At 67.2% G+C, this 55,298-nt stretch carries 51 protein-coding genes and 1 tRNA gene (1 of these 52 running past the window's edge); 34 read left to right on the top strand and 18 right to left on the bottom strand.

The features are described 5' to 3' along the window. Positions 1 to 119, top strand: partial view of a DUF4168 domain-containing protein gene (locus LCM15_RS06820; protein ID WP_224854729.1) — the end only. 331 nt of this gene lie to the left of the window's left edge; only the last 119 of its 450 coding nucleotides appear in the window; its start codon lies beyond the left edge, outside the window; its stop codon occupies positions 117 to 119. 350 nt (positions 120 to 469) lie between these two features. Here LCM15_RS06820 and lepA read toward each other — a convergent pair whose 3' ends face one another. Continuing rightward, the gene (gene lepA, locus LCM15_RS06815) at positions 470 to 2,272 is read right to left on the bottom strand and encodes a translation elongation factor 4 (protein WP_224854726.1); all 1,803 of its coding nucleotides are present in this window, start codon (positions 2,270 to 2,272) and stop codon (positions 470 to 472) included. Between the two features lie 244 nt (positions 2,273 to 2,516). Here lepA and LCM15_RS06810 point away from each other — a divergent pair, with 244 nt between their 5' ends. Continuing rightward, entirely contained in the window at positions 2,517 to 2,861 is a 345-nt protein-coding gene (locus LCM15_RS06810) for a hypothetical protein (protein WP_224854723.1), read from the top strand. A gap of 497 nt (positions 2,862 to 3,358) precedes the next feature. Further along, positions 3,359 to 4,327 (top strand): LysR family transcriptional regulator, encoded by a 969-nt coding sequence (locus LCM15_RS06805; protein ID WP_224854720.1) that lies wholly within the window; start codon positions 3,359 to 3,361, stop codon positions 4,325 to 4,327. 118 nt (positions 4,328 to 4,445) lie between these two features. On the opposite strand, the gene LCM15_RS06800 is transcribed toward LCM15_RS06805, so the two are convergent. Further along, positions 4,446 to 5,210 (bottom strand): alpha/beta fold hydrolase, encoded by a 765-nt coding sequence (locus LCM15_RS06800; RefSeq protein WP_224854719.1) that lies wholly within the window; start codon positions 5,208 to 5,210, stop codon positions 4,446 to 4,448. 122 nt (positions 5,211 to 5,332) lie between these two features. Between LCM15_RS06800 and LCM15_RS06795 the strand changes: the two genes are divergently transcribed. Beyond that, positions 5,333 to 5,713 (top strand): hypothetical protein, encoded by a 381-nt coding sequence (locus LCM15_RS06795; protein WP_224854716.1) that lies wholly within the window; start codon positions 5,333 to 5,335, stop codon positions 5,711 to 5,713. 15 nt (positions 5,714 to 5,728) lie between these two features. Here the strand turns inward: LCM15_RS06795 and LCM15_RS06790 are convergent, their stop codons facing one another. After that, positions 5,729 to 6,421 carry an NUDIX hydrolase gene (locus LCM15_RS06790; protein WP_224854713.1) on the bottom strand — a complete coding sequence of 231 codons (693 nt, stop codon included), beginning with the start codon at positions 6,419 to 6,421 and terminating at the stop codon, positions 5,729 to 5,731. 37 nt (positions 6,422 to 6,458) lie between these two features. Next, on the bottom strand, positions 6,459 to 6,932 hold the full coding sequence (locus LCM15_RS06785; RefSeq protein ID WP_224854710.1) for a DUF983 domain-containing protein: 474 nt from the start codon (positions 6,930 to 6,932) through the stop codon (positions 6,459 to 6,461). 262 nt (positions 6,933 to 7,194) lie between these two features. On the opposite strand from LCM15_RS06785, the gene LCM15_RS06780 reads away from it, so the two are divergent. From LCM15_RS06780 to LCM15_RS06765, 4 genes are all read left to right on the top strand, one after another. After that, positions 7,195 to 7,872 (top strand): EF-hand domain-containing protein, encoded by a 678-nt coding sequence (locus LCM15_RS06780; RefSeq protein WP_224854708.1) that lies wholly within the window; start codon positions 7,195 to 7,197, stop codon positions 7,870 to 7,872. 82 nt (positions 7,873 to 7,954) lie between these two features. Further along, on the top strand, positions 7,955 to 8,539 hold the full coding sequence (locus LCM15_RS06775) for an RNA polymerase sigma factor (RefSeq protein WP_224854705.1): 585 nt from the start codon (positions 7,955 to 7,957) through the stop codon (positions 8,537 to 8,539). After that, entirely contained in the window at positions 8,532 to 8,921 is a 390-nt protein-coding gene (locus LCM15_RS06770) for a hypothetical protein (protein ID WP_224854702.1), read from the top strand. Before LCM15_RS06775 ends, LCM15_RS06770 begins: the two co-directional genes overlap by 8 nt. Before the next feature lie 3 nt (positions 8,922 to 8,924). Next, a complete protein-coding gene (locus LCM15_RS06765; RefSeq protein ID WP_224854700.1) occupies positions 8,925 to 9,422 on the top strand; it encodes a periplasmic heavy metal sensor in 498 nt (165 codons plus the stop codon). 13 nt (positions 9,423 to 9,435) lie between these two features. On the opposite strand, the gene LCM15_RS06760 is transcribed toward LCM15_RS06765, so the two are convergent. Next, a complete protein-coding gene (locus LCM15_RS06760) occupies positions 9,436 to 10,836 on the bottom strand; it encodes a diguanylate cyclase (protein WP_224854697.1) in 1,401 nt (466 codons plus the stop codon). Positions 10,837 to 10,957: 121 nt separating this feature from the next. Between LCM15_RS06760 and LCM15_RS06755 the strand changes: the two genes are divergently transcribed. The 5 genes from LCM15_RS06755 to LCM15_RS06735 all read left to right on the top strand — a co-directional run bounded on the left by LCM15_RS06755 (position 10,958) and on the right by LCM15_RS06735 (position 13,845). Further along, a complete protein-coding gene (locus LCM15_RS06755; protein WP_224854694.1) occupies positions 10,958 to 11,242 on the top strand; it encodes a DUF3572 domain-containing protein in 285 nt (94 codons plus the stop codon). Next, entirely contained in the window at positions 11,239 to 11,937 is a 699-nt protein-coding gene (locus tag LCM15_RS06750) for an HAD family hydrolase (protein WP_224854691.1), read from the top strand. The genes LCM15_RS06755 and LCM15_RS06750 overlap by 4 nt, the downstream gene beginning before the upstream one ends. A 151-nt stretch (positions 11,938 to 12,088) precedes the next feature. Further along, positions 12,089 to 12,703, top strand: coding sequence for a heme NO-binding domain-containing protein (locus LCM15_RS06745; protein WP_224854688.1), 615 nt, complete (start codon positions 12,089 to 12,091; stop codon positions 12,701 to 12,703). Further along, positions 12,700 to 13,662 (top strand): GGDEF domain-containing protein, encoded by a 963-nt coding sequence (locus tag LCM15_RS06740; RefSeq protein WP_224854685.1) that lies wholly within the window; start codon positions 12,700 to 12,702, stop codon positions 13,660 to 13,662. Before LCM15_RS06745 ends, LCM15_RS06740 begins: the two co-directional genes overlap by 4 nt. A gap of 108 nt (positions 13,663 to 13,770) precedes the next feature. After that, a tRNA-Gln gene (locus LCM15_RS06735) sits at positions 13,771 to 13,845 on the top strand. 810 nt (positions 13,846 to 14,655) lie between these two features. Here the strand turns inward: LCM15_RS06735 and LCM15_RS06730 are convergent. Continuing rightward, on the bottom strand, positions 14,656 to 15,429 hold the full coding sequence (locus LCM15_RS06730; protein WP_224854682.1) for a DsbA family protein: 774 nt from the start codon (positions 15,427 to 15,429) through the stop codon (positions 14,656 to 14,658). A 56-nt stretch (positions 15,430 to 15,485) separates the two neighbouring features. After that, entirely contained in the window at positions 15,486 to 16,823 is a 1,338-nt protein-coding gene (locus LCM15_RS06725) for a M48 family metalloprotease (protein WP_224854680.1), read from the bottom strand. A gap of 56 nt (positions 16,824 to 16,879) precedes the next feature. Between LCM15_RS06725 and LCM15_RS06720 the strand changes: the two genes are divergently transcribed. The 6 genes from LCM15_RS06720 (at position 16,880) to LCM15_RS06695 (ending at position 26,079) form a co-directional block, all read left to right on the top strand. Then, on the top strand, positions 16,880 to 18,025 hold the full coding sequence (locus LCM15_RS06720; protein WP_224854677.1) for a pyridoxal phosphate-dependent aminotransferase: 1,146 nt from the start codon (positions 16,880 to 16,882) through the stop codon (positions 18,023 to 18,025). A gap of 129 nt (positions 18,026 to 18,154) precedes the next feature. Beyond that, positions 18,155 to 19,357 (top strand): N-acetylmuramoyl-L-alanine amidase, encoded by a 1,203-nt coding sequence (locus LCM15_RS06715; protein ID WP_224854675.1) that lies wholly within the window; start codon positions 18,155 to 18,157, stop codon positions 19,355 to 19,357. A gap of 101 nt (positions 19,358 to 19,458) precedes the next feature. Continuing rightward, positions 19,459 to 21,996: a penicillin-binding protein 1A gene (locus LCM15_RS06710; protein WP_224854672.1), complete on the top strand. Its 2,538-nt coding sequence runs from the start codon at positions 19,459 to 19,461 to the stop codon at positions 21,994 to 21,996. Positions 21,997 to 22,339: 343 nt separating this feature from the next. Further along, positions 22,340 to 23,461, top strand: a complete 1,122-nt coding sequence (prfB, locus tag LCM15_RS06705) for a peptide chain release factor 2 (protein WP_224854670.1) — start codon at positions 22,340 to 22,342, stop codon at positions 23,459 to 23,461. 82 nt (positions 23,462 to 23,543) lie between these two features. Beyond that, entirely contained in the window at positions 23,544 to 25,109 is a 1,566-nt protein-coding gene (locus tag LCM15_RS06700; protein WP_224854667.1) for a phospholipase D family protein, read from the top strand. Between the two features lie 163 nt (positions 25,110 to 25,272). Further along, entirely contained in the window at positions 25,273 to 26,079 is an 807-nt protein-coding gene (locus tag LCM15_RS06695) for a DUF2189 domain-containing protein (protein WP_224854664.1), read from the top strand. Between the two features lie 18 nt (positions 26,080 to 26,097). Here the strand turns inward: LCM15_RS06695 and LCM15_RS06690 are convergent, their stop codons facing one another. Further along, entirely contained in the window at positions 26,098 to 26,895 is a 798-nt protein-coding gene (locus LCM15_RS06690; protein ID WP_224854661.1) for a helix-turn-helix domain-containing protein, read from the bottom strand. A 253-nt stretch (positions 26,896 to 27,148) separates the two neighbouring features. On the opposite strand from LCM15_RS06690, the gene LCM15_RS06685 reads away from it, so the two are divergent. Then, positions 27,149 to 27,520, top strand: a complete 372-nt coding sequence (locus LCM15_RS06685; RefSeq protein WP_224854659.1) for a cold shock domain-containing protein — start codon at positions 27,149 to 27,151, stop codon at positions 27,518 to 27,520. A gap of 156 nt (positions 27,521 to 27,676) precedes the next feature. Here LCM15_RS06685 and ilvN read toward each other — a convergent pair whose 3' ends face one another. The 3 genes from ilvN to LCM15_RS06670 are packed head-to-tail and all read right to left on the bottom strand — an operon-like array spanning position 27,677 to position 31,067. After that, complete coding sequence (gene ilvN, locus LCM15_RS06680; RefSeq protein ID WP_224854656.1) at positions 27,677 to 28,240, bottom strand: acetolactate synthase small subunit; 564 nt, start codon at positions 28,238 to 28,240, stop codon at positions 27,677 to 27,679. 16 nt (positions 28,241 to 28,256) lie between these two features. Continuing rightward, positions 28,257 to 29,285 (bottom strand): acyltransferase family protein, encoded by a 1,029-nt coding sequence (locus LCM15_RS06675; RefSeq protein ID WP_224854653.1) that lies wholly within the window; start codon positions 29,283 to 29,285, stop codon positions 28,257 to 28,259. Between the two features lie 27 nt (positions 29,286 to 29,312). Beyond that, on the bottom strand, positions 29,313 to 31,067 hold the full coding sequence (locus LCM15_RS06670; protein ID WP_224854650.1) for an acetolactate synthase 3 large subunit: 1,755 nt from the start codon (positions 31,065 to 31,067) through the stop codon (positions 29,313 to 29,315). Between the two features lie 732 nt (positions 31,068 to 31,799). On the opposite strand from LCM15_RS06670, the gene LCM15_RS06665 reads away from it, so the two are divergent. Next, positions 31,800 to 32,015 carry a hypothetical protein gene (locus LCM15_RS06665; protein WP_224854647.1) on the top strand — a complete coding sequence of 72 codons (216 nt, stop codon included), beginning with the start codon at positions 31,800 to 31,802 and terminating at the stop codon, positions 32,013 to 32,015. Positions 32,016 to 32,063: 48 nt separating this feature from the next. On the opposite strand, the gene LCM15_RS06660 is transcribed toward LCM15_RS06665, so the two are convergent. Together LCM15_RS06660 and LCM15_RS06655 are read right to left on the bottom strand one after the other, a co-directional pair. Continuing rightward, the gene (locus LCM15_RS06660; RefSeq protein WP_224854644.1) at positions 32,064 to 32,708 is read right to left on the bottom strand and encodes a response regulator transcription factor; all 645 of its coding nucleotides are present in this window, start codon (positions 32,706 to 32,708) and stop codon (positions 32,064 to 32,066) included. Continuing rightward, positions 32,705 to 34,126: a cache domain-containing protein gene (locus tag LCM15_RS06655; protein ID WP_224854641.1), complete on the bottom strand. Its 1,422-nt coding sequence runs from the start codon at positions 34,124 to 34,126 to the stop codon at positions 32,705 to 32,707. Before LCM15_RS06655 ends, LCM15_RS06660 begins: the two co-directional genes overlap by 4 nt. Positions 34,127 to 34,355: 229 nt before the next feature. On the opposite strand from LCM15_RS06655, the gene LCM15_RS06650 reads away from it, so the two are divergent. From LCM15_RS06650 to LCM15_RS06640, 3 genes are all read left to right on the top strand, one after another. Further along, positions 34,356 to 35,441, top strand: coding sequence for a TRAP transporter substrate-binding protein (locus LCM15_RS06650; protein ID WP_224854639.1), 1,086 nt, complete (start codon positions 34,356 to 34,358; stop codon positions 35,439 to 35,441). Positions 35,442 to 35,583: 142 nt separating this feature from the next. Beyond that, the gene (locus tag LCM15_RS06645) at positions 35,584 to 36,513 is read left to right on the top strand and encodes a TRAP transporter small permease subunit (protein ID WP_224854636.1); all 930 of its coding nucleotides are present in this window, start codon (positions 35,584 to 35,586) and stop codon (positions 36,511 to 36,513) included. Between the two features lie 14 nt (positions 36,514 to 36,527). Continuing rightward, entirely contained in the window at positions 36,528 to 38,882 is a 2,355-nt protein-coding gene (locus LCM15_RS06640) for a TRAP transporter large permease (protein WP_224854634.1), read from the top strand. Positions 38,883 to 39,136: 254 nt separating this feature from the next. On the opposite strand, the gene edd is transcribed toward LCM15_RS06640, so the two are convergent. Beyond that, positions 39,137 to 40,942 carry a phosphogluconate dehydratase gene (edd, locus tag LCM15_RS06635; protein ID WP_224854631.1) on the bottom strand — a complete coding sequence of 602 codons (1,806 nt, stop codon included), beginning with the start codon at positions 40,940 to 40,942 and terminating at the stop codon, positions 39,137 to 39,139. A 229-nt stretch (positions 40,943 to 41,171) separates the two neighbouring features. On the opposite strand from edd, the gene LCM15_RS06630 reads away from it, so the two are divergent. The 5 genes from LCM15_RS06630 to LCM15_RS06610 all read left to right on the top strand — a co-directional run bounded on the left by LCM15_RS06630 (position 41,172) and on the right by LCM15_RS06610 (position 45,648). Further along, positions 41,172 to 42,368, top strand: coding sequence for an RSP_2647 family RNA methyltransferase (locus LCM15_RS06630; RefSeq protein WP_224854629.1), 1,197 nt, complete (start codon positions 41,172 to 41,174; stop codon positions 42,366 to 42,368). Then, the gene (locus tag LCM15_RS06625; RefSeq protein WP_224854627.1) at positions 42,365 to 42,922 is read left to right on the top strand and encodes an RSP_2648 family PIN domain-containing protein; all 558 of its coding nucleotides are present in this window, start codon (positions 42,365 to 42,367) and stop codon (positions 42,920 to 42,922) included. Before LCM15_RS06630 ends, LCM15_RS06625 begins: the two co-directional genes overlap by 4 nt. Before the next feature lie 91 nt (positions 42,923 to 43,013). Beyond that, a complete protein-coding gene (locus LCM15_RS06620) occupies positions 43,014 to 44,093 on the top strand; it encodes an ABC transporter ATP-binding protein (protein ID WP_224854626.1) in 1,080 nt (359 codons plus the stop codon). A 327-nt stretch (positions 44,094 to 44,420) separates the two neighbouring features. Continuing rightward, positions 44,421 to 44,879: a GNAT family N-acetyltransferase gene (locus tag LCM15_RS06615; RefSeq protein WP_224854624.1), complete on the top strand. Its 459-nt coding sequence runs from the start codon at positions 44,421 to 44,423 to the stop codon at positions 44,877 to 44,879. Positions 44,880 to 45,039: 160 nt separating this feature from the next. Further along, positions 45,040 to 45,648: a hypothetical protein gene (locus LCM15_RS06610; protein ID WP_224854622.1), complete on the top strand. Its 609-nt coding sequence runs from the start codon at positions 45,040 to 45,042 to the stop codon at positions 45,646 to 45,648. 6 nt (positions 45,649 to 45,654) lie between these two features. Here LCM15_RS06610 and LCM15_RS06605 read toward each other — a convergent pair whose 3' ends face one another. Further along, on the bottom strand, positions 45,655 to 46,497 hold the full coding sequence (locus LCM15_RS06605; RefSeq protein WP_224854621.1) for an AAA family ATPase: 843 nt from the start codon (positions 46,495 to 46,497) through the stop codon (positions 45,655 to 45,657). 447 nt (positions 46,498 to 46,944) lie between these two features. Here LCM15_RS06605 and dksA point away from each other — a divergent pair, with 447 nt between their 5' ends. Together dksA and LCM15_RS06595 are read left to right on the top strand one after the other, a co-directional pair. After that, on the top strand, positions 46,945 to 47,367 hold the full coding sequence (gene dksA, locus LCM15_RS06600) for an RNA polymerase-binding protein DksA (RefSeq protein ID WP_007799358.1): 423 nt from the start codon (positions 46,945 to 46,947) through the stop codon (positions 47,365 to 47,367). 130 nt (positions 47,368 to 47,497) lie between these two features. Next, positions 47,498 to 48,676, top strand: coding sequence for an FAD-dependent monooxygenase (locus tag LCM15_RS06595; RefSeq protein WP_224854619.1), 1,179 nt, complete (start codon positions 47,498 to 47,500; stop codon positions 48,674 to 48,676). A gap of 260 nt (positions 48,677 to 48,936) precedes the next feature. Here the strand turns inward: LCM15_RS06595 and LCM15_RS06590 are convergent, their stop codons facing one another. Both LCM15_RS06590 and LCM15_RS06585 read right to left on the bottom strand, forming a co-directional pair. Further along, positions 48,937 to 49,395 carry a CreA family protein gene (locus LCM15_RS06590; protein WP_224854618.1) on the bottom strand — a complete coding sequence of 153 codons (459 nt, stop codon included), beginning with the start codon at positions 49,393 to 49,395 and terminating at the stop codon, positions 48,937 to 48,939. Positions 49,396 to 49,415: 20 nt separating this feature from the next. Continuing rightward, positions 49,416 to 49,886, bottom strand: a complete 471-nt coding sequence (locus LCM15_RS06585; protein ID WP_224854616.1) for a pyridoxamine 5'-phosphate oxidase family protein — start codon at positions 49,884 to 49,886, stop codon at positions 49,416 to 49,418. Positions 49,887 to 50,043: 157 nt separating this feature from the next. Between LCM15_RS06585 and LCM15_RS06580 the strand changes: the two genes are divergently transcribed. Then, the gene (locus tag LCM15_RS06580) at positions 50,044 to 51,207 is read left to right on the top strand and encodes an isovaleryl-CoA dehydrogenase (protein WP_224854614.1); all 1,164 of its coding nucleotides are present in this window, start codon (positions 50,044 to 50,046) and stop codon (positions 51,205 to 51,207) included. Positions 51,208 to 51,276: 69 nt separating this feature from the next. On the opposite strand, the gene LCM15_RS06575 is transcribed toward LCM15_RS06580, so the two are convergent. After that, a complete protein-coding gene (locus LCM15_RS06575) occupies positions 51,277 to 51,882 on the bottom strand; it encodes an OmpW/AlkL family protein (protein ID WP_224854613.1) in 606 nt (201 codons plus the stop codon). Between the two features lie 158 nt (positions 51,883 to 52,040). On the opposite strand from LCM15_RS06575, the gene LCM15_RS06570 reads away from it, so the two are divergent. Beyond that, the gene (locus LCM15_RS06570; protein ID WP_224854611.1) at positions 52,041 to 53,645 is read left to right on the top strand and encodes an AMP-binding protein; all 1,605 of its coding nucleotides are present in this window, start codon (positions 52,041 to 52,043) and stop codon (positions 53,643 to 53,645) included. Then, entirely contained in the window at positions 53,642 to 55,246 is a 1,605-nt protein-coding gene (locus LCM15_RS06565) for a carboxyl transferase domain-containing protein (RefSeq protein WP_224854609.1), read from the top strand. The genes LCM15_RS06570 and LCM15_RS06565 overlap by 4 nt, the downstream gene beginning before the upstream one ends. Positions 55,247 to 55,298 lie beyond the last annotated feature (52 nt).

Genomic DNA, 55,298 nt, shown 5'->3' with positions numbered 1-55,298 from the left:
ACGTGCAGACCTATAACGAGATCGGTCAGGCCGCCCAGACCAACCCCGAGCTCAACGAGCGCATCCTCGCGATGCTTGAGACCCGCCAGCAGGGCGGCGCCGAGACCATGACGGAATGATGCGGGCGTAAGCTCTGAATTTTCGGGAAAGCCGCCCTTCCGGGCGGCTTTTTCTTTGTCGCTACGCTCTGGGATTTTGAAGCCGCGCCATTGCCGGCCTGCGGGGTGGCGATCTCACTTTCGAGCCTTTCGCTTTGACGTGGCCACGCCCGAAAGATCTCGTAGCACAGCGATGCGTTCACCAGATCGCCAGCCGTCCGGGCGGCGCGCCGGCCTCCGGCCTTGAGACCACGCCGACACTGCTCGGACGGGCGCGCAAGGCGAAGCCCAATAAGGGCCGATTGCGGGCCCTCAAAAGGAAAGGGCGCCCGCCGGGCGCCCTTTCGCAAATCCAACCGGGCCCGAAGACCTCAGCTGTCCATCTTCAGCGCCGAGATGAACGCTTCCTGCGGGATCTCGACCTTGCCGAACTGGCGCATCTTCTTCTTGCCGGCCTTCTGCTTCTCGAGCAGCTTCTTCTTCCGGCTGGCGTCGCCGCCGTAGCACTTGGCGGTCACGTCCTTGCGCATCGCCGAGAGCGTCTCGCGCGCGATCACCTTGCCGCCGATGGCCGCCTGGATCGGGATCTTGAACATGTGGCGCGGGATCAGCTCCTTGAGCTTCTCGCACATCGCCCGGCCGCGCATCTCGGCGCGCTCGCGGTGCACCATCATCGCCAGCGCGTCGACGGGCTCGTCGTTCACGAGGATCGACATCTTCACGAGGTTGTCCTCGCGATAGCCGATCATCTCGTAATCGAAGGACGCATAGCCCTTGGTGACTGATTTCAGGCGGTCGTAGAAGTCGAACACCACCTCGTTCAGCGGCAGGTCGTAAACCGTCATCGCGCGACCGCCGACATAGGTCAGGTCGAGCTGCAGGCCCCGACGCTCTTGGCAGAGCTTGAGCACGTCGCCGAGATACTCGTCGGGCACCATGATGGTGGCCTTGATGCGCGGTTCCTCGATATGGTCCACGGTCGACATGTCGGGCATGTCGGCGGGGTTGTGCAGGTCGCGACGCTCGCCGTCCTTGGTATAGAGGTGATAGATCACCGACGGCGCGGTGGTGATCAGCTCGATGCCGTATTCGCGCTCGAGCCGGTCGCGGATCACCTCGAGGTGCAAGAGGCCAAGGAAGCCGCAGCGAAAGCCGAAGCCGAGCGCCGCCGAGGTCTCCATCTCGAAGGTGAAGGAGGCGTCGTTGAGCGCCAGCTTCTCGATGGCGTCGCGCATGTCCTCGAAATCGTTGGCATCGACCGGGAACAGGCCGCAGAACACCACCGGCACCGACGGCTTGAAGCCGGGCAGGGGTGTTTCGCACTGCTTCTTCTCGTGCGTGATGGTGTCGCCAACGCGGGTGTCGCGGACCTGTTTGATCGAGGCGTTGAGATAGCCGATCTCGCCCGGCCCGAGCTCTTTCACGTTGGTCATTGCCGGGCGGTAGACGCCGACATCGTCGACATCGTAGGTGCCGCCGGTCTTCATCATGCGGATGCGGTCGCCCTTTTTCAGGACGCCGTCGATGATGCGAACGATACAGATCACGCCGAGATACTGGTCGTATTTCGAATCCACCAGCATCGCCTTGAGCGGCTTGTTGCGATCGCCCTCGGACGGGGCGGGCAGGCGCTTTACGATGGCCTCGAGCACGTCGGGGATGCCGACCCCGGTCTTGGCCGAGATCAGGCAGGCGTCCTGGCTGTCGATGCCGATGACGTCCTCGATCTGTTCCTTGACGCGGTCGGGCTCGGCCGCCGGCAGGTCGACCTTGTTGAGCACCGGCACGATCTCGTGATCGGCATCGATGGCGGTGTAGACGTTGGCCAGCGTCTGGGCCTCGACGCCCTGCGTCGCGTCGACCACCAGCAGCGAGCCCTCGACCGCGTGCATCGAGCGCGCGACTTCGTAGGCGAAGTCGACGTGGCCGGGCGTGTCGATCAGGTTCAGCACGTAGGTCTGCCCGTCCTGCGCCGGGTATTCGATGCGGACGGTGTTGGCCTTGATGGTGATGCCGCGTTCCCGCTCGATATCCATCGAGTCGAGAAGCTGCTCCTGCATGTCGCGTTCCGCGACGGTGCCGGTGAGCTGGATCAGCCGGTCGGCCAGGGTGGATTTCCCGTGGTCGATATGGGCAACGATGGAGAAGTTACGGATATGCGCGAGATCGGTCATGATTTGCTGGATATGCGGGTGTTTCGCTGGCCGGTCAAGGTGAGTTGTGGGTCTCGGGCGGGTCTTTTGGCAGTGCCGCGCCGCAGCCGCGCGCGGGGCGGGCCCGCGCGCCTCGGCGCAGCGGCGTTTCTGACGGGCTGGTGAATTGAAACCGCCCGCGGTTTCATGCATCTTGTCGCAAAAGCTCCCGAAACAGCAGGGCGATAAGCCCATGGGAGCGCCGAGCGGAAAAGGTGACAGGCGAATGAGAGCGATTTCCTGCGTATTGGCGTTGGTCCTTGTGGCCGGGTGCGGCGGCGGCGGAGGCTCCTCCGACGATTATCGCGTGGTGCGGATGGCCAGCGGGCCGGTGAGCAAGGCGTGCAACAACTCGCAGCGCAGTGCCCGCAACCCGCAGCTCTGCGGCTGCATTCAGGCGGCGGCGGATGTCGAGCTGAGCGGCGGCGACCAGCGCCGGATGGTGCGCTTCTATGACGATCCGCACGAGGCGCAGGAGGTCCGCCAGTCGGACCGCAACCGCGACAAGGAGTTCTGGAAGCGCTATAGCGCCTTCGTGAACCGCGCCGAAAGCATGTGTACGGGGCTCTGAGCCGCGGGCTTTAATGCCAGAGGCTGAAGGTCGAATGTAGGTGCGTCTTTGCGAGCCGGGTGCGATGGGCGCGCGGCTCTTACGCTGCGTGCCCTCCAATTGCGCCTTGGGCTGAGCCGTGCGTATCCGAAGAACAGGGCCCGAGGCAGTCGCTGCCTGTTCCTCGCCGGACGGGCCGCGCCTCCGCTGCCGTTGCGGCCCGCGCGCCCGGCGCATGGGCGAGCCTTAGCCCGCGCGTCGGCAGCGCGGACGATCCATAACACGGGTTACGCCACAAGGCCTCGTCTCGCCCGGCATCCTCGCAACCCCGCCATCACAAGTATCGCGACGCTGGACATGTCGGCCACGCACTCAGGCAGGAGGTCGGGCGCGGGGACCGTTGTCGGAGCCAGCAGGCTCGGGGCAGGACGGCGACGGTTGACCTTTGAGGGGCGGAGTTTCACAAAAGGTGAATATTCGGGGGTGCGGCCTGTCCGCGCCCGAGCGGGAGAGAACCGATGGTCATGAAGGGCGTCACGCTGCGCGGCCTCGAGGTGTTCGAGGCGCTGGCGGCCACCGGCTCGGTGGCGCAGGCGGCCGAGATGACCGGGCTGAGCCAGCCCGCGGTGAGCCAGCAGATGCGCAATCTCGAAACCGCGCTCGGCGCCGATCTGGTCGATCACGGCCGCCGCCCGATGCGGCTGACGCAGGCCGGGCGCTCGTTCCTGCTGCGCACCCAGTCGGTGCTGAGCCAGTTGCGGCTGGCGCAGAACGAGCTGACGGTGATGGACCTGACCCATCTCAGCACGCTGAACCTCGGTGTGATCGACGATTTCGACAACGACCTGACGCCGAAGCTTGTCACCCTGCTTGCCGAAAGCATGACGCGCTGCCGTTTCAAGCTGACCACCGCCCCGAGCCACGAGATCGCCGAGGCGATGGGCGCGCGCAAGCTGCACATTGCCATCGCGGCCAGCGCCGGTGCGGTGACGGAGGGTGTGGTCGAGTATCCGCTGGTGCGCGATCCGTTCATGCTGGTCTGCGCGCGCGGCGCTCTGGCCGAGGCCGGCGGGGCAGAGGCCCTGATGAACGGCCTGCCCATGCTGCGCTATGATCGCGACCAACTCATCGGGCGGCAGATCGAGGCGCATCTGAAGCGTCAGAAGCTCGATTTCCCCGAGCGCTTCGAGATCGGCGCGCACCTGTCGCTGATGACGCTGGTAGCGCGCGGTGTCGGCTGGGGCATCACCACGCCGCTGGGCTACATGCGGGCCGGGCGCTTCCACGAACAGATGGAGGCGCACCCGCTGCCCTTCAGCCCGTTCGCGCGCACCATCTCGCTGTTTGCCGATGCCGACTGGAGCGACCGGGTGCCGCGCGACGTGGCGCGCACCATGCGCAAGCTGGTTTCCGAGCTGGTGATTGCGCCGGCCTTGCGCCAGTTGCCGTGGCTCGAGGGCGATCTGCGCGTTCTGGTCGGAGAGTAGGGCGGGCGGCGTCGCGGCGCCTTTCTCTCGCGGGAAGGGGCGCCTTGGCGCGGCGGTTCACTCCCGGCGCGTTCACCTCCACTAAGCGCGGCGATTAGATTCGGTATTTTCGAATCCGTCAGTCCGTGGCGGCCAGATAGGCGCGCACCGCTGCTTCGAACTCGCGCGGTTTCTCGGCGTGCAGCCAATGGCCGGCGCCAGGGATCTTGGCAAAGCGCGCCTCGGGGAACAGCGCCTTGATGCGGTCGCGGTGTTCGCGGGTCACGTAGTCGCTCTCGCCGCCGGAGAGGAACAGGGTGGGGCCGTCGAAGCGGCCCTCGATCTCGGGGAAGCCGATGATCTTCGGCATCTCCTCGGCCAGCCGGTCGAGGTTCAGCTTCCAGCGCTTCTCCTTGACGTCGAGCGACTGGGTGAAGAACGAGCGCAGCGTCGGTTCCGGCACGTGGCGGGCGAGCTGGTCGTTGGCGTCCGAGCGCTTCTCGATCGCGTCGAGATCGACGGCGCGCATCGCCTCGATGTACTGGATCTGGCTGTGGTCGTAGGCCACCGGCGCGATATCGGAGAGGATCAGGCGGTTGACCCGCTCGGGCCGGGTCAGCGCCAGCACCATCGCCGCCTTGCCGCCCATCGAGTGGCCAAGCACGTCGGCCTTGCCGCCATGCGCCTCGATCACCTCGGCCAGATCGCCGGCCATGTCCTCGTAGCTGTGGCTGTCGGTCCAGGGCGAGTCGCCGTGGTTGCGCTGGTCCACCGCGATCACCTGCCGCTCGTCAGAGAGCCGCTTGGCGATGACGCCCCAGTTGCGCCCCGAGCCGTAGAGCCCGTGAACGATGAGAAGCGGTGGTGTCGCACCTTGGGTGCCGTGCAGGATCGTGTTCAGCATGGCCCGTTTCTAGGAGAGGGGCGCGGCAAAGGGAATGCCCCTGTTGCCGATCCGCGCGGTTTGGCAGGCGCTGTGGCCGCGCCCCCTTGCGCCGCCCGGCCAAATCGGGAGATCTGTGGTCCATGTCGATGGATGGCGCACAGGAAACCAAGGCCGCGGTCGTGCGGCTCGACCGGCTCTTCGAGAGCCGTCTCAAGCTCACGCGCGGCGATTTCGACGCCCGTGCCGCCAAGGCGCAGCGCCGTCTGCCGCACAAGCTGCGCAAGGATCTGAAGCGGATTCTCGAGGCGCGTCGCTTTGCCGACCACCCCAAGCTCGCGCGGACGATCGATGCGCCGACGATCCGCGCCGCGGCGGGGCGGCTCGAGCGGCACCTCAAGGCGGTCGACCTCGCCGATCAGCGCAAGGGGCGGCTTCTGGGCATCCTCGCCAGCATCATGGCCGGGATCATCGTCGTGGTCGCGCTGACGGTGATCGTGCTGCGCTGGCGCGGCTTCGTCTGAGCCTGCGCGCGCCGGTCAGTCGGGCAGCGCGGTTCCGTTGAGCCGCAGGAACAGGCTTTCCTCGTCATCGTTGCGAAAGAACGGCACCGAGACCGGCGGGGCGGCATCATGGGCGCGGGCGGCGACCTCGGCCAGCACCACCTCGGTGATGAAGGGCATGTCGAAATCGCGCAGCGCGTCGAGCGCGATCCATTGCAGGTGGCTGAGCTCGTCCGAGGCGGCGGAGAAATCTTCGGCATCGGTGGCGAGCGCCTCGGCGTCGACGAGGAAGAACCGCGCGTCGAAGCGTCGGGGGCGGCCCGGCGGCGTGATGGCGCGGAACACGAACTGCAGGCCCGAGGCGTCGGGCAGGTGGCCGGTTGCGGCAAAGCCGCGCCAGTCCGCGGGCGGCTCGGCCCAGTCTCCGGGCGTGCCGAGAATCAGCCCGGTCTCTTCCCAGAGCTCGCGAATCGCCGCGACGGCCAGCGGATGGGCGAGGCCCTCGGGGCTGTCGTCGCCAAGCCGGGTCTCGCAGAGTGCGGGCAGGGGGCGGCTTAGCGGCACCTGCGCATCCTCGGGGTCCACGGCCCCGCCGGGGAAGACGAACTTGTTCGGCATGAAGGCGGCCTTGGCGCCGCGCTGACCCATGAGGATGCGCGGCGCGGTGGCCCGGTCGCGCATCACGATCACCGTGGCCGCGTCGCGGATCGCTGTCTTGTCCTGGGTCATCTGCTCTCCTGCCGATGGGGCGGGGCTTGTCCGGGCGCTAGAACCCGTACATCCGGCGGGCCCATTGGTAGCCCACGATCGCGCCTTTCAGTCTCGGCAGAAGATAGAGGGACAAGCCGATGCAGCCAATGGAGAATATGGTCACAAGGATCAGCGGATCGGGGCGCCAGGCCACGAAGGTGATGTGCAGCGCCGGCGCCATGATGTGTCCGACGATCAGGATCGTGAGATAGGCCGGGCCATCGTCGGCGCGGTTGTGGTGCAGCTCCTGACGGCACGAGGGGCAATGATCGCGCACCTTGAGATAGCTGCGCAGGATCGGGCCTGAGCCGCAATTCGGGCAGCGGCCGCGGAAGCCGCGCAGGATCGCGGGCCAGGTCTCGCGCTCTTCGTCGCCGGTCGCGGTGCTGGTTGCGGGAGCGGCGTCCAGCGGCGCGGCGGCCGGGTCGGTGATCGCGATCTCCGAGGGCGCCTCTGCGCTGTCCTCGTGGGTCTTGGTGGTGTCGTGCATGATCTTCCTCGCTCCTCCTCGAAGCGTGACGAAAGCTATACGCTAACAGAAATACGCACGCTGTCCTTGCGGCGCCATGTCGCAAAGCAATGTGGAGCCTGCATCTTTCGGCTGCAACCCGTGCCGTGACGTGGCGGGGCTGCCGGGTGTGGACGGGGTGGTCGAAAAATCTGCGACGGGATGTCTCCACCCGTGCGTGAAAGGGACAGATCGGCGGCCGAGGGCGCGCCGGTGACCCGCGAGAAACAGGAGATCGCAGCAGATGACACGCATGAGCAAATGTCTGACCGGGGCCGCCCTTGCCGTGATGGGATCGGCAAGCCTTGCGCTGGCGCAGGGACAGTCGCACGAGGGACGGGGGCACGAGGGACGGGCGCCGATGATGCTCGAGATGTTCCGCAGCCTGGACGCCGATGGCGACGGGGTGGTGACCGCGGAGGAGCTGTCCGCGGCCGGCCCGGCCGCCGCCTTCGCGGAGGCCGATGCCAATGGCGACGGCGCGCTTGAGGGCGATGAGCTGACCGCCTTCCGCGCGGCGCAGGAGCGCGCCCGCGAAGAGCGCCGTCAGCAGCGCATGGTCGCGCGGCTCGACACCGATGGCGACGGGAAGCTGAGCCTCGAGGAAATCGAGGCGGGCAGCCGGCGCGGACCGCAGCAGGTCTTCGACCGCCTCGACACGGACGACAATGGCGAGGTGAGTCTCGAAGAACTGGCCGAGGCACAGCAGAGGATGCTGCAGAAGATGCACGCGGGCCGCGCCGAGATGCGCGAGCGCGGTGGGCGTGACGGCCACCACCAGATGCGCGCCGGGGGTCATGGTGGCCCTGGTGGCAAGCACTGGCACCAGATGCATCACGGCGCGGACCGCACGGGTCCGGGGGCACAAGCCCCGGCAGACCCCGCACCGTCGCCCGAAGCGGCGCCCGAGGCGCAGGACTGACGCTGCGGGCGGCGGCCCCGTGCCGCCGCCACGCGCCGTTGCGTTGCGGCCCGGCCCGGGCTAGCGCAGTTGGATGGACCGGATGCCATATGACGCGATGAGCGACAGCAGTGACGAGGATCTGCTCGCGGCCTATGCGGCCGGAGAGCCCGCCGCGGCGCGGGCGCTCACCCTGCGTCTGGGTCCCAAGGCCTTTGGCGTGGCGATGCGGATGCTGAAGGACCGCGCCGAGGCCGAAGACGTCGCGCAGGAGGCCCTGCTGCGGCTGTGGCGCGCGGCACCGGGCTGGCGCACGGGTGAGGCCAAGGTCTCGACCTGGCTCTACCGGGTGGTGTCGAACCTCTGCATCGACCGGATTCGCAAGGCGCGGGGCGGGCATGTCGATCTCGATGCGGTGGCAGAGCCGCCCGATCCGGCGAGGTCGGTCGAGCAGGAACTGCAGGAGACGGCGCGCGGCGCGGCCTTGCAGGCGGCGCTCGACAGGCTGCCCGAACGACAGAAACAGGCGGTGATCCTGCGTCATCTCGAGGGGCTGGCGAACCCCGAGATCGCCGAGATCATGGACATAGGCGTGCGTGCGGTCGAAAGTCTGACTGCGCGGGGCCGCAAGGCGCTGGAGGGCCTGCTCGGGGCCCGCCGCGCAGAGCTGGGATATGACGATGAGTGAGAAGCGCAGGGCAGAAGAGGCGGGGCTGGGCCCGTGGTTCGAGGCGGGCCGCGCCGAGGCGCCTGCGCCTTCGGGCGACTGGCTGGCGCGCATGGAGGCGATGGCGCTGGAGGAACAGCCGGCAGCGCCGATGCCCGAGGTCGCGGACCTCGCCGCGCGCCCGCGCCGCGGGCCGCGGCTGCACGATCTGATCCCGGCGCTTGGCGGATGGCCCGCGGTGGCCGGGCTCGCGGCGGCCTGCGCCGCAGGGGTCTGGCTCGGAGCGGTCACGCCGGCGGGGCTGTCCGGCTGGACCAGCGGGACCACGAGCCTCACGGCCTCTGACAGTTACACCACCTTCGAGCCTGCCAGCGGGTTCGATGTCGCGATGCTGGGATACTGAGCCATGACCGAAGACGCCAAAAAGCCGAAAATGACCCTCGGGATGCGCATCGTGCTGTTTGCTTCTCTGGCCACCAACCTGGCGGTCGCAGGCGTGGTGGCGGGGCTGTATCTCAACCGACCCGACATGGAGCGGGGCGGGCCGCCGCGCGGGCGCGATTTCGTCTTCCCCTACACCCACGCCCTCGACGAGGATCAGCGCCGCGACCTCGGCCGCGCGCTGCGCCACCGGATCGAGGGGCAGCGCGGCGCACCGGGCGATTTCCTCGCCGGGTACCGATCCGCGATCGAGACCTTGCGGACCGAGCCCTTCGATCAGGACGCCTTTGCCGCCACGCTGAACCGGCAGGGCGCCCGTGCCGAGCGCCGGCAGAAAGAAGGGCAGGAGATGCTGGTCGAGTATGTCGCGAGGCTTTCGCCCGAAGAGCGCGAGGCCTATGCCCGGCGGCTCGAAGTCAAGATCGACGAGATCGGCGCGTGGATCCGCAAGCACAAGCGCTAGGGCCGGGCCGGCCTCATCTTCCGGCCCCGACGGCGCGGCATGGCGCCTCCTGCGGGTCGTGCCACGCCATGACCCTGTCGCGCCCCGCATCCTTGGCGGCATAGAGCGCCCGGTCTGCCCGGTCGAGCAGCGCGTCGACCCCCATCGCCGCGCCGATTCCCGACAGCGCGACCCCGATGCTCAGCGTGACCTGCGGATGCTCACGGGTTCCGGGCACGCAGACTCCGCCTGACGCCACCGAGGCGCGCAGCCGTTGCCCGATGGCGTGAGCAGCGCCGGCGCTTGTGTCGGGCAGGGTGACGAGGAACTCCTCCCCGCCGATCCGCGCGAGCAGGTCACCCGGCCGCAGCACGCTGCCCATGCGGCGTGCGACATCGCGCAGGACCACGTCGCCGGCCGCGTGGCCGAAGCGGTCGTTCACCTCCTTGAAACGGTCGAGATCGGCCAGCAGCACGGCAAAGCCGCGGTGTCGGTCCTTGGCTCGCTCGAGCAGGCGCGCGACGTGAGGCAGCGCGTAGCGGCGGTTGAGAAGCCCGGTCAGCGGGTCGATCAGGGCCGCTTTGGCCCCGTTCCGCAGGTCGGCCCTTTGCCGGTCGTGGTTGCGTTTGCGCGTGATCTGACGCGGCAGGCGTAGAGCCAGCTCCTCGGGATCGAGCGCCCCCACGAGCACGTCGTCGGCGCCAAGATCGAGCGCCGCCGCCGCCTGTTTCAGCCGCGCTGCGCTTCCGACATAGAGCAGAGCGGCCTTGTGCACGCTCGGGCTGGCGCGCAGCTGCGTCAGCAGCGTGAGCCCGCCGCGCGGCTGCGGGCCGCTCTCGACGATGATGAAGGCCTCGGGCGGGGTGGCGCTGGCGCGCAGCGCCTCGGAGGCGGTCAACAACTCGACCCGGTCCGGAACGAGAGCTTGAAGCTTGTCGAGCGCCACGGAGATATCGCCCTCCGCCGACATCTCGATCAGCGCCACGCGCGCCGGCGGCTGGATCGCGGCGCCGGCCGCCTCGGCCAGCCCGAGCGTCAGTCCGGTGTCGTCGCGCAGCGACAGGTCGGCGTCGGCCGCGCGCGCGCGCAGCCGGTTGCGCAGACCCGCCAGAAGCAGGCGCCGGTCGACCGGGGCGGGCAGCACATCGTCGGCGCCCGCCGCGAGCAGGGCAAGGCGCTCGGCGCTCGAGGGCGCGCCGCCGAGCAGGATGACGGGCATCTCCGCGCTGGCCTTGAACGCCCGGGCCTTTTCGCAGAACCGCGCCGGATCGATGTCGGGCAGGGCCGTCGACGCGATGACGAGGTCTGGCTGCTCCGCGCGTATCCTGCGCAACGCATCGGCGCCGTTTTCGGTGACGATGACATCATAGAACGCCCGGTCCAGCATCGCTGCCAGCGAGATGCGGTGGGTCGCGAAACCATCGGCGATAAGCACCTTTGCCGTCATTGCAGCCTTTTCCACCATGCGCTACGCAAGCAACCGGGGCGCCAGCGTCCTGATGTGGGAAGTCTTCCCGCAGAATGGTTAATAATCTCTTTCGGATTGTAGGCGTCCCATGGCACTTTCCCGCGACAGCGCTGAACTGATCGGACTTCAGGCGGTGGCCTGGCTGGCCACCAATGACGAGCTTCTGCCGGTGTTTCTTGGCGCCACCGGCGCCTCGCAGGAGGATTTCCGCGCGGCGCTCGAGGACCCGGTGTTTCAGGGCGCGGTGCTCGATTTCATCCTCATGGACGACGCCTGGATCTCCGGCTTCTGCGACGCGCAGTCGTTGTCCTACGAGACCCCGCGCATGGCGCGCGCCATGCTGCCGGGCGGTGGCGAGGTGAACTGGACATGAAGCTGCGCGCCGATGCCGTGCTGTTCGACAAGGACGGCACGCTGTTCGAGTTCGGAGCCACATGGAACGCCTGGGGGTGGGCCGCGCTGCAACACCTCTCCGGGGGCAGCGAGGCGACACTCCACGCGCTTGCAGAGGCCGCGCGGTTCGATCTGGAACGCCAGGCTTTCCGGGCGGACAGCCCGGTGGTGGCCGGCACCAACCGCGAGGCTGCAGCCTGTCTCGCCTCGGTGCTGCCCGAACGCAGCGTCGCCGAGGTCGAGGCCTATCTCGAGCGCAGCGGAGCCCAGGCGCCGCTGGTGGAGGCCGCGCCTCTGGTGCCGCTGATGGCGCAGCTCGAAGCGCTCGGGCTGGCGCTCGGCGTGATGACCAACGACGCCGAGAGCGTCGCATATGCGCATCTCGACCATGTCGGGATTCGCGGCGTGTTCGACTTCATCGCCGGGTTCGACAGCGGCTTCGGGGCCAAGCCCGATCCCGCGCCGCTGCTGGCGTTCTCGGACCGGCTGGGGCTTGCGCCGGACCGGGTGGTCATGGTCGGCGACAGCCCGCACGATCTGAACGCCGGGCGGGCCGCGGGGATGCAGACCGTGGCGGTGCTGACCGGTCCGATCGGCGCCGAGCAGCTTGCGCCGCTTGCCGATGTCGTGTTGCCGGATGTCGGCCATTTGCCGGGCTGGTTGATGGCAGGCTAAGGCGCGCCGGCCCCCGTGACCCGTGCCAGCGCTTTGCCGGAAATTTCGGGCAAATTGTGATTGTTGTGCCGGCGTTAACCTCCGTCTCCGACACTGCCCGCAACGACGGCCAAGCGAAACCACAGCCAAGCGAAGCGAGCGGATAGAACGGATGCACGGGCTTCTGGCGCGGACACTTCAGTGTTTCCTGCAGGATACCTACGGGGCGGGCACCTGGGCCGAGATTGCCCGTCGCGCCGATCTCGACAGCCCCGACTTCGAGGCGATGCTCAATTACGAGCCCGCAACGGTCGCGCGGGTGCTGGAGGCTGCGGTGCTGCGCCTTGACAAAGCCGGCGATGCGATCCTCGAGGATATCGGCACCTACCTCATCACCCATCCCAACAACGAGGGATTGCGCAGGCTGATGCGCTATGGCGGGATCGACTTCATCGATTTCCTGCATTCGCTCGAGGATCTGCCGGGCAGGGCGCGGCTCGCGGTGGCGGATCTCGATCTGCCCGAGCTTGAACTCTGCGATCGGGACGGCGGGGCGTTCGAGCTGATCTGCAGGCCACGCCGCAGCCATCCGCGTGGCCTCGGGCACGTGCTGGTCGGCGTGCTGCGCGCGATGGCCGATGATTATGGCGCGCTGGTCATGCTTGGTCATGCCGGCGAAAGCGCGGCTCACGAGCGGATCGAGATCACCGTGGTGCAGACGGATTTCGCGGCCGGTCGCAGCTTCGAGCTGGGCGGCGCGCCGCCGCGCCAGGTGAAAGGAGGGTGAGCCTGCCGCCCGAGACGATGGCGGCCCTGATGCCGCTGCACATGGCAATCGGCCCGGACGGGCAGGTCGTGTCGCTTGGTCCGACGCTGGCCAAGGTTCTCGACCCCGGAGAGGGGGAGGGCGCGTCCTTTGCCCAGCTGGTCGAGATCTACCGCCCGCGCGCCGTCTCCACGGTGCCGGAGCTTTTGTCGCTCGCGGGGCGCAAGCTGCAGCTGCGCCTTCGCGGTCGTGCCGGGCTGGCCCTAAAGGGGCTGGCGATGCCCGACGGTCACGGGGGGGCGGTGCTCAACCTCTCCTTCGGCATCGGCGTGGTCGAGGCGGTGCGCCGCCATGCACTCACGAGCAGCGATTTCGCGGCCACCGATCTTGCGATCGACATGCTCTATCTGGTCGAGGCCAAGAGCGCCGCGATGGAATCGTCGCGCACCCTCAACCGTCGCCTGCAGGGCGCGATGCAGGCCGCCGAGCAGCGCGCCTTCACCGATCCCCTGACCGGTCTGGGCAATCGCAGGGCTCTGGATCACCTGCTGCAGCGGCTGATCCGCGGCGGCGAGCGGTTCGCCGTGCTGCATCTCGATCTCGATCATTTCAAGCAGGTCAACGACAGCCGCGGCCATGCCGCCGGCGACCGGGTTCTGCAGGTGGTGGCGCGGACGATGCTGGACCTGACGCGCAAGAACGATCTCGTGGCGCGGATCGGCGGGGACGAGTTCGTCATCCTGCCGCTGGGTCTGACCGACCGCGACCGGTTGTCGGATCTGGCGCGCCAGCTGATCGCACGAATCGAGGTGCCGGTTCCGATCGAGAGCGGCACCTGCCAAGTCTCGGCAAGCATCGGAATCTCCCTGCACGATCCCGACTGCCCATCGCCTGACGGTGTCGCGGGGCTTCTGGCGCAGGCGGACGCGGCGCTCTACGCCGCCAAACGCGAGGGCCGCAGCCGCCATGCGTTTGCGTGAACCGCGAGCTCTGGAAGGTTGTCTTCACGTAAGTCGAAAAGAGATGAACTTTTTGCATTCGGAGGTCTTGCGTCCCCCGAACACCTACAGTAATACCGCCGCCACGGTTGGGGTGTAGCCAAGTGGTAAGGCAGCTGTTTTTGGTACAGTGTACCGTAGGTTCGAATCCTACCACCCCAGCCAAGTCTCTCGAAAATTGACGTTTATCGGTGATCGGATCCCACCAGGTCCAACCGATACGTGCCTTTGCTCAAGGCCTGCAACGGCGGTCCTTGCATGGGCGTGCCATCTGGATCGCGGCCTTTCTGAAAGGCGCGTGTCGTCACATCGGTTGGCTCGAAGCAAGGGATTTTCCCCCAGCGAGAACCAGTCCCGCCGCCCGAATCGTGGAGCGTGAGGCCAAGCGCCTCCAGCCTATCGATCTGCGCAGGGGCGGTGGCTTCGAGCCCAAATCCCCCGCACCGCACAGCCTTTGGGTGCGGTCACCACGATTCAGGATACGGGAAAGCGCGCCTGGGATACGGCGGTTGGTCTCAAGAGAGTGTTTGGCCACCGCGCTGACCGCGTCGGTGGTCTCGCGCGTCGCCGCTGCCGCTGTCTCAGCGCGCGGGGCCATCGGGGTGCGTTCGATGATCTGCACCAGCCCCGCCGGCGAGTGCCCTCCGCGAACACACATAGAGACCGTCGGCGATCTCGCCGATGAGGGGCTCGGGCGAGTCGCCGGGGGCTGACGGATGGGCGGTTCGAGAGGGGGCGGCGCGGTCCTCTCAGAGAGGGCAATCACCGCGCCAGAACGGGGTGCTTGAGGTTCAGTGAACCTAATCAGATGAGCCAAGGCACGCGAACTGCATATTTACATGAGCGAAACGAAATCAGATTCATTTAACTTCATCACGTTAGACGGCAATCCCTCCGCTCATAACGGCGAGCGCAGGCGCCTCGCGGGCCGTGGGGGCGCCGCCCGGCATGGAAGCGCGGGCGGCGCGGTGGGGCTTAGCCCTCGGAGCGGATCTGCTCGACCAGTTGACGCATCCCGTCGAGCGGGACGTAGCCGCGCAGCATCTGGTCGCCGAAGACGAAGCTCGGCGTGCCGTTGATCTGCAGCCTGGTCGCCAGCTCGCGGGTCTCCTGGATGCGGCGGGTCACTTCCTCGTCGGACATCCGCGCGATGATCGCCTCGGCATCGAGGCCCAGCGTGTCGGCGAGGCGGCGCAGCACCTGCTCGGAGGGCTCGCCCTCGAGGGTGATCAGCGCGTCATGCACCGCCTTGTAGGCCTCGTCGCCCTCTTCCATCAGCGTGGCGATGGCGAAGCGCGAGGAGGTGACGGAATCCTCGCCGAGGATCGGGAACTCCTTCATGATGAAGCGGATGTTGCCGTCGCTTTCGATCAGCTCCTCGACCTCGGGGAAGGCGCGGCGGCAATAGCCGCAGCGATAGTCCGAGAACTCGACGATGGTGATGTCACCGTCGGGATTGCCGCCGACATAGGAAAAGCCGTCGCGGAACAGCGCGTCGGCATTGTCGGCCACGATCTGCTGGTCGGCCACCGCCTGCTGCTCGGCCTGGCGGTTCTCAAGCGCGTTGACCGCCTCCATGATCACCTGCGGGTTCTCGAGCAGGTAGTCGCGCACCTGTGTGCCGAAGGCCTCGCGCTGCTCGGGGGTCATGTCGGAGATGTCGAAATCCTGCGCCGTCGCCGGCAGCGCGGCGGCGAGACCGGCGGCGAGGGTCAGCGCGGCGGCGGGGCGGGTCAGTCGGGTCAGCATGGCAAGTCCTGTCTTTTTGTGCGTCGAGGGACCTCTATCGATCGCCTCGCCCGGTGTCAGCGTTTCTTTTCGGCCCGGGCGGCGGCGTCGGCGATGTCCTGCGCCCGGCGGTAGGGTGCGGAGCCGCGCGGCAGAAGCCCCAGCGCGCGGTTGGCGTGGATGCCGGCATCGTGCAGGCGGCCCTGAAGCGCGTAGCGCTGCGCGGTGACCTCCGAGGCCATCCCGGTGTTGCCGGTCTTGGCATAGGCCACCGCGAGATCGCGCAGCACCCGGCCATCGCGCCAGTCGCGGTCGCGGGCCTCTTCCAGCGTGCCGAGCGCGGCGCCGTACTGCCCGGCGGCGAGCTGTGCCCGTCCGAGACCGCCGAGGATCTGGGCGTTGCGCGGGGCGAGCTGGCGGGCCTGAGCATAGACCTGCACCGCCGGTCCGGCCTGCCGGCTCTCGAGCAGGATCTGGCCCTTGAGATCGCGCAGGAACGGATCGCTGGGGCGCAGCGCGATGGCGCCGTCGATGGCGCGCAGCGCGCGTTTCAGATCGGATTGCCGGTGCTGGGCCACCGCCTCGGCCATCAGCGCGATGTCCTTGCTCGGCATCCGCTCGAGCCGGCGCAGCGTCCAGTTCGGTGCGCGCAGGAAGGCGGCGAGCTTGGCCCGGGCGCGGGCGAACCAGTACTCGGTCTCGGGGTCGGGCACGGCGCGCGCGCCGGCGGCGGCGACCAGCCCCTGCAGCGCCCGCAGCCTGTCACGGGTCAGCGGGTGGGTGCGGACATAGGGATCCTGTCGCGGGGCCGAGAGCAGCTCCTGTCCGCGAAACAGCTCCTGCACCTCGACGGCGCCGCGCGGGTCGAGCCCGGCATTCACCATGGTGCGGATCGAGCTGATGTCGGCGGCGCTTTCTTCGGCGCGGGTGTGGGACATGAAATTGTTCATCGCCGAGGCCTGCGAGCCCAGCAGGATCGCGGCGGCGGCATCGCCGCTGCCGGTGCTGGCCCCGGCGGCGGCCGCCAGTGCCATGCCGAGCGCCGTGGCGGTACGCGCGTTGCGCATGTTGCCAAGGCGGCGGACGATGTGGCCGTTGGTGATATGCGCCGCCTCGTGCGCGATCACCGCCTGCAGCTGCGAGGAGGTCTCGAGCTTCATAACCAGTCCGGAATGGATGTAGATGGTGCCGGGATCGACGATGAAGGCGTTGAGGCTGTCATCCTTGACCAGCACCACCTCGACCTGAGAGGGGCTGAGCCCGGCGCCGCGCAGCACCGGGGCTGCGACCATCGCCAGCGCGTGCTCGATATCGGCGTCGCGCAGCAGGGTTACGGCGCGCGCGGGCAGGGCGGCCACGAGCAGGGTGGCCACCAGCAGCAGCGCGGCAAACGGACGTGCAACGGCGGCGGACATTGACCCTCCCCGGTAACCTCAATACTCCCGATCCCGAGCCACCATGGGAGAGCAGGATGCGAAACTCAAGCCGCGGCGCGGTCGATCCCTTCATCGTGATGGATGTCATGGAAGCGGCGCGCGCCGCCGAGGATTCGGGGCGCCACATCATTCACATGGAGGTGGGCCAGCCTTCGTCTCCGGCGCCCGCCCGGGCCCGCGCGACGCTGGCCGAGACCATGACCTCCGATCCGCTGGGCTATACCGTGGCGCTCGGTCTGCCGGCGCTGCGCCGGCGCATCGCGCGGCTCTACGGCGAGTGGTACGGCGTCGATCTCGATCCGGCCCGCGTGGTCGTCACGCCCGGCTCGTCGGGGGGCTTCATCCTTGCCTTCACCGCGATGTTCGACGCCGGCGACCGGGTGGCGCTCGGGATGCCGGGCTACCCGTCCTACCGGCAGATCCTCAAGGCGCTCGACCTGGTGCCGGTGGAGGTGCCCGCCAGCCCTGCGAACGGCTACCAGCTCGTGCCCGGGGATCTGAAGGGCGTCGACTATCAGGGCCTGATGATGGCCTCGCCTGCGAACCCCACCGGAACGATGCTCGATCGCGCCGAACTCGGCGCGATGATCGAGACCTGCCACGCTCAGGGCGCGGCGTTTCTGTCGGACGAGATCTATCACGGCATCGAGTACGACAAGCGCGCGGTCACCGCGCTCGAGCTGTCGGACGATGTCTGCGTGATCAACTCGTTCTCGAAGTACTTCTCGATGACCGGCTGGCGTGTCGGCTGGCTGGTTCTGCCCGAGCGCATGGTGCGGCAGGTCGAGCGGCTGGCGCAGAACCTGTTCATCTGCCCCTCGCACGCGGCGCAGGTGGCGGCGCTGGCGGCGATGGAGTGCGGCGACGAGCTGCAGGAGAACCTCGCGGTCTACGCCCGGAACCGGGACCTGATGCTCGAGGGCCTTCCCAAGGCGGGCTTCGACCGCATCGCGCCGCCGGATGGGGCGTTCTATGTCTATGCCGATGTCAGCCATCTGACCGAGGACAGCCGCGCCTTCGCGGCCGAGATCCTCGAGACGGCGGGGGTGGCGGTGACGCCGGGGCTGGATTTCGACCCCGTGCGCGGTCACGCCACGCTGCGGTTTTCCTATGCGCGCAGCACGGCGGATATCGAAGAGGGCCTGTCGCGGCTTCAGGCGTTTATGAAGAACCGTGGGTAAGCCCAAGATTTTTCGACCTAGAAATCTTGGGCGGTAAGAATTTTCGGACGAAAATTCTTGGCTCTCGCGCGGGCTGCGAATCCGGCGCGGGCGTGTTAGCGTGGCGCAAAACAACATGATCGATGGCGGATGAGCAGGATCTTCCTTTTACTGGCGGCGCTCTGTCTGGGCTCCGCGGCAGTCGCGCAGGAGCTTGGCGGGCGCGCGCTGTTTGAGCGTGGCACGCTCGAGGACCGACGTGGCGGCACCGAGCTCAGGCTCGACCTGAGCCAGGGCGTGCCCTGGCGCGCCTTCACACTCACCGAGCCGCCCCGGCTGGTGGTGGATTTCCGCGAGGTTGACTGGCAGGGTGCGAACCCCGAGGACATCGGCCGGTCCGACAGCATCGCGACGCTGCGCGTCGGGCGCATCCGCTCGGGCTGGTCGCGTCTGGTGGCCGAGCTGTCCGAGCCGATGGTGATCGAGCGGGCGGGGATGCACGTCACCGAAAGCACCGGGGAGGCCCGGCTGGCGCTGCGGCTCGAGCCGGCCACCGCCGAGGCCATGGAATCCGCGTCGGGCGAACCGCGCGATCGGCGCTGGGATCTGCCGGAGCCGCGCGCCACCGCGGCGCCGCCGCGCGATCCTTCATCGCCGCTGCGCATCATGCTCGATCCCGGGCATGGCGGCATCGATCCGGGCGCACAGCGCGACGGATACAACGAAGCCGACCTGATGCTCACCTTCGCGCGCGAATTGCGTGATGTGCTGCGGCGCGACGGGTATGCCGTCGAGATGACCCGCGAGGATGATGTCTTCGTCTCTCTCGAGGCGCGGGTGGCGCTGGCGCATCAGGCGGGGGCCGACCTATTCATATCTCTGCACGCGGACGCCATCGAGGAGGGCATCGCCCATGGCGCCACCGTCTACACCCTGTCGGACGATGCCTCGGACGCCGCCTCTGCGGCGCTGGCCGAGCGCCATGACCGCGACGACATCCTCGCGGGGCTCGACCTCTCTGGCGCCGATGACCGCGTCGCCGACGTGCTGCTCGATCTCGCCCGGCTCGACAATGCCCCGCGCAGCACGGCGCTGGCGACGCACCTCGTCGATCGCATCCGCAACGCGGTGGGCACGGTACACAAGCGGCCGCTGCGCCGTGCGGGCTTCTCGGTGCTCAAGGCCGCCGACATTCCCTCGGTGCTGATCGAAGTCGGATTCCTGTCGACCGCACGCGATCTCGACAACCTGCAGGACGAATTCTGGCGCGCCGGCATGGCGGCAGGGATCCGGGACGGCATCGCGGCCTGGGCGCTCGAGGACGCGGCGCTGGCCCGGCTGCGCCGGCAATAGCGCCGGCGCTCCCGGCAGGGCCCTGCCGGAACACCCGCGTGTGTTTTGACCGCGGCCCGTGCAGGGTATAAGGACACGGCAATCTTCAGAGGCGGCCCTTAGTGACTCGGTTCATTCTTTCCTTCTTCGGCGGAATCTTCAGCATCATCACGCTGGGGATCATGATGTTCGCGCTCACCGTGGGCGCGGTGATCTGGATCTATGGCCAGGACCTGCCCAGCCACGAGAGTCTGGCGCAATACACCCCGCCCACGATCAGCCGGATCTACAGCCAAGAAGGTCGGATCATCGACGAGTTCGCGCAGGAGCGGCGCCTGTTCACCCCGGCGGACCAGATCCCCGACCTGGTGAAAGAGGCGTTCATCTCGGCCGAGGACAAGAACTTCTACACCCACCAGGGCTATGACCCGCGCGGCATCGCCGCGGCGGTGATCGACGCGGTCAAATCCCGCGGCCGCGACGTGCGCGGCGCCTCGACGATCACCCAGCAGGTGATGAAGAACTTCCTCCTCGATGGCGACCGTCGCGCCGAGCGCAAGATCAAGGAGATCATCCTCGCCACCCGCGTCGAGCAGGCGCTGAGCAAGGAGAAGATCCTCGAGCTCTATCTCAACGAGATCTTTCTCGGTCAGAACTCCTACGGGGTGACCGCCGCCGCCCAGACCTATTTCAACAAGACCCTGTCGGAGCTTGCGCCGCACGAAGCGGCGTTTCTCGCCTCGATGCCGAAGGCGCCGTCGGACTATCACCCGGTGCGCAACAAGGAGCGTCTTCTGCAGCGCCGCGACTACGTGCTCCGCGAGATGCACGACAACGGCTATCTCTCGGACGAGGTCTACGAGCAGGAGCGCGCCCAGCCGCTGCGCTCGGTCCAGAACGGCGATTTCGAGCCCTACCAGCGCTCGCTGCCGCCGCGCGACTATTTCACCGACGAGATCCGCCGCCAGCTGACCCGCGATTTCGGCGAGGGCGAGTTCTTTTCAGGCGGCTTCAGCGTGCGGGCCACGCTCGATCCCGAGATGCAGACCAAGGCGGCGGAATCGCTGCGCATCTCGCTCGAGAACTACGACCGCAGCCTCGGCCGCTGGCGCGGCACCGGCAAGACCATCGCAGAAGAACAGCTGGGCTCCGAAGAGGCCTGGCGCGAGGCGCTCGCCAACACGTCGGTGGCGCGCGACATCACGCTCGAGAACGAGTGGCTGCCTGCGGTGGTGCTTGAGGTCGGTGACAGCGCCATGCAGCTCGGCATCGAGGGCGTTCCCACCGATGACGCCCGTGGCAATTCCGTGCCGCGCGACGACATCTCGTGGCTGCGCGGCAGCTTCCGCGACAATTTCGAGCGCGGCGACGTGGTGCATGTGCGCGAGATGACTGCTGACCACGACGGCAGCTTCATCCGCTGGAGCCTGCGGCAGGTGCCGCGGGTGCAGGGCGCGTTCATGGCGATGGACGTGCACACCGGGCGCGTGATCGCCATGCAGGGCGGCTTCTCCTACCAGGCCTCGGTGTTCAACCGGGCCACCCAGGCGCAGCGCCAGCCGGGCTCGTCCTTCAAGCCCTTCGTCTACGCCTCGGCGCTCGACTCAGGGTATGCGCCCTCGACCATCGTGATCGACGCGCCGATCGAGATCGACACGCCGCAGGGCGTGTGGCGGCCGAAGAACTCGTCCAACACCTATTACGGCCCGACGCCGCTGCGCACCGGGATCGAGCAGTCGCGGAACCTGATGACCATCCGTCTGGCGCAGGAGGTCGGCATGGACACGGTGGGCCGCTACGCCGAGAAGTTCGGCGTCTACGACCACATGGGCCGCTTCCTGTCGAACGCGCTGGGGGCGGACGAGACCACGCTCTACAAGATGATCTCGGCCTACGCGATGTTCGCCAACGGCGGCGAACGCGTCGAGCCGACGCTGGTCGACCGGGTGCAGGACCGCTACGGCCGCACGATCTACAACCACGAAAGCGCCAAGGGCAACGAACGGGTCTGCGTCGATTGCGCCGAAGGCAGCCTGCCGCCGGGTGTCGGGCCGACGATCCGCAACAACCGCGAGCGCGTCATGGACGCGGTCACCGCCTACCAGCTGACCTCGATGATGCAAGGCGTGGTCGAGCGCGGCACTGCCGCGCGGGTGGTCGATCTGGGCGTGCCCACCGCGGGCAAGACCGGGACCACCAACGACGCCAAGGACGTGTGGTTCATCGGCTTCACCTCGAACATCGTCGCCGGCTGCTACATCGGCTACGACAACCCGAGCCCGCTTGGTCGCGGCGCCTACGGGGCCTCGATGTGCGGGCCGGTGTTCCAGCGCTTCATGACCGAGGCGGTGCAGAAATACGGTGGCGGCGCCTTCGATGTGCCCGAGGCCTGCGAGTTCATCAATATCGACCGGTTCACCGGTGCCCGTCTCGGGCCGAACGCGTCGGGCCCGAACGTGGTGGCCGAATGTTTCCGCCGGGGCCAGGAGCCGCTCTTCGGGGTGCAGCTTGACGGTGGCTGGGCCATGTCGGGCAATTTCGACCTGATCCAGCCCGACGGCACCACTCGGGCGCGCGAGGTCACCACCTCGACCGGGCGCAAGGCGACCGTCGGGCCGAAGGCGAGCTTCGGCACGCTGTCCTCGGGCGGCCTGTACTGAGCTTCCAGCGCGCCGTTTTCGCTGCGTTGGGGGGCTGGATGTCCGTTCGCCTTCGCGAACGGACCGGTTGGGGGGGCGCTGCCCCCCACGCGCGCGGGGCGCGCGTTCCCCCCGAGGTATTTTTGAACCAGAGAAGAGCGGGCGCTGGCGCAGGTTGGGGGACATTGCGCGGGGGCGGTTGGTCTTCCTGGGCGGGTCGCATATGAGGGACAGAGCCTCGTGGCGGGGCCATGCGGGAGGCCGCGACCGGCCTTGCCCGCACACAACGGACGGCGGGCGCTTGAAGGGGAGGCGGCGCTGGTTTATGTCCCCCTGACCACAGTTTTCCCGAAAAGAGACCGCCATGCGTGCCGAGACCCAGAAGAATGTCGAAAAGATCGAGAAATCGCTCGACCTGCTTGGCCAGCGGCTCGACTGGGAGACCGCGCCGCACCGGCTCGAGGAGTTCAATGCCCGCGTCGAGGATCCCAATCTCTGGGACGATCCGCAGGCGGCCCAGAAGCTGATGCGCGACCGCCAGTTCCTCGTCGATGCGATGGAGACCTATAGCTCGATCAAGCAGGAGCTGTCGGACAATGTCGAGCTGATCGAGCTGGGCGAGATGGAAGAGGATGACGAAGTCGTCTCCGAGGCCGAGACCGCGCTCAGGGCGCTGGCCGAGAAGGCCGGTCAGAAGGAGCTCGAGGCGCTGCTCGACGGCGAGGCCGACGGCAACGACACCTTCCTCGAGATCAACGCCGGCGCCGGTGGCACCGAGGCCTGCGACTGGGCCGCGATGCTGCAGCGGATGTATGTCCGCTGGGCCGAGAAGCGTGGCTACGAGGTCGAGCTGCAATCGGAGGAAGCGGGCGCCGAGGCGGGCACCAAGTCGGTGGCCTACAAGATCTCCGGCACCAACGCCTATGGCTGGCTGAAATCCGAGAGCGGCGTGCACCGGCTGGTGCGGATTTCGCCCTTCGGAAAGGGCACGCGCGAAACGTCGTTTGCCTCAGTGTGGGTCTACCCGGTGGTCGACGACAACATCGAGATCGACGTGAACCCGTCGGATATCCGGGTCGACACCTACCGTTCGTCCGGCGCCGGCGGCCAGCACGTCAACACCACCGACTCGGCAGTGCGGATCACCCACATCCCCACCGGCATCGTGGTGACCAGCTCCGAGAAATCGCAGCACCAGAACCGCGACATCGCCATGAAAGCGCTGAAATCGCGTCTCTACCAGATGGAGCTCGACCGTCGGAACGCCGAGATCAACGCCCAGCACGAAGCCAAGGGCGATGCCGGCTGGGGCAACCAGATCCGCTCCTACGTGCTGCAGCCCTACCAGATGGTGAAGGACCTGCGCACCAGCCACGAGACCTCGGACACGCAAGGCGTGCTGGACGGCGATCTCGATCCGTTCATGGGGGCCACGCTGGCGCAGAAGGCGGCCGGCAAGAGCCGCGCCGACGCTCAGGCGGACTGAGATCGGACCGCGCCCCGACGGGGTGCTTGCCGGGTCTTTGAGCGCCCGCTAGTCTTGCTGGCATAATTGCCGGGGCAGGGCGATGAGCGACACGATCATGACAGCGGCCGGGAAAGGGCGCCGCGGCCTGTGGCTGATGGCAGGCCTTCTGGCCCTGTCGTTGCTTTCCGGCTGCGCCGCGGCATGGCGCGCGGACTATCCCAGGCAGCAAAGCGTCGCGTTCACACAGAGCGAGGGCACCCGGCTTGGGCGGCAGGTGAGGGCGCTTGGCGATCCGGGCGATGGGCGCTCCGGCGTGGCGCTGGTGAGCGACGGTCCCACCGCGCTGGCGTTGCGGCTGGGACTGACAGAGCGCGCCGAGCGCAGCATCGACGCGCAGTATTACCTTCTGCATGACGATCCCTCCGGTCATCTCTTCGTCGGCCAGCTGATGCGCGCGGCGGATCGCGGCGTGCGCGTGCGGTTGCTGCTCGATGACATGGATGCGGCGGCCTATGACGACATCCTGTCCGCGCTGGCCCGGCATCCCAACGTGCAGATCCGCCTGTTCAACCCGTTCCCGCGCGGCCTCGCGCGGCCGGTGGTGGCCGCGCTCGAGTTCCTGCGCGTGAACCGGCGTATGCACAACAAGTCGATGACCTTCGACAATGTCGTCACGCTGGTCGGCGGGCGCAATATCGGGGACGAGTACTTCGCCGCCAAGGATGAGAGCAACTACAACGATCTCGACCTGCTGGCGGCAGGGCCGGTGGCCGCCGAGGTTTCCCGGCATTTCGACGACTACTGGAATAGCGAGAAGGCCGTGCCGGTGGCGGCAGTTGCGGGCGACGGGCTGTCGCTCGCCGTGGCACGCGAGCGGCTCGGGCGCCGCGTGCAGGCAGCGCTGCGCACGCCCTACGGTGAGGCGCTGGCGGCGGGGCGGGACTCGTTCCTCCCCGGGGCGAAGACCCGGCTGAACTGGGTTCCGGCGCGGGTGATTGCCGATCCGGTGGAGAAGTCGAGCCGACGGGCGCGCAGTAGTGAAACGGTCACCGGCCAGATCCTGCCTTACATCACCGGCGCGCAGGAGGAACTCTTCGTGTCCTCGGCCTATTTCGTGCCGCGGCGGAAGGGGGTGGACCTGCTTGGCGGTCTTGCGGATCGCGGGGTCGAGGTGACGGTGCTGACCAACTCGATGGACTCGACCGACGTGCTCTCGGTCTATGGACACTATGCGCTGTGGCGCAGCGCTTTGCTCCGCCGGAACGTGGCGCTCTGGGAGCTGCGCGCCGACAGCGCACGGCCCGACCGGGTCCGGCTGGGACTGGACGCGTCCCAGTCCTCGCTACACACCAAGGCCTTCGCCATCGACCGGCGCCATCTTTTCGTGGGCTCGTTCAACTGGGATCCGCGCTCGGTCCGCATCAACACCGAGATGGGCATTCTGATCGACAGTCCCGCCTTGGCAACCGAAGCGACGGATCTGTTCCGAAAGGCCCTCGTCGAGAACGCCTATCGGGTCACGCTGGACGACGACGGCGACCTGCTCTGGCAGGAACGGCGCGATGCCCGGACGCTGGTGCTTCACCGCGGTGAGCCCATCATGTCGCACTGGCGGGCATTCACCAGCCGGCTGTACGGGCTCTTGCCGATCGGCGGGCAGCTCTGACCGCGTCTGGCAGCCGAGACCGCTGGCCTGTCCTCGCGCCGCTTGGGAACATTTCCGCGCGCGGAGATCTTGCGCGGGGCCACGGGGTCCGGGTTACACTCTGACCCGGAGGCGAGGACGTGCGAGAGGGAGGTTCGGGATGCCAGAGACAGGGAGGGGCGCGATGCAAGAGCTGCCGCAGCACGGCGTGCCGCCGCTCGGAGAGGTCAGCTTTTCCACGCTGAAGGAGGCGCTGCGCCGCGGTGGTCGCGACATGCGGCGCGCACCGGGCTTTGCGCTGGTCTTCGCGGGCTTCTACGTGCTGGCCGGCCTGATCATGAGCTGGATCACCTGGGCCACAGGGCAAAGCTACTGGCTGGTGCTGGCGGCGATTGGCTTCCCGCTGCTGGGGCCGTTCGCGGCGGTCGGGTTCTACGACGTGAGCCGCAGGCTCGAGCACGGTCTGCCCTTGGACTGGGCGCAGATCTTCGGGGTCGTGCTGCGCCAGTCCAAGCGTCAGCTGCCCTCGATCTGCGCGGTGATCGTGATCGTCTTTCTGTTCTGGTTCTTCCTCGCGCACATGATCTTTGCGCTGTTCCTGGGGCTGTCGGTGATGACCAACGTCTCCACGAGCTTCGATGTCTATCTCAGCGCGGAGGGGCTGACGATGCTGGGCGTGGGCTCGGTGGTGGGGGCGGGCTTTGCAGCGCTGCTCTACATGATCACGGTGCTGGCGCTGCCCTTGCTGCTCGATCGTGAAGTGGATTTCGTCACCGCGATGATCACCTCGTTCCAGTACGTGCAGGCGCACCCCGTGGTGATGTTCGCCTGGGCCGCGTTCATTGCCGTGGCGACCTTCCTGGCGATGCTGCCGGCCTTCCTGGGTCTCTTTGTCGTGCTGCCGCTGCTCGGTCATGCGACATGGCACCTCTACGACCTCATCAGGTCTGGCGCGGCCCCCGAGGGGGCGGGCGACCCTGTCGCCGCCTGACGCCACGCGGCGCTGATCTCAGACGAAGGGCTCGCCGATCCGCAGCTGCTTGCGGTGGAACGTTGGAAGCTTGTCCTCGGTGACGTAGCCCGCGTTGCGGGCCGTCGCGAGCACCTGGTGCATGTCGTGGCCGAGATACTCATAGACCAGCCGCGCGGCACGCCGTGTGGTCGGGCTCTCGGGCATGGTGCGCAGCGTGTAGCCGACCCAGTAGATCTTGGCGAGCGCCGGAATCCGCGCGAGGTAGTTGAACGAACTGGTGACCGAGTCCCGCCGGCTCACGAGAATTGCCAGCCCCTCCGCCTGCGGCATCACCAACCCGCGAAACTCCCGTGTCGGCGCATCGGTCGACATGCCGTGCATTTCCATCGCGGCTTTCGGCTCGAAGCCACGCAGGAAGGCAAAATTGTCGCGCCGTGAAATTTGCACCAGCCCGACGATGAAGCTGTCCGGATCGGTGAAAGAGGCACGGGAAAACCGGTAAAAGCCCGATGGAAACTCGTCCTCGGCGATTGGAACGACGAGACCGCCGCCGACGAAATCCGCGATATAGGGGTGATGCAGCAGCCCTTTCGGGTCTCCGCCGATCTCATCGACCGGTTCGAGCAGAATGCGCGCATCAACACCGAAGAAATTGCAGATCCGGTGAAGAACGTCTGGACGCGGGAAGCTCTCTCCGGCAAGGTACCGGTTAAATTGAGTACGGTTGATACCCAAGTCGCGGCAAAGTTGCGAAACAGATGCCGAACTTTGTCCGAGCTGACGCAGATTCGCGCCAAAGACGCCTCTCAATTCGGCCGGACTCCGGTGTTTCATGGGTCTGTTTGTCACGACTTGTATCCGGACAGCCGCCAAGGGCCGAAAAATTGTGGCGAAACCTTGTCGTCAAATCAGGGAAAACACACACAAAATTCCCGTCTGACGCCAAGTCGCGTCAGAATTGACGCGCCTTGGCATCAAGAAATATAGAAATTGTCACAAATTGCAACCCAGAGACACGTTTAGCGGAGTGTGATGTGTCCCGAAAATGATCCACCTTGGTTCTCATCGAATTGTTGGGAACGTGAAAATGTCGCAGACGATGTACGGGGTCGTGCTTTGGGCCGACCGCAAAGATCAGAAAGCTGTCATTTGGTGCGAGGATCACGGAGACCTTGCGCTGTATCACGACGCCGAGTCGAACGTGCATGACGGCGTTTCGCTCGACGAAGGCGATCTCATCGAATTCGATCTCAAGCAGGAAGAGAACCTGCGCCTCGCTCATAATCCCCGACGGCTGGCGCAGAATCATTATCCCGGTCTCGCTCAGGCGCTGCGACACGCTGATGCATCCCGAAACACCGGCCCGACGGTGCCAGAAGAGACCGGGAACGTGATCCCTTTCCGGGGTCGCATTCCCGCCTATACGACCGGACCGCTCCGCGCGGTTCACGTAAGCTGATTTCGCGGCAACCACTCACACGCCACTCACGCAGAAACGCCCGGCCTCCGAAAAGGCCGGGCGTTTTTGTGTCTGTCTCTTCGGCATGACCCTGAAGATACGGCCCGGGCGCGCTCTCTGAGCGGTCCGGGCCGTCATTCGTGCGCGGCGAGGGGCTCAGGCGGTGCCGCGCGAGAGGGCCGCGACGCCGGTGCGCGCGACCTGCACGAGGCCCAGAGGGCGCATCAGGTCGGCGAAGGCGTCGATCTTGTCCGGGGCGCCGGTGAGCTGGAAGATGAAGCTTTCCAGCGTCGAGTCGACGACCTGCGCGCGGAAGATATCGGCCAGCCGCAGCGCCTCGACGCGCTTGTCGCCACTGCCGGAGACCTTCATCAGCGCCAGCTCGCGCTCGACCGAGCTGCCTTCGGCGGTCAGGTCGTGCACATCGCGCACCGAGACGATGCGTCCGAGCTGCGCCTTGATCTGCTCGATCACCTGCGGCGTGCCGGTGGTGACGATGGTGATGCGCGACAGGTGGCCTTCGTGGTCGACCTCGGCCACGGTCAGGCTGTCGATGTTGTAGCCGCGGCCCGAGAACAGGCCGATGACGCGGGCCAGCACGCCCGGCTCGTTCTCGACCAGCACGGTGATGGTGTGCGCCTCCTGCACATCCGAGAAGGTCGGGCGCAGGTTGTAGGCCGAATGCTTGGACGAGCCCTTCTTGATCTGTAGCGCGGACATGGTCGTTCCTTTCTGGTCAGAACCCGGCAAGGCGCGGGTCGGCGAATTTGCGCAGCAGCGCGTTCAATAGGATCGGTCCCGCCAAGCCGATGGCGGTGCCGGAGACAAAGTGCAGCGTGGCGTCATCGCTGACGCGCTGCAGCGCCACCCTCGTGGCGGCAGAGAAGATCGTGTGCGCGAGGAAGATCGGCATCGAAAGGATGCCGAGCCACGCGAGCAGGCGCCCCGGCGCGCTGCGGGCTGGCACCAGCCCCGCCAGCGCCGCGCACAGGCACAGGCTCAGAGCGATGGAGACCGGCAGATAGGGGCCGAGACGGTCGGGCAGGTGCGGCACCGTCAGCCCCGCGGCGTCGATCCCGGCAAAGAGCGCGAGCGCGAGACACCCTGCGGCAAACCCGAACCGCGGCAGCGACAGGCGCGCCAGCCAGATGCCCAGGACGAAGACCGCGGCGTGGATCGCGGCCGGGCTGAACAGCACGCCGAAATCGATGCCCGAGAACAGCACCACCGCCAGCACCGCGAGAAACAGCCCGCCCCACGCGACGGTGGGCAGCGGCCTCCGGGGCAGGGCGCAGAGCGGCAGCGCGAGCGCGTGCAGGAGGAACAGCGCCCAGAGGAACCACAGGTGGTTCTGCGGTGGCAGCGGCAGCACCAGCAGCGCGTCGAGGCCGACCGGCGAATTGGCGGCGGCGCCTGCCGCGATCTTGAAGGCGGCAAACACGTAGGTCCACAGCACCAGCGGCCAGAGCAGTCGCAGCACCCGGCTCCAGAGCGCCTCTCCGATCTTCCGCCGCCGCGCCCAGCCCTCGAACGTGTAGCCCGAGAGCAGGAAGAACAGCGGCATGTGGAAGCTGTAGATCAGCTGCTCGACGGTCGCGACGGTGGCGGGATCGGTCAGAATGCCCGATCCCGCCAGCCCCAGCCAGCAATGGCCAACCACCACGAGCACGATGCCCACGCCCTTGGCCTGGTCGAGCCAGGCCACCCGCCCTGCGGCGGGGGTGATGGGCGCATCAACGCGCGTGGCGGTCGCGACCGGGCTCACCTTGGCCTCCCTCCGGCCGTGCGGTCCTCAGACCAGCACGGCGCCCTTGCCGGCGATGGCGTTGGTGGCCTGAGCATCGCCGAGCAGCATCTTGTTGTGCGGCTCACCCGACGGGATCATCGGGAAGCAGTTCTCGTGCTTCTCGACGAGGCAGTCGAAGATCACCGGGCCGTCGTGGTTCAGCATCTCCATGATCGCGTCGTCGAGATCGGCGGGATCCTTGCAGATGATGCCCTTGGCGCCGAACGCCTCGGCGAGCTTGACGAAATCGGGCAGCGCCTCGGACCAGCTCGAGGAATAGCGCTCGCCATGCAGCAGCTGCTGCCACTGGCGCACCATTCCCAGCCGCTCGTTGTTGAGGATGAACTGCTTGACCGGCAGGCGATACTGCACCGCGGTGCCCATCTCCTGCATGTTCATCAGCCACGAGGCCTCGCCCGCGACGTTGATCACCAGCGCCTCCGGGTGCGCGACCTGCACGCCGACGGAAGCGGGGAAGCCGTAGCCCATGGTGCCGAGGCCGCCGGAGGTCATCCAGCGGTTGGGATCCTCGAAGCCGAGATACTGCGCCGCCCACATCTGGTGCTGCCCGACCTCGGTGGTGATGTAGCGATCACGCCCCTTGGTCAGCGCCTCGAGCCGCTCGAGCGCGTATTGCGGTTTGATCGTGGTCTCGGAGCCCTTGTAGGACAGGCACTTGACCTGCTTCCACTCCTCGATCTGGCGCCACCACTTGGCCAGCGCCTCGCGGTTGACCTTGCGACCGCGCGCCTTCCACACCTTGAGCATGTCCTCGAGCACGTGACCCACGTCGCCGACGATCGGCAGGTCGGTCTTGATGACCTTGTTGATCGAGGACGGGTCGATGTCGATATGCGCCTTCTTCGACTTCGGCGAGAACGCGTCGAGCCGGCCGGTGATGCGGTCGTCGAAGCGGGCGCCGATGTTGATCATCAGGTCGCAGCCATGCATTGCGAGGTTGGCCTCGTAGAGACCGTGCATCCCCAGCATCCCGAGCCAGTTCTTGCCGGACGCGGGGTAGGACCCGAGGCCCATCAGGGTCGAGGTGATCGGAATGCCGGTGGCCTCGACCAGCTCGCGCAGGAGCTGGCTCGCCGCCGGGCCGGAATTGATCACGCCGCCGCCGGTGTAGAACACCGGGCGCTCGGCGGTCTCGATCGCCTCGACCAGCGCGGTGATGGTCTCCATGTCGCCCTTGACCTGCGGCTGGTAGTGGCCGACCGGCGCCTTGGGCTTGGGCGTATAGCTGCTGCTGGCGAACTGCACGTCCTTGGGGATGTCGACCAGCACCGGGCCGGGGCGGCCCGAGGCCGAGACGTGGAATGCCTGATGGAGCACCGAGGACAGGTCCGCGGTGTCCTTCACCAGCCAGTTGTGCTTGGTGCAGGGTCGGGTGATGCCGACGGTGTCGGCCTCCTGAAAGGCGTCCGAGCCGATCATGAAGGTGGGCACCTGGCCCGAAAGCACGACGATCGGGATCGAGTCCATCAGCGCATCGGTGAGGCCGGTGACCGCGTTGGTCGCACCGGGGCCCGAGGTGACGAGCGCAACACCGACCTTGCCGGTCGAGCGGGCATAGCCTTCGGCAGCGTGCACCGCGGCCTGTTCGTGACGGACGAGGATGTGCTGGATGTCGTTCTGCTGAAAGATCTCGTCATAAATCGGTAGAACGGCGCCGCCGGGATAGCCGAATACCGTGTCCACACCCTGATCCTTGAGGGCCTGAACCACCATTTTCGCTCCGGTCATCTGACGTGTCATCGCGTGTCTCCGTTTACGACGTCATTCATTGTCTTGCGCACAAAAAAGCCCCCGAGGATTTCGGGGGCGCATGGGGGACCAATATGGTTCCGAGTTACCGGCCCATGCGCCATTTTCCAATGATTACTACTAGACGATCCACGGTGTGGACTCCTTCATTGCGCCGCCGGACCTTAGGAGGATGGGACAGGGGCGTCAACCTCGCAAACCGGCAAAAACACGTGAGCGGGTGAGTTTGTTTTTCCATAAGTTGCTTTTGGATCGGCTTTTGGGACATTTCGGTAAAGAAAACTGCCGTTTCGCGAAATGGGACAGCATCGTTAACCCTTTTTGGGGGGCGCGGACCTCGGTTGAGCAGTGTATCCGGCATGGTTCGGCCTGATCGGCGCGCGGCGTCGGACCCGCGCAGGGCAGGGCGGCGGGAAGGGGGGCGCAGGAACTGCCCTCGGGGCGGTGACCTGATGACGCCAGAGCCGGGCTTTCCGGTCCTTTGCTCGTGGTCAATGTCCACAGGCTCTAGCGCTGGCTCTCCGTGCTTGGAACCCTGACCGCCTTGGCGAGGTAAGTGCTCCCTGCCGCTCGAGCCCATCCGTCGCAGCGCCGACCAAAGGCTGAGCCGCACGCGCGACGCGGCGTCGCGGTCACGCCTCCGCGCGGCTTCGTGAGTTGCGTGAAACACGTTCTCCCGGCACAACGAACAAAACAGGTCAATAACACCGAAGGGAGAGTGACATGGGGTTCTACTGTGCCAACCGCCTGAAATCGGGCCGTGATTTCACCATGGTACGGGCCGGCATCCTGATGGCGCTGCTCGCGGTCGTGCACCTCATGGGCAGCCTGCAGGTCGACGAGGGCGACATTGCGCGCGACGTGCAGGTTCAGCCGCAGGTGATCCCCGCCATTGCGACCTCGGACGCATCCCACCCGCAGGTCGGCCCGCTCATCTGACACCGGATCGCGCCCGCGCCCGCAGCGGTCGGGGCCGATCAACGTCTTTCAGACATTCACCCCGGTGCCTTGCAGCATACCGTGCTCGAGCGCGTAACGCGTGAGGCCGGCGGTTGAGCTGATCCCGAGCTTGCGCTTGATGTTCTTGCGGTGCGTCTCGACGGTGCGCACCGAGATATCCAGCACCTGTGCCACTTCCTTGTTCGACCTGCCCTGCGCCAGCTGCAGCAGCACCGTCTGCTCGCGGTTGGTCAGCTGTTCGCGCCCACCCGACATCACCGGGCGCAGCGCGCCCTCGGCACCGGTGCAGAGATAGCGCTCGCCGGACATCACCGCGTCGATGGCGCGCTTGATCTCGTCGGTGGGCACGTCCTTGAGCACGTAGCCCATCGCCCCGTGGCCGAGCGCGTTCGAGATGTATTCCGGCGTGTCGTGCATCGACAGCACGAGGATACGGGTCTCGGGCCGTTGCTCGAGGATCATCTCGGTCGCCGACAGCCCGTTCAGCCCCGGCATGTTGAGGTCCATCAGGATCACGTCCGGCGCCAGCGCCTCGAGCCGGTCGATCACTTCCTGTCCGCCCGACAGCGTGGCCGCGACTTCGATGTCGTCATAGCTTTCGAGGATGGCCTCGATGCCTTCGGCCACGAGCGGGTGATCGTCGACGATGACAACTCGGGTGGGACGGGTCATGCGCGTGCCCTCGGCGGGTTGGCCGCCCCGTCTTCGGGGGGCAGCAGGTGGGACAGGGGGATCTGGGCTTCGATAACCGTGCCCGAGCGCGAGGACAAGACGCGCAGGGTGCCGCCGAGCTGATCCATCCGCTCCTGCATGTTGCGCAGCCCGATCCCCGCGCGTCTGTGGCTTTCCTCGGGGGCTATGCCGCAGCCGTTGTCCGAGACCCGCAGCGTGGCGCCGCGGCGATGGCCGCGCAGGTCCATCTCGACCTGGCTGGCGCCGGAATGGCGCTCGATATTGGTCAGGGCCTCCTGCGCGATGCGGTAGAGCGCGATGCGGCCCTCCTGATCGATGCGGTTGCGGAACACCACGGTCTCGAACCGCGTCTCGATGCCGGTGCGGGTGTGGAAATCCTCGGTCAGGGTCTTCAGCGCCGGGCCGAGCCCGAGATCGTCGAGGGTTCCGGGCCTCAGGTCGCGGCTGATCCGGCGCACCTCCTGAATGGCGCCGGAGAGGTTTTCCTGCCCGCGCTCCAGCGCCTGCTCGGCGCGGGCGTCCCCGGTGGCGAGCCGGCGCCGCGCGATGTCGAGGGCGTATTTCACCCCCACGAGGATCTGGCTGATGCCGTCATGCAGCTCGCGCGCGACCCGGCCGCGCTCTTCCTCCTGCGCGTCGAACACGCGCTGGGTCAGTTCCTTCAGCTTGGCATCCGCCAGCCGCCGCTCGCGCAGGTTCATCATCAGGCCCGAGAGGAACACGGTGAGGAGGGCGATCAGCGTGATGCCCCCGATATAAAGGAAGGTCCGCCGGACCCGCGCCTCGACCCCGGCGCGCGCCAGCGCCACCTCCTCGACGATGTCGTCGATCCAGACGCCGGTGCCAACGGCCCATTGCCAGTCCTGAAAGCCCAGAACGAAGGTGATCATCCGCGCGTCCTCGCCGGTCGAGGGCTTGGGCCAGAGATAGGTGTGATAGCCCGACCCCTCCCGCGCGATCTCGATCAGCCGGTCGGTGATCGGCGTGCCCTCGCTGTCGGTGAGGCCAGACCAGTCCTTGCCGATCATCGAGGTGCGGCGCGGCGACACGAGGTTGGTGCCGTCGTAATCGTAGACGAAGAACGAGCCGTCCTCGCCATAGATCATCGCCGCGAGGATCTGCGCCACGCGGGTCTTGGCCTGCGCGTCATCCGGGGCGGCGTTGCCGTAGATGAAATAGAAGCCGTTGCGCGCCTGCGTGACGTAGTTGCGCAGCTCCTGCTTCTTGGTCTCGATGAGGGTGGTCTCGAGCGCCCGGATCTCGCGCTCGGCCACGGCGCGCGACTGCCACGCCACCACCGCCGCGATCGCCGCCGCAGCGAGGATCAGCGGCACGGAGGCGAGCAGGAACAGGATCTGTCCGTAGCTTGGGCGCAGGCGGTCGGGAATCGCGGGCATGGCTTTCGATAAACGGTGATTCGGGTCCGATCAAACCACGAAACCGAAGGCTGACCCACTGGCGCGGGTATCAAATGCCCGGTTTGCGGGTCTTTGGCGCAAGATTGCTACCGGTATCCGTAGCAATGGGTATTTGCGCGGGGGACTTCACGAACTAGTGTGGCCGGACTTAACGATCCGCGCGGGTCGGAGGAGCGGCGCGCGCAACAAATACCATGGGAGGATATTCATGGATCGTCGTTCCTTTCTGAGGGCCACCACTGCAGGCGGCGCTGCCGCTGCCGCGACCTCGCTGGCCGCCCCGGCCTATGCGCAGGGCAAGCGGACCCTGACCCTCGTGACCACCTGGGGCCGTGGCCTCGCCGGCGTTCACGACAGCGCACAGTACTGTGCCGACCAGATCACCGCCGCCACCGATGGCGCCCTGACCGTCGATGTGAAGGCCGCCGGTGAGCTTGTCGGCGCCTTCGAGGTGTTCGACGCGGTTTCTGCCGGCCAGGCCGACATGTATCACGGCGTGGACTACTACTTCCTTGGCCAGCACCCGGCTCTGAGCCTGTTCAGCCAGGTGCCGTTCGGCATGAACTTCATGGAATACGCCAACTGGTTCTACCATGATGGCGGCCGCGAGCTCTGCGACGAGCTGTACTCGATCTTCGGGCTCAAGGCGTTCCCCGCCGGCAACACCGGCCCGCAGTCGGGCGGCTGGTTCGCCAAGGAGATCAACTCGCCGGAAGACTTCCAGGGCCTCAAGTTCCGGATGCCGGGGCAGGGTGGCCAGGTGCTGGGCAAGCTCGGCGCCTCGGTGCAGAACCTGCCGGGCGCGGAAGTGTACCAGGCGCTGTCCTCGGGCGCGATCGACGGCACCGAGTGGATCGGTCCGTGGGCCGACGAGAAGGCCGGCTTCCAGGAGATCACCAAGATCTACTACACCGCAGGCTTCCACGAGCCGGGCCCGAACCTTAACCTGACGATGAACCTCGAGGTCTACGAGAGCCTGACCCCGGCGCAGCAGACCATCGTCGAGCAGGTCTCGCGCGCGTCCAACATCTGGACCATGTCGCTGTTCATGGCCAACAACTCGGCCGCGCTTCAGCGCCTGCAGTCCGGTGGCGTGACCCTGATGGAATTCCCTGACAGCGTCTGGGATGCCTTCGGCGCCGCCGCCAAGGAAGTCATGGAAGAGCCGATGGGCGACGAACTCTATAAGAAGGCCTACGACAGCTACATGGCGTCGCTGGAAAGCTCGGCCAATTGGGGCAGCCGCTCGGAAGGCGCGTTCTCGGCCCAGCGTAACCGCGTCATGGGTCTCTGAGACTCCGCTGAGGCAAGATCGGCGCTCCCGCCTCGGGCGGGGGCGTCATCGCTTTTCGACAAGACACCTGCGCCGCGGCGCTCCCCGGGACGGAGCGCGGCCGGCAGGACGCAATACACCGCAAGAGACAGGGGCACAGGTCATGGAAGAGGCGGCCACCGGCGGAGCGTTCAGTGCAATTCTGGGCGGCTTGGGCTGGTTTTTCGGCAATATAGCCATGTCCTTCTACAATCTTGGCTACGCACTGACGCATCCGTCGAGCTGGCTGGACTGGTCGGACAAGGAAGCGATCATGCGGTTCGTGTATTACGGCGCATCGGTCGAGTTCTTCTTCATCGTTTTCACCACCTTCCTGGTGCTCACCGGCATCGGCATGTGGCGCAACGGCTTCATGTGGGCGCTGGTGCGCGGCTGCGAGGCCTTCGGCAACACCGTGGGCCGCATCGCCGCGTGGGCCGGCCTCATCATGGTGCTGCAGCAGGTGGTGATCATCTTCGTGCAGCGCATCTTCGCCCGGCCCGACATCTCGTTCGGCTTCGGCCTGCCGGTGACCTTCGATGTCAGCTGGTGGTCGGAAGAGCTCAAGCTCTACAACGCCATCGTGGTGACGCTGTGCCTGGCCTACACCTTCATCCAGGGCGGGCACGTGCGCGTCGACCTGATCTACGCGCCGGTGAAATACCGCACCAAGAAGATCATCGACATGTTCGGCAGCCTGTTCTTCATGATGCCGATGGCGACGCTGATGTGGCTCTACTCGTGGTTCTTCCTGTGGCGCCACCTGATCGTGCCGAACCCCTCGGCCTCCGAGACCCTCGAACGTCTGGTGATGAAGGCCCGCGCGCTGCGCTGGAACGTCGAAACCATCGCGTTCAGCCCCAACGGCTTCTCGGCCTACTTCCTCTTCAAGATCCTCATCGTCGCGATGTGCGCCTTCATCTTCCTGCAGGCCGCGACCTTCTTCTGGCGGTCCTACCTCGAGTGGAAGGAAGGCCCGGAGAGCGAGGGAAAATACCACGATCACGATTGGGTCGAGCCAGGCGAAGAAGCCTACGACCACGCCGAATTCTGAGAGGGACACAGTAAATGCTATTCGGACTCGATGGCGTCGAGATCGGCCTGATCATCGTCTTTCTCACGCTCTTCTCCGCGATCCTCTCGGGCTTCCCGGTGGCCTTTGCCATCGGCGGCGCCGGGGTGATCTCGTTCTTCATCATCGCCGCGCTCGACAGTGCCGGCCTGCTCATTCACCAGGCGATCGACAGCGGCTCGGAGGCCTATCGCAGCCTGGTCGCGTCCGGTGTGCGCGAGGACTCGATCTCGATCTTCCGCTACCCGGACCTGCCGCGCTATGACATGCCGGTCTTTGCGCAGGGCTGGGAGGTCGCGCTCGACCGCAACGTGTCGTTCATCGTCAACCGCGTGAACGAACGCGTCATCGCGGGCGCCAGCATCGAGACACTGCTCGCGGTGCTGATGTTCGTGATGATGGGCATCGTGCTCGAGCGGTCCAAGATCGCCGACGACCTGCTCAAGACCATGGCGCGGGTGTTCGGCCCGCTGCCCGGCGGTCTTGCGGTCTCGATCGTCGTGGTGGGCGCCTTCCTCGCCGCCTCCACCGGCATCGTCGGCGCCACCGTGGTCACCATGGGCCTGCTGGCCCTGCCAACCATGCTGCGCAACAACTACTCGCCCGAGCTGGCCACCGGCGTCATCGCCGCCTCCGGCACGCTGGGGCAGATCATTCCGCCCTCCATCGTGATCGTGCTTCTGGGCACGCTGGCGGGCGATCTCTACTCGACCGCGCAGGAAGCCCGGGCGCAGTCCATGGGCTGCACCGACGCGCTGACCTATCTCGGCGAGCCGGCGGTGGTCTCGGTGGGCACGCTGTTCCAGGCGGCGCTGCTGCCCGGCATCCTGCTGGCCGTGCTCTACGCGCTCTACGCCTTCGGCTTCGCGATGCTGAACCCGTCCAAGGCACCGCCGGTGCGTGGCTCGGGCAGCATGGGCGAGCCGGTGACCCGCGGCGAGGCCTTCACCTGGTATCTCGGCGTGCCGCTGCTGCTCATCGTGGCGACCATCGGCTTCAGCCAGATCAACGTGGTGGGCAGCCAGTCGACCGTGATCTCGAGCTTCTCCGAGGCCGGCCAGTCCGCCAGCCTGCGCACCAACGTGGGCGAGCAGTGCCAGGCGGCGATGATCGAGCTGCACGGTCAGAGCGCCTGGGACGACGCCGTCGCCCAGCAGGCCGAGATCGATGCCGCGGGCGGTGTCGACACCGGCCACCGGCTCTCGGACGAGGAGCGCGTCGCCGCCACCGCCGCCAAGATCGCGGGCGCCGCGCCCATCGGCACCGGCATCGCGATCCTGACGGTGTTGCTCGGCATCGTGCTGGCCTGGGGCCGGGCGGTGTCGCCCAGCTCCGAGCCACTGCCGCTTCAGATCGGCGCCGCCGGTCTGGCGCTGGGGCTGGTGGTCGATGCGCTGTTCATCGGGCCCACCACCTCTTCGGGGGTGACGGTTCTGCTGATGGCGGTGCCGTGGCTGCTGGCGCTTTACGGCTGCAAGCACGCGGCGCAGCGCCTGTCGCACAACGAGCTGATCCGCGTGGTCTTCCCGCCGCTGGTCCTGATCGTGGCGGTGCTGGGGTCGATCCTCGGCGGCATCACCAACCCGACGCCCGCGGCGGCGCTCGGGGCGGCCGGTGCCATCATGCTCGCGGCCTACCGCAAACTGCGCGAGGAGGACCGCTCGCCAAAGATCATCCTGTGGTCGACCTTCGCGGTGATCATCATGATCCTCGTCGGCAGCAACTTTGACCTGCGGGTCAATGCCGAGGAGGTCAGCGCCGAAAGCTGGATCGCCTTCATCGTGGCGCAGGCGGCCTATCTTTACGCGCTGTTCGGCCTGTTCTTCGCCTGCTGGGTGCTGTTCAAGGCCGGCGTGCTCGGACCGGCGGTGCGCGAGACGGCGAAGGTCACCTCGATGGTGTTCACCATCCTCGTGGCCTCGCAGCTGCTGAACCTCGTGGTGATCGCCTTCGGCGGCGAGCACTACATCCAGCAGTTCCTGCAGAGCTTCGACAACGAGCACAAGGTGTTCCTCGTGGTGATGCTGGTGCTGTTCATCCTGGGCTTCGTGCTGGACTTCCTCGAGATCATCTACATCGTGGTGCCCATCGTCGGCCCGGTGATCTATGGCGGCTCCTTCGATCCCAAATGGGTGACCATCATGATCGCGGTGAACCTGCAGACCTCGTTCCTCACGCCGCCCTTCGGCTTCGCGCTGTTCTATCTGCGCGGCGTGGCCCCGGCGAGCGTCACCACGGGCCATATCTACCGCGGCGTGCTGCCCTTCGTGGCCATCCAGGTGGCGGGTCTGGCGCTGCTGTGGTTCCTGCCGGGCATCGTGACGATCGTTCCGGACCTGATCCCGAACTGATGGAAGATCCTCCGGCGAAAGAAAAAGAGCGGGCCCTCGGGTCCGCTCTTCTCGTTTGGATCACAGGTGTCTTGTGCGGGCAGGGGGGCGCTGCCCCCCCGTCGCGTGCCGCGCCTCCCCCCCGGGATATTTTCGGCCAGAAGAAACACGGGCGCGATCAAGCGCCGGCAGGTCTTCTTCTGGCCACAAATATCCCCGCCGGAGGCAGGCCGGACCGCGGGGCCGAGCGTGCCTCCGGGGCAGGGAGGGCCGGCTCAGACCACCACGGCGGCGCCGTTCGAGGCGAGGCCGACATTCTGGCGGAAGGCCTCGAAAAGCTCGCGCCCGACGCCGTGGCCGTTGCCCTCGAGATCCGCCGTCACCGGCTCGCGGGTCTCGAAATCCTCCGCCAGGCAGGTGATCTCGCCCGCCACCGCGTCGACGCGCACCAGGTCGCCGTCCCGCAGACGGGCCAGCGGGCCGCCCTTGGCCGCCTCGGGCGAGATGTGGATCGCGGAGGGCACTTTGCCCGACGCGCCGGACATGCGGCCGTCGGTCACCAGCGCCACCTTCAGACCGCGATCCTGCAGCACCGCCAGCGTCGGCGTGAGCCCGTGCAGTTCGGGCATGCCGTTGGCCGAGGGGCCCTGGAAGCGCACCACCACGATGGTGTCCTCGGTGAATTCTCCGGCCTTGAACGCCGTCTTCACCGCCTCCTGATCGTGGAAGATCCGGGCCTTGGCCTCGATCACGTGGCGCGAGGGGTCGACGGCAGAGGTCTTCATCATGCCGTGGCCGAGATTGCCGGCAAGCTGCTTGAGCCCGCCGGTCTTCTGGAACGCATTCGAGGCCGGGCGCAGGATCTTGTCGTTCTGGGTCTCGCGGGGGGCATCCTCGTAGACCACGCTGCCGTCCTTGAGCTTGGGCTCCTGCGTGTAGCGCGACAGCCCGTCGCCGGCGACGGTGCTGACATCCTCGTGCAGCAGCCCCGCATCGAGCAACTCGCCGATCAGGTATTGCAGACCGCCGGCGGCGTGGAAGTGGTTCACGTCGGCCAGCCCGTTGGGATAGACCTTCGCCATCAACGGCGTAACCGAGGAGATCGCCTCGAAATCCTCGAGCTCGAGCTCGATCCCCGCCGCGCGCGCCATCGCCGGCAGGTGCAGCACGAGGTTGGTCGAGCCGCCGGTGGCCATCAGGCCCACGATGCCGTTGACGAAGGCCTTGGCGTCGAGGATGTCGCAGACCGGGCGGTACTCGTTGCCGAGCTTGGTGATCTCCAGCGCGCGGGTGGCGCCGGCCACGGTCAGCGCGTCGCGCAGCGGCGTGTTGGGGTTGATGAAGGAGGCGCCCGGAAGGTGCAGCCCCATGAACTCCATCAGCATCTGGTTCGAGTTGGCGGTGCCGTAGAAGGTGCAGGTGCCCGGCCCGTGATAGGAGGCCATCTCGGCCTTCATCAGCGCGTCGCGGCCGACCTCGCCGGTGGCGTATTGCTGGCGCACGCGGGATTTCTCGTCGTTCGGCAGGCCCGATGTCATCGGGCCGGCGGGCAGGAAGATGCCGGGGATGTAGCCGAAGGTGGCGGCGCCGATCACCAGCCCCGGTACGATCTTGTCGCAGACGCCGAGGTAAAGCGCCGCGTCGTAGGTGTTGTGCGACAGCGAGACGCCGGTCGCCAGCGCGATCACGTCGCGCGAGAACAGCGATAGCTCCATGCCGACCTGGCCCTGCGTGACCCCGTCGCACATTGCCGGCACGCCACCCGCCACTTGCGCGGTGCCGCCGCCGGCGCGGGCCGCGTCGCGGATGATCTGGGGGAAGCGCTCGAAGGGCTGATGCGCCGAGAGCATGTCGTTGTAGGAGGTCACGATGCCGATATTGGGGGCGCGGCCTTCGGCCAGCGCGCCCTGATCCTGCCCCATGGCGGCATAGGCATGGGCCTGGTTGCCGCAGGTCAGATGCGCACGGCGCGGGCCTTCGTCGGCGGCGCGGCGCATCCGGTCGAGATAGGTGGCGCGGCGGGTCTCGGACCGGGCCTCGATGGCCTCGGTAACCTTCGCGATCGTGGCGTCGAGCGGCATGAAAGCTCTCCCTTTGACTGGCCGTCCCGCCCGGATGGCGAGACATCGCTGCGCCCAGCATGTAACCCGGTTAGCGCTATCAGTAAAGCGTGCTCGAACGGTGGCGCGGCAGTCGGGGCAGGCGCGTTGGCAAAACGTCCGGAGGTGCCGCGCGGTTGCGCAGCGATGCGCGGGGCGGCCTCGATTTCCCCGCTTCCCCTTGCCGGGTCACGCGCGCTATAGGGGCGGCATGAGCTCTGATACCCTTCCAGTCGTCCGCCTGACGCCCAAAGCCAATGCCCGAGCCATCCGCCGGGGCTTTCCGTGGATCTATGCCAACGAGCTGGTGCTCGACCGGCGCACCAAGGGGCTCGCGCCCGGCACCATCGCGGTGCTCGAGGATGGCGAGCGCAAGCCGGTGGGGCTGGTGGGCGTCACGCCCGCCTCCAAGATCGCCGGGCGGATGCTCGAGCGCGACACCGATGTCGAAATCGGGCGCGACTGGCTGATGGCAAAGCTGACCCGCGCGCTCGAGCTGCGCGAGCGGCTGTTCTCCACGCCGTTCTACCGGCTGGTCCATGCCGAGGCCGACGGTCTGCCCGGCGTCATCATCGACCGCTTCGGCGACACCTGCGTGGTGCAGCCCAACGCCGCCTGGGCCGAGGCGCTGCTGCCCGAGCTGACCGAGGCGCTGGCCGAGGTCACCGGGGTGGTCAACATCCTCAAGAACGCCGGCTCGCGCGGGCGCCAGCTCGAGGGGCTCGACGATGCCGACGCGGTGCTGCTGGGCGCCGCTCCCGAGGCGCCGCTGCCGGTCGAGATGAACGGCGCCACCTACATGGCCGACCTCACCGGTGGGCAGAAGACCGGCCTGTTCTACGACCAGCGTCCCAACCATGCCTTCGCGGCGCGGCTGGCGCAGGGGCAGCGCGTGCTCGACATCTTCAGCCACGTGGGCGGCTTCGCGCTGGCGGCACTTGCAGGCGGCGCGAGCGAGGCGCTGTCGGTCGACGGCTCGGCGCCGGCGCTGGCGCTGGCCGAGGAGGGCGCGCGCCGCATGGGCGCCGCCGAGCGCTTTGCCACCCGTCAGGGCGATGCCTTCAGCACCCTCACCGCGCTTGGCGAGGAGGGCGAACGCTTCGGCCTCGTGATCTGCGATCCGCCCGCCTTTGCGCCCGCCAAGCCGGCGCTCGAGGCGGGCCTGCGCGCCTACGAGAAGGTTGCGCGGTTCTCGGCGCCGCTGGTCGAGGAGGGCGGCTATCTCGTGCTGTGCTCCTGCTCGCACGCGGCGGACCTGTCGAGCTTCACCGGCGCCTGCCTGCGCGGCATCGGCCGGGCCGGGCGGCGCGCGCAGCTGATCCACACCGGCTTTGCCGGGCCGGACCACCCCCTGATGCCGCAACTGGCCGAGAGCGGCTATCTCAAGGCGCTGGTCTTCCGCCTGTGAAAGTGCTGCTCGACACCTGCGTGATCTACCCCACGGTGATGCGCGAGGTGCTTCTGGGCGTCGCCGCGCAGGGCGTGTTCGAGCCGCTCTGGTCGGCGCGCATCCTCGAGGAATGGGCCCTGGCCTCGCGCAAGCTCGGCCCGATGGGCGAGGTGCAGGCGCGCGGCGAGATCGCGCAGGTGCGGGCTGCCTGGCCGAAGGCCGAAGTGCGCTGGAAGCCGTCGCTCGAGCAGCGGCTGTGGCTGCCCGATGACAACGACATCCACGTGCTCGCCGCCGCCGTGGCGGGCAGCGCCGATGTCATCGTGACCGAGAACGCCAAGGATTTTCCGCGCGGCGTGCTGGCCGAGGAGGGCGTGTCTCGCGTTGATGCCGATGGCTTCCTGCGCGGCCTTTTCGAGGCGCAGCCGGGGCTGGTGCGTGAGGCCTGCGACAGCGTGCTCTCCGAGGCGCGCCGGCTTTCGGGTGAGGACTGGACGATGCGGTCCCTGCTCAAGAAAGCGCGGCTGCCGCGCCTTGCCAAGGCGATGGAAAAGGCGGCCGAGGCCGGCTGACATCGTCCCTGCGCTTGCCGCGACCCGATGGCGCTGGTAATCGCTCCCGAAATTCCGATATCTTTGCTCGGAAAAGACGGAAGGCAGGCACGTGCAGACACCCCGGCTGGAAATCCGAAATCTCGTGCGTCGCTTCGAGGGGCGCCGGGTCGTGGACGACGTGTCCCTGACAATCCAGCCCGGTCATGTCACCTGCCTGCTGGGGCCGTCGGGCTGCGGCAAGTCGACGACGCTGCGGATGATCGCGGGCGTCGACATGCAGGACGAAGGCGAGATCCATGTCGACGGCACTCTGATCTGCGACACCGTCTTCCGCATTCCGCCGGAGCGGCGCCAGATCGGGCTGATGTTTCAGGACTTCGCGCTGTTCCCGCATCTCGCGGTGGGCGACAACGTGGCCTTCGGGCTGAAGGGCAGCAAGGCCGAGAAGCGCCGCCGCGCCGGGGAACTGCTCGAGCGGGTGGGGCTGTCGCACTATATCGACGAGTTTCCGCACCAGCTTTCCGGCGGCGAGCAGCAGCGCGTGGCGCTGGCCCGCGCACTGGCGCCGCGGCCCAAGATCATGCTGATGGACGAGCCGTTCTCGGGGCTCGACAACCGCCTGCGCGACGGCATTCGCGACGAGACGTTGGCGCTGCTGAAGGAAGAGGGCGCCTCAGTCCTGCTGGTCACGCACGAGCCGGAAGAGGCGATGCGCATGGCCGACGAGATCGCCCTGATGCGCGACGGGCGCATCGTGCAGCGCGGCGCACCCTACAACATCTACAACAACCCCGCCGACAAGGCCGCGGTGGCGTTCTTCAGCGATATCAACGTGCTGCGCGGCGAGGTCCGTGGGGCGCTCACGCAGACGCCGTTCGGCGCGTTCCTCGCGCCCGGTGTGCCCGATGGCGGGCAGGTCGATATCGTGTTCCGGCCCCAGCATGTCAGCATCGACTTCGACCGCAATGGCCGCGGCCCGAATCCGACCGAGCTTGCCGGTACGCCGGCGCGCGGCGTGGTCGAGCGGGCCCGCTTCATGGGGTCGGAGAGCCTTGTCGAGTTCCGCATGGATTTCAACGACGAGGTGCTGAAAGTCACGGTGCCCAACGTGTTCATTCCGAAGCCCGGCACGCCGATGTGGCTCACCGTGCGGCGCAACCGCTGCTTCGTCTTCCCGGTGAAGGGCTGACGCGGGGGGCGGCAGGTCTGGCGCGCCAGATCCTCGCGCGCCGCGACCGCACCGGGGCGGCGTTGATGCCAGACGCGACGGCGCCGGACCTTATCTCTCGCAGGCAGGCCGCCGCCGCGCGGAAAGCACCTGACCCCGCGCAATCGCTCAGCGCAGGGGCTAATGCTCGGCATGCCCGAAATCGACCATCGGACCCGTCGGACCAGCCCTTGAGCGGCAGTAAGGGCAGGTCGCAGGCGAAAAACCGGGGGCGACGGGGTTGAAACGCCCCCAGCGGGTATGTTGTCACCGCGGGTCATGACCGAGAGACCGCCCGAGAGGACTCCGATGACCGACCTGACGATCCGACGCAATGTCGAGAACGACCTCGCCCCGCTGGCCCGGCTGCTCGCCGATCCCGACGCGATGACGCTGGTGAACCCCAATGCCAAGCAGCCCTTCGACCCGGTCGAATGGCAGGAGAAATGGCTGGGCGAGATGCACGACGAGGATTTCTACCTCGTCGATGCCGATGGCACCGAAGTGGGCTTTTTCGCCCTTCGCGTGGGCATCGGCCCCGAGGTGCGCCACCTGACCTATGTCTTCGTCGCCGAAGAGATGCGCGGCGGCACCGGCCACCTGCTGGCCAGCTGGATCGAGCAGGCGGCGCGTGATCTGGGCGCGCTCACCATCACGCTGAAATGCGAGACCGACAACGTCCCCGCCATGCGCATCTACGAGGCCGCGGGCTACGAGGTTCTGAGCGAGAAGAACGGCATGGCGACCATGCGCCGCGATCTCGACTGAGACCTGTCCGCCATCGCGCGGGAGGCGGGCGGTCGAGGCGACCGCGCCCGCCTTTGGCCGAAATCGCCGTTGCGTGTTAACATTTGTTACCTGTCAGGAACGCGGGCGCTGGGGGCACGTTGGGCGCTGCATCGATGGTATAGCAGATGGAGGTGCCCTTATGTGGGACTGGATCACACAAAACTCGGGCGGGCTCAGCGCCATCCTGAACGCGGCGATGCTGGCGGTCTGGATCGCCTACCTGCAACTGTTCTTCGTCAGCTTCCGCCGCTCGAACCGCACCGTGATCCATATCGGCATGGCCGGGGAACGGAACGGTGACGCGCGCTGTCTGGTGACCAACATGGGCTCGGACACCGCCTATGTGCTGGCGGTCAAGATCGACCTCGACTTCGGCGAGGAGACACGCTCGGCGCTGGTCACCGACCGGATCGAGGACGACGACCCTCTGGGCGGTGATTTCCGCGAGAAGACCAACCAGGGGCCGTTGGGCGGGGGCGAGGTGCTCGATATCGGCTCGCTTGGCCGCATCGTGAAGCGCGCCGCGCACCGCACCGGAGAGGAGCTGTCGCTCAAGGAGTGCCGCGCCGTGACGCTTACGGTGATGGTTGCCGCCCAGCAGGCGCACCAGATGTCGGGCGGCTACAAGCGCTACGAGATCGAAAGCGGCGACGACGGGGAAATGTGCTTCCGCTCCGAGGACGTGCTCACCCGGCAGATCCACGGCCGCCGCCAGCGCCACGCGCTGCGCGACATGATCACCGCCTAAGCCGCCTCAGCGACCCTGCCGGCGCGCCATGAAGGCCAGCCGCTCGAAGAGATGCACGTCCTGCTCGTTCTTCAGAAGCGCGCCGTGCAGCTTCGGCAGGGCACTGGCGCCGTCGCGCTTGAGATCCTCGGCGTCAAGATCCTCGGCCAGCAGCAGCTTCAGCCAGTCGAGCACCTCCGAGGTCGAGGGTTTCTTCTTCAGACCCGGCTGCTCGCGCAGTTCGTAGAACTGGGTCAGGGCCGAGGTGAGAAGGGTGGGCTTGATGTCGGGGTGGTGGACCTCGACGATCTTGCGCAGCGTGTCCTGGTCGGGGAACTTGATGTAGTGGAAGAAGCAGCGCCGCAAGAAGGCGTCGGGCAGCTCTTTCTCGTTGTTCGAGGTGATGATCACGATGGGCCGCTGGCGGGCCTTCACGGTCTCGCCGGTTTCGTAGACATGGAACTCCATCTTGTCGAGTTCCTGCAGCAGATCGTTGGGGAATTCGATATCCGCCTTGTCGACCTCGTCGATCAGCAGCACCAGCTTCCCCTCGGCCTCGAAGGCCTGCCAGAGCTTGCCCTTGCGGATGTAGTTGGCGACGTCATTGACCTTTTCGTCGCCGAGCTGGCTGTCCCGCAGCCGGCTGACCGCGTCGTACTCGTAAAGCCCCTGCTGCGCCTTGGTGGTCGATTTGACGTTCCACTCGATCATCGGCAGCCCCAGCGACCGCGCCACCTGCCGCGCCAGCTCGGTCTTGCCGGTGCCGGGTTCGCCCTTGACCAGAAGCGGCCGCTCCAGCGTGATCGCGGCGTTCACCGCCATGGTCAGATCGTCGGTCGAGACGTAATCGTCGGTGCCGTCAAAGCGCATCGTGGTCTCCGGAGTGGTTTCCCGATAGGGGATAAAGACCGGACTGCAGCCATGCAAGCGTGCAGCAGGGGGCTCGCTGCCGATGCACCCACTGCTTGCGCGGGCGCTGGCCTGACGCGCTCGCCGCGGCGCTGCTCTGGCCGCACCGATCGTCGGGCCGGATGGACAAGGTGCTGCGCGCGTCGCGGGGAGCACGCCCGCAAACATGCCTCGCGGATGTCGGTTTTTCGAGCAAAAACAGGACAATCTCCGGGTTGCCGCGGCATTGTCAAACCGCCCGATGAGGGGCGGCGATCACTTGGTGTGCGAATGGCGCGATTCAACCCCGCGCCGTGTGATTGTGTAGTGACAACCTGCCGGCCTTGGGATACTTCCAGCCTCGCAAGGGGTGCCGGCGCTGTTCAGGGTCAACCGAAACGGTGGATCGGCTTTTCAGAGGGAGCAGAAATGAAGCCCGAAACCTTTCTACCGGACGACTATCGTCCCGCCGAGGACGAGCCGTTCATGAACGACCGTCAGCTCGAATATTTCCGCCGCAAGTTGATTGCCTGGAAGAACGACATTCTTGCCGAAAGCCGCGACACCATCGAGGCCCTGCAGGAAGCCACCCGCAACATCCCCGACGTCACCGACCGCGCCAGCGAAGAAACCGACCGTGCGCTCGAACTGCGCACGCGGGACCGCCAGCGCAAGCTGGTGTCCAAGATCGACTCGGCCCTGCGCCGCATCGACGAGGGGGAATACGGCTATTGCGAGGTCACCGGCGAGCCGATCTCGCTCAAACGCCTCGACGCCCGCCCGATCGCGACCATGAGCCTAGAGGCCCAGGAGCGTCACGAGCGCCGCGAGAAAGTGCATCGCGACGACTGACCCCGGCGGGCGGCCAATTTCGGGCCGGCCCGGCGAAGGACACGATACGCAGAGCGCCGGGGCCACGCCTCGGCGTTTTGCGTCTTCGCCCCGGCCTGCAGAGGGCCGGCGGCGCTGAAGGAGAGACGGCATGGGGCTGAAGGGCCTTGAGATCATCGTCGCGGGCGGCGGCATCGGCGGGCTGGCAGCGGCCCTCGCGCTGCGCCAGCGCGGCGCCGAGGTGCGGGTGCTGGAACAGGCCGGTGCCATCACCGAGGTTGGCGCCGGCATCCAAGTGAGCCCGAACGGCCTGCGGGTGATCGAGGCGCTGGGCCTGGGGGAAGCGCTGCGCGCGCGCTCCTGCCGCGGTCGGGCGGTGCGGCTGCGCGACTACCGCGACGGCGCCGAGGTGACGCGGCTCGATCTCGACCGACTGCCGCCCGCGCAGGGCTACTACTTCGTCCATCGCGCCGATCTGATCGAGCTTCTCGCCGACGCGGCGCGCGAGGCCGGCGTGACCATCCGGCTGTTGCAGAAGGTCACCAGTGTCAGGCCGGGGCCGCGACCGGAGCTGTCGCTGGCCAATGGCGACAGGGTTTGCGCCGATCTCGTCATCGGCGCCGATGGGCTGCACTCGGTGATCCGCGGCGCTTTGAATGGCACTGCGTCCCCCACCTTCACCCGTCAGGTGGCGTGGCGCGCGGTGATCCCGAACCTGACCGGCCACCCGCCCGAGGCGCAGGTGCATATGGGGCCGGGCCGGCACCTGGTGAGCTACCCGCTGCGCGACGGTCTGAGCGTCAATATCGTGGCCGCACAGGAGCGCGACAGCTGGGCCGAGGAGGGCTGGTCGCACGAAGATGCCCCCGCCAACCTGCGCGCCGCTTTCGCGGGCTTCGGCGGAGATGTTCCGGTAATGCTGAACGCGGTCGACCGGGTCGGGCTCTGGGGCCTGTTCCGCCACCCGGTGGCCTGCCACTGGTATGACGAAGGGCTGGCGCTGCTCGGTGACGCGGTGCATCCGACCTTGCCGTTCATGGCGCAGGGGGCGAACATGGCGCTTGAGGACGCATGGAGCCTCGCGGCAGCGCTCGACAACGAACCGGAGATGGGCGCGGCGCTCGCCTCGTATCAGGAGCGCCGGCGCCCGCGCTGCGAACGCATTGTCGCCGCCGCCAATGGCAATGCGTGGAAGTATCACCTGCGCAATCCCCTGATCCGCGGCGTTGCGCATTTCGGCCTCGGGCTTGCCGGTCGCCTTGCGCCGGAGCGCCTGATGCAGCAGTTCGACTGGATCTACGGGTACGACGTGACCGCGCGGGACGGCTGACCTCTCGCTCACCTCAGGCGCGGCGCCCGGTCGCAATGGCCGGCCTGCCTCCGGCGGGAGTATTTTTGACGAAGAGAAGCCAGGGGCGCAGCGCTCCTGGCTTCGTTGGTTTTCAAATACCTCGGGGGTGAATTGGCCGAAGGCCAAGAGGGGGCAGAGCCCCCTCTCTTCTTCCAAATAGAAGCGCACCCACGGTGCGACAGGGGACAGCGTCCTCCCCTAAAAAAGCGCACCTACGGTGCGACAGGGGGCAGCGCCCCTCAGTCGCTGCCCGAGCCGTAAAGCGGCACGGTCGAGATCGCGAGCTTGGCCGATCCGTCCACAAGCTCGTTGGCATGGACGAGGTAAATCAGCGTCTGGTTGTCCTCGTCGAAGATCCGCTTCACCCGGAGGCTCTTGAAGATGATCGAACGCGACGCGCTGAACACGTCCTCGCCATCCTCATCACGGTCGATGTCACCCACGGTGATCGGTCCGGTCTGCCGGCATGAGATCGAGGCGTTCGAGGGGTCCTCGAACCAGTTCCCTTTGGACAGACGGTCGAACAGACCCCGGTCGAAGTAGGCGACGTGGCAGGTCACACCCTCGACCTTGGGGTCCGCGACCGCCTCGATCAGGACGTCATTGCCGGTCCAGTCGACCCCGACCTCGCCAACCTGTTCGGCCTGGGCCATCAAGGGGGAAAGGCAGAGCAGGGCGGCGAGGCGGAGCGATGTCATTGGCTTATTCCGGTGCGCGATCAAAAGACCACGCAACCATGGTCGCCGGCATCCGGTTTGTCACCGGTGATGTTGGCCTTGGCAATCTCGTAGAGGAAGCTCGCGCCACCATCACCGGCCCAGACCTCGGCCTCGTGCGGGGTGAACTTCACCAGCTGTACGGCCTCGTCGTCGCGGCCATCCTCGAACCAGGCGGCGGCGAAGGCGTTCCACAGCTCGTCGAGCTTGTCGCTGTCATTCACCACGGCCAGCTTGCCGAACACGTTGGCATAAAGATGCGCCTTCGAATCGGCGACGTGGAACGACGCCTCGCCGCCGCTCTTGGCGGCACGGTCGGCGGCGCTGCCCTTGGCGGTGATGAACCAGATCGCCTTCTCCTCGGGGTCGCCCTGCGGCGACATCGGCACCGGGCGCTCGCCGTCGGCGGCCAGCAGGCCGGCCCGCACGTCTTTCAGTTGGCTCCAGAATTCGGCTTTGAGATCCTTGGACATGATGCCCTCCTAAGTCTTTGTTCACCGCCCCAACGCGGGCCGGGCCGGGCGCGTTCCGTGTCGTCGCGTCGGCGCGACAAGGACGGGGCTTGACGGCTGCGGGCAGGCGGGCATAGATTTGAACAAGCGTTCAATAACCGCCGGGAGGAGGGCTGGAATGTTCAACGCGGTCATGAGCTTTGATCTGGGCGAGGATGTGAATGCGCTGCGCGAGATGGTGCATCGCTGGGCCCAGGATCGGGTGAAGCCGATGGCAGCCGAGGTCGATGCCTCGAACGCCTTTCCCAACGAGCTGTGGGCCGAGATGGGCGAGCTGGGCCTGCTCGGAATCACCGTGCCGGAAGAGTTCGGCGGCGCCGGCATGGGCTATCTCGCCCACGTCATTGCGGTCGAGGAGATCGCCCGCGCCTCGGCCTCGGTGTCGCTGTCCTACGGCGCCCATTCCAATCTCTGCGTCAACCAGATCAAGCTGAACGGCTCGGAGGAGCAAAAAGCGAAATACCTGCCCGGGCTGGTCTCGGGGGAGCACGTCGGCGCACTGGCGATGTCGGAGGCCGGGGCGGGCTCGGACGTGGTCAGCATGAAGCTGCGCGCAGAAAAGAAGAACGACCGCTTCGTGCTGAACGGCAACAAGTACTGGATCACCAACGGCCCCGATGCCGACACGCTGGTGGTCTATGCCAAGACCGACCCCGACGCGGGTTCGAAGGGCATCACCGCCTTCCTGATCGAGAAGAGCATGACCGGCTTTTCCACCAGCCCGCATTTCGACAAGCTCGGGATGCGCGGCTCGAACACCGCCGAGCTGATCTTCGACGATGTCGAGGTGCCGTTCGACAACGTTCTCGGCGAGGAGGGCAAGGGCGTGCGGGTGCTGATGTCGGGGCTCGATTACGAGCGCGTGGTGCTCGCGGGCATCGGCACCGGGATCATGGCGGCCTGTCTCGACGAGATCATGCCTTACATGGCCGAGCGCAAGCAGTTCGGCCAGCCGATCGGAAGCTTTCAGCTCATGCAGGGCAAGATCGCCGACATGTATACGGCGATGAACTCGGCCCGGGCCTATGTTTACGAAGTCGCCAAGGCCTGTGACCGGGGCGACGTGACCCGGCAGGACGCGGCGGCCTGCTGCCTGTATGCCTCCGAGCAGGCGATGGTTCAGGCACATCAGGCGGTGCAGGCGATGGGCGGCGCGGGCTTCCTGTCCGACGCACCGGTGGCGCGACTGTTCCGCGACGCCAAGCTGATGGAGATCGGCGCCGGCACATCCGAGATCCGCCGGATGCTGGTTGGACGCGAACTCATGGCGGCGATGGGCTGAGCCATGGTCCGCGCACAAAAAAGGAGCCCCGCATGGGGGCTCCGAAGTCGGTCGAAAAGGATGGTGCGCTCAGAAGCGCACGATGTAGCTCGCGCCGATGACCCACGGGTCGACCTCGACGGTGCCGATGTCGGTGCCGTCCAGATCGACATCGAGATCGATGTCGATGTAGCGCGCGTCGAGACGGATCGCGCTGGTCTCGGTCAGGGCGTAGTCGAAGCCGATATGGCCGGCCCAGCCCCAGCTGTCCTCGACATCGAGGCCGGAGATCTGCTGGTCATCGAGCGACAGAACGGTGGTGTAGTTCACACCGAGGCCGACGAAGGGGGTGAAGCCGGTTCCGGTCTGGAAGTGGTAGTTCATCGACACGGTGGGCGGCAGGTGCTTGACGTCGACGGCCTGCTCTCCGTTCACCTCGACCTTCTGGGTGAAGGGCGTGGCGGCCAGAACCTCGATGCCGAGGTTGTCCATGATGAAGTATTCGAAGGTCAGCGACAGCTGGGTGTCGCCCAGAACTTCGGTGTCGAGCGCGCCGTCGAGCAGGCTGCCGTTGTCGTCGGCGGGGTTGACCCATGCGAGGCCGAAGCCGAGCGTCATGTCGCCCTTGGATTGCGCAAGCGCCGCGGTGGAGGTCATCGCAAGCATGGCGGCGGTGAGGAGGAGCGTCTTTTTCATATCAGTGCCCATTGGTTCGTTTCCCCGTCGTCTTGCACCGAGTCGGGGTCGGAAAAGGTTGATCTGCATCAAGTGGATAGGGGGCACCACGCGGCTGTTGCAAAAGGGTCATATCCTGATTGTGGAATGTACGTTTCCCCGCAACTCGGAGCGCCGTCATGACGGGGGCCACGCGGGACATACTGGCGCGCGCAGTGCTCGCGCGCGGGGTCGGATATGACGGCCTGAGGGCCGCGTTTCGCTGGCCCGCAGAGGCGCAGGTCAACCTTGCCACCGAGGTCTGCGACAGCTGGGCGGCGGCCTTTCCCGCGCGGACTGCGATCGTCGATCTGCGCGGCGAAACGCCTGTGTCCGTCAGCTACGCGGCGCTGCAGCGCCTGTCGCAGCAGGTCGAAGCCTGGCTGAGGGCGCAGGGCATTGCGCGCGGCGACCGGGTCGGGGTGCTGCTCTCGCAGGGGCCGCTCTGCGCGGCGGCGCATGTGGCGGTCTGGCGGATGGGGGCGATCTCGGTGCCGCTGTTCAAGCTCTTCCGGCACGATGCGCTGGCCTCGCGCCTCGCGGACAGCGGCGCGCGGGCGGTGGTGAGCGATGACGAAGGGGCGGCCATGCTCCGCGCCTTCGACGTGGCTGTGCTCACCGAGGAGGCGCTGCCCGAGCCGGTTGCCCGGCCTGCCGAGGCCACCGGGCCGCGCGATCCGGCGGTGCTGATCTATACATCCGGCACCACGGGGCGGCCCAAGGGCGCACTCCACGGACACGGCGTGCTGGCCGGTCACATGCCGGGCGTCGAAATGAGCCACGATCTGCTGGGGCAGGAGGGTGATGTGCTCTGGACCCCGGCGGACTGGGCCTGGATCGGCGGGCTGTTCGACGTGCTGATGCCGGGGCTCTATCTCGGGGTGCCGGTGGTCGCGGCGCGGATGGCGCGCTTCGACGTCGACGCGTGCCTGCGCATCTGCCGCGAGGGCGCCGTGCGCAACGTGTTCTTTCCACCGACCGCGCTGAGGATGCTGAAGGCCGCGGGGGCCCGGATCACCGGTCTGCGCTCGGTGGCCAGCGGCGGAGAGCCGCTCGGCGCCGAGATGCTGGCCTGGGGGCGCGAGGCCTTCGGTCGCGAGATCAACGAGTTCTACGGCCAGACCGAGTGCAACATGGTCGCCAGTTCCTGCGCGGCGCTGTTCCCGGCGCGCCCCGGCTGCATCGGCAAGCCGGTGCCGGGGTTCCGCATCGGCATCGTCGACGAGGACGGCAACGAGGTGACGGGCGAGGGCGACGTGGCCATCGCGCGGGGCGCGGGCTCGATGATGCTGGGCTACTGGAACGCGCCCGAGGAAACCGCGAAAAAGTTTCGCGGCGACTGGTTGGTGACGGGGGACCGGGGCGTCTGGGAGGACGGCTATCTGCGCTTTGTCGGGCGCGAGGACGATGTCATCACCTCGGCCGGCTACCGCATCGGCCCGGCGGAGATCGAGGATTGCCTGCTGACTCATCCCGGCGTCGCGACGGTCGGGGTGGTGGGCAAGCCCTGCGCCCTGCGCACCGAGCTGGTCAAGGCGTATGTCGTGCGCAAGCCGGGCCACGATCCGAGCGCCGAAGAGCTTCAGGCATGGGTCAAGGACAGGCTCGCAAGCTATTCCTATCCAAGGGAAATCGGGTTCCTAGATGCGCTGCCGATGACGGTGACGGGCAAGGTGATCCGCAAGCAACTCAAGGCCCGCGCGGCCGCCGAAAGCGAGGCCGAAGCGGCCGGGGAGGTTTCATGAAACTGGCGTCAACGGCAATCCCCTCGTCGGAGGGTTTCACCGCCAACCGGGCCGCCCATCTCGAGGCGCTCGAGACGGTGCGCGCGGCGGCGGAGCTGGCAGCGGCCGGCGGCGGGGAGCGGGCGCGCGAGCGGCACCTCTCGCGCGGCAAGATGCTGCCGCGGGAGCGGGTATCCAACCTGCTTGATCCGGGCTCGCCTTTCCTCGAGATCGGGGCGACGGCGGCGCACGACATGTATGACGGCGCGGCGCCGGCGGCCGGGGTGATCGCCGGCATCGGGCGGGTGAAGGGCCGCGAGGTCATGGTGGTGTGCAACGACGCGACGGTGAAGGGCGGCACCTACTACCCGATGAGCGTCAAGAAGCACCTGCGCGCACAGGAGATCGCCGAGGAGAACCGGCTGCCCTGCGTCTACCTCGTGGACAGCGGCGGCGCCAACCTGCCGAACCAGGACGAGGTCTTCCCGGACCGCGACCATTTCGGCCGGATCTTCTACAACCAGGCGCGGATGAGCGCGAAGAACATTCCGCAGATCGCCGTGGTGATGGGCTCGTGCACCGCGGGGGGCGCCTACGTGCCGGCGATGTCGGACGTGACCATCATCGTGAAGGAGCAGGGCACGATCTTCCTTGCCGGGCCGCCGCTGGTGAAGGCGGCGACGGGCGAGGTGGTGAGCGCCGAGGATCTCGGCGGCGGTGACGTGCACACGCGGCTTTCGGGCGTGGCCGATTACCTCGCCGAGGACGACGCCCACGCGCTGGCGCTGGCGCGCCGGGCGGTGGGGTCGCTGGGCGGCAGCGCCGGCGCGGAGGTGCTGCGAGAGACGCCGGAGGCGCCGGCCTACGATCCCGAAGAGATCCTCGGGGTGGTCCCGGGCGATCTGCGTACCCCCTATGACATCCGCGAGGTCATCGCGCGGCTGGTGGACGGCTCGCGCTTCGACGAGTTCAAGCCGCGCTACGGCGAGACACTGGTGACGGGCTTTGCCCATGTGGACGGCTGGCCGGTGGGGATCATCGCCAACAACGGCGTTCTGTTCTCGGAGGCGGCGCAGAAGGGCGCGCATTTCGTCGAGCTCTGCTCGCAGCGCCGCATCCCGCTGGTCTTCCTGCAGAACATCACCGGCTTCATGGTGGGGCGGAAATACGAGAACGAGGGCATCGCGCGGCACGGCGCCAAGATGGTGACCGCGGTGGCGACGACCAGCGTGCCGAAGATCACCATGCTGGTGGGCGGCTCCTTCGGGGCGGGAAACTACGGCATGGCGGGGCGGGCCTATCAGCCGCGCTTCCTGTGGAGCTGGCCCAACAGCCGGATCTCGGTGATGGGCGGCGAGCAGGCCGCGGGCGTGCTGGCCACGGTCAAGCGCGACGCCATCGAGCGCAGCGGCGGCGACTGGTCCGCCGAGGACGAAGCGGCGTTCAAGCGCCCGACCATCGAGATGTTCGAGCGCCAGTCGCATCCGCTCTACGCCTCGGCCCGGCTCTGGGATGACGGGATCGTCGATCCGCGCAAGTCGCGCGAGGTGCTGGCGCTGTCGCTCTCGGCCAGCCTCAACGCGCCGATCGAGGAGACCCGCTTTGGCGTGTTCCGGATGTGAGCCGGTGCCGGCGTCGGGCCGCCCCGGTGGCGGCGCTCCCGCCCGCCCACCC

The sequence above is a fragment of the Salipiger bermudensis genome (assembly GCF_020171625.1).
Lineage (GTDB): Bacteria > Pseudomonadota > Alphaproteobacteria > Rhodobacterales > Rhodobacteraceae > Salipiger > Salipiger bermudensis_B.
This window is presented reverse-complemented; position numbering and strand designations above follow the sequence as displayed.

Excerpts from the sequence above, each read along its gene's own strand:
- lepA (WP_224854726.1), bottom strand. The coding sequence starts at position 2,272 with ATGACCGATCTCGCGCATATCCGTAACTTCTCCATCGTTGCCCATATC.
- LCM15_RS06810 (WP_224854723.1), top strand. The coding sequence starts at position 2,517 with ATGAGAGCGATTTCCTGCGTATTGGCGTTGGTCCTTGTGGCCGGGTGC.
- LCM15_RS06805 (WP_224854720.1), top strand. The coding sequence starts at position 3,359 with ATGGTCATGAAGGGCGTCACGCTGCGCGGCCTCGAGGTGTTCGAGGCG.
- LCM15_RS06800 (WP_224854719.1), bottom strand. The coding sequence starts at position 5,210 with ATGCTGAACACGATCCTGCACGGCACCCAAGGTGCGACACCACCGCTT.
- LCM15_RS06795 (WP_224854716.1), top strand. The coding sequence starts at position 5,333 with ATGTCGATGGATGGCGCACAGGAAACCAAGGCCGCGGTCGTGCGGCTC.
- LCM15_RS06790 (WP_224854713.1), bottom strand. The coding sequence starts at position 6,421 with ATGACCCAGGACAAGACAGCGATCCGCGACGCGGCCACGGTGATCGTG.
- LCM15_RS06785 (WP_224854710.1), bottom strand. The coding sequence starts at position 6,932 with ATGCACGACACCACCAAGACCCACGAGGACAGCGCAGAGGCGCCCTCG.
- LCM15_RS06780 (WP_224854708.1), top strand. The coding sequence starts at position 7,195 with ATGACACGCATGAGCAAATGTCTGACCGGGGCCGCCCTTGCCGTGATG.
- LCM15_RS06775 (WP_224854705.1), top strand. The coding sequence starts at position 7,955 with ATGCCATATGACGCGATGAGCGACAGCAGTGACGAGGATCTGCTCGCG.
- LCM15_RS06770 (WP_224854702.1), top strand. The coding sequence starts at position 8,532 with ATGAGTGAGAAGCGCAGGGCAGAAGAGGCGGGGCTGGGCCCGTGGTTC.
- LCM15_RS06765 (WP_224854700.1), top strand. The coding sequence starts at position 8,925 with ATGACCGAAGACGCCAAAAAGCCGAAAATGACCCTCGGGATGCGCATC.
- LCM15_RS06755 (WP_224854694.1), top strand. The coding sequence starts at position 10,958 with ATGGCACTTTCCCGCGACAGCGCTGAACTGATCGGACTTCAGGCGGTG.
- LCM15_RS06750 (WP_224854691.1), top strand. The coding sequence starts at position 11,239 with ATGAAGCTGCGCGCCGATGCCGTGCTGTTCGACAAGGACGGCACGCTG.
- LCM15_RS06745 (WP_224854688.1), top strand. The coding sequence starts at position 12,089 with ATGCACGGGCTTCTGGCGCGGACACTTCAGTGTTTCCTGCAGGATACC.
- LCM15_RS06730 (WP_224854682.1), bottom strand. The coding sequence starts at position 15,429 with ATGCTGACCCGACTGACCCGCCCCGCCGCCGCGCTGACCCTCGCCGCC.
- LCM15_RS06725 (WP_224854680.1), bottom strand. The coding sequence starts at position 16,823 with ATGTCCGCCGCCGTTGCACGTCCGTTTGCCGCGCTGCTGCTGGTGGCC.
- LCM15_RS06720 (WP_224854677.1), top strand. The coding sequence starts at position 16,880 with ATGCGAAACTCAAGCCGCGGCGCGGTCGATCCCTTCATCGTGATGGAT.
- LCM15_RS06715 (WP_224854675.1), top strand. The coding sequence starts at position 18,155 with ATGAGCAGGATCTTCCTTTTACTGGCGGCGCTCTGTCTGGGCTCCGCG.
- prfB (WP_224854670.1), top strand. The coding sequence starts at position 22,340 with ATGCGTGCCGAGACCCAGAAGAATGTCGAAAAGATCGAGAAATCGCTC.
- LCM15_RS06700 (WP_224854667.1), top strand. The coding sequence starts at position 23,544 with ATGAGCGACACGATCATGACAGCGGCCGGGAAAGGGCGCCGCGGCCTG.
- LCM15_RS06695 (WP_224854664.1), top strand. The coding sequence starts at position 25,273 with ATGCAAGAGCTGCCGCAGCACGGCGTGCCGCCGCTCGGAGAGGTCAGC.
- LCM15_RS06690 (WP_224854661.1), bottom strand. The coding sequence starts at position 26,895 with ATGAAACACCGGAGTCCGGCCGAATTGAGAGGCGTCTTTGGCGCGAAT.
- LCM15_RS06685 (WP_224854659.1), top strand. The coding sequence starts at position 27,149 with ATGTCGCAGACGATGTACGGGGTCGTGCTTTGGGCCGACCGCAAAGAT.
- ilvN (WP_224854656.1), bottom strand. The coding sequence starts at position 28,240 with ATGTCCGCGCTACAGATCAAGAAGGGCTCGTCCAAGCATTCGGCCTAC.
- LCM15_RS06670 (WP_224854650.1), bottom strand. The coding sequence starts at position 31,067 with ATGACACGTCAGATGACCGGAGCGAAAATGGTGGTTCAGGCCCTCAAG.
- LCM15_RS06665 (WP_224854647.1), top strand. The coding sequence starts at position 31,800 with ATGGGGTTCTACTGTGCCAACCGCCTGAAATCGGGCCGTGATTTCACC.
- LCM15_RS06660 (WP_224854644.1), bottom strand. The coding sequence starts at position 32,708 with ATGACCCGTCCCACCCGAGTTGTCATCGTCGACGATCACCCGCTCGTG.
- LCM15_RS06655 (WP_224854641.1), bottom strand. The coding sequence starts at position 34,126 with ATGCCCGCGATTCCCGACCGCCTGCGCCCAAGCTACGGACAGATCCTG.
- LCM15_RS06650 (WP_224854639.1), top strand. The coding sequence starts at position 34,356 with ATGGATCGTCGTTCCTTTCTGAGGGCCACCACTGCAGGCGGCGCTGCC.
- LCM15_RS06645 (WP_224854636.1), top strand. The coding sequence starts at position 35,584 with ATGGAAGAGGCGGCCACCGGCGGAGCGTTCAGTGCAATTCTGGGCGGC.
- LCM15_RS06640 (WP_224854634.1), top strand. The coding sequence starts at position 36,528 with ATGCTATTCGGACTCGATGGCGTCGAGATCGGCCTGATCATCGTCTTT.
- edd (WP_224854631.1), bottom strand. The coding sequence starts at position 40,942 with ATGCCGCTCGACGCCACGATCGCGAAGGTTACCGAGGCCATCGAGGCC.
- LCM15_RS06630 (WP_224854629.1), top strand. The coding sequence starts at position 41,172 with ATGAGCTCTGATACCCTTCCAGTCGTCCGCCTGACGCCCAAAGCCAAT.
- LCM15_RS06615 (WP_224854624.1), top strand. The coding sequence starts at position 44,421 with ATGACCGACCTGACGATCCGACGCAATGTCGAGAACGACCTCGCCCCG.
- LCM15_RS06610 (WP_224854622.1), top strand. The coding sequence starts at position 45,040 with ATGTGGGACTGGATCACACAAAACTCGGGCGGGCTCAGCGCCATCCTG.
- LCM15_RS06605 (WP_224854621.1), bottom strand. The coding sequence starts at position 46,497 with ATGCGCTTTGACGGCACCGACGATTACGTCTCGACCGACGATCTGACC.
- dksA (WP_007799358.1), top strand. The coding sequence starts at position 46,945 with ATGAAGCCCGAAACCTTTCTACCGGACGACTATCGTCCCGCCGAGGAC.
- LCM15_RS06595 (WP_224854619.1), top strand. The coding sequence starts at position 47,498 with ATGGGGCTGAAGGGCCTTGAGATCATCGTCGCGGGCGGCGGCATCGGC.
- LCM15_RS06590 (WP_224854618.1), bottom strand. The coding sequence starts at position 49,395 with ATGACATCGCTCCGCCTCGCCGCCCTGCTCTGCCTTTCCCCCTTGATG.
- LCM15_RS06585 (WP_224854616.1), bottom strand. The coding sequence starts at position 49,886 with ATGTCCAAGGATCTCAAAGCCGAATTCTGGAGCCAACTGAAAGACGTG.
- LCM15_RS06580 (WP_224854614.1), top strand. The coding sequence starts at position 50,044 with ATGTTCAACGCGGTCATGAGCTTTGATCTGGGCGAGGATGTGAATGCG.
- LCM15_RS06575 (WP_224854613.1), bottom strand. The coding sequence starts at position 51,882 with ATGAAAAAGACGCTCCTCCTCACCGCCGCCATGCTTGCGATGACCTCC.
- LCM15_RS06570 (WP_224854611.1), top strand. The coding sequence starts at position 52,041 with ATGACGGGGGCCACGCGGGACATACTGGCGCGCGCAGTGCTCGCGCGC.
- LCM15_RS06565 (WP_224854609.1), top strand. The coding sequence starts at position 53,642 with ATGAAACTGGCGTCAACGGCAATCCCCTCGTCGGAGGGTTTCACCGCC.